The following is a 54,263-nucleotide window of genomic DNA, read 5'->3' as shown; positions in this document are numbered from 1 at the left end:
CGGACGCCCTGCGGGGGCTGGCCGCAGCCCACCCCGAACTGGACGTGGACGCCGACGCCCGGGTCGTCGTACGGCGGGACGCACGGGAGGGCGGGCGGGTCGGTCTCGTCTCCGGTGGCGGCTCCGGACACGAGCCTTTGCACGCCGGCTTCGTCGGATACGGAATGTTGTCCGCCGCATGTCCGGGCGAGGTGTTCACTTCCCCCGTGCCGGACCAGATGGTGCGGGCGGCCAAGGCCGTGGACTCCGGTCAGGGGGTGCTGTTCGTCGTCAAGAACTACACCGGAGACGTACTGAACTTCGACATGGCCGCCGAGCTCGCCGAGGAGGACGGCATCCGGGTCGAGCGGGTGCTGGTCGACGACGACGTCGCCGTGACCGACAGCCTCTACACCGCCGGGCGTCGCGGCACCGGGGCCACGCTCTTCGTCGAGAAGATCGCCGGGGCGGCGGCGGAGGAGGGCATGCCGCTGGCGCAGGTCGCCGCGGTCGCCCGACGGGTCAACGAGGCCTCGGGCAGTTTCGGTGTCGCGCTGAGTGCCTGCACCACTCCTGCCAAGGGCAGTCCCACCTTCGACCTGCCGGACGACGAGCTGGAGCTGGGCATCGGCATCCACGGCGAGCCGGGCCGGGAGCGGCGCCCGATGATGCCGGCGGCGGAGATCGCGGAGGTCGCGGTGGGCTCCGTGCTGGACGACATGGCGAACGCGGGCCCGGCCGCCGACGGGCCGGTCCTGGCCCTGGTGAACGGGATGGGCGCGACGCCGCTGCTGGAGCTGTACGGCTTCCACGCGGAGGTGGCCCGGGTACTGGCGGCTCGGGGCGTCCCGGTGGCCCGGACCCTCGTGGGAAACTACGTCACCTCGTTGGACATGGCGGGGTGCTCGGTGACGCTGTGCCGGGCCGATGAGGAAATGCTGCGCCTGTGGGACGCGCCCGTGCAGACGGCAGCGCTGCGCTGGGGCCGCTGACCCCCTCGTCTGCCGTCGACGTCCGGACGGGTGAGCCGGTTCATACGACTCCGAGGCACAACCACGACCGCGGGTCGGCTGATCAGAGCGTCGGGGCCGACGACCCGCGTCGGTGCGGCCGGCCGCGTGCGGCGGCCGGAACGGGTCATGGCGGCCGATCAGCAGCGTGCCGGCCGGCTGTGTGATCGGCGCGCACCTGACCTCCGGCGCGCGTGAAGGGAGCTCCGTCGCGGTGGCGGGGCGGGCTCGCCCCGCTGGGGCCCCCGTCACATCCGTCCTGCGGGTGCTCCTGCCTCCTGCTCGCTGCTGAACACGAAGTCCGCCTGTTCGCCGTAGGCCGGCTCGAAGGTCAGCCCGAACGCCGACGACGAGCCGGTCGTACGTCCGACCTCGAACTCGGGGGCGAATCCGAACATCGCGTTCTTCACGGTGGTCGGCGTCCCGTCCGCGCCGCGCAGCGGCTCGTACGAGACCGTGGAGCGGTCGGCGACCGCGGCGCCGGGGTGCTCACCATCCGTGACCTTGACTTCGCCGCGTTCGGTGCCGATGAATTCTCCGACGAACTGTGCGAGTTCCCCAAAGGGACCGCCCTCGCTACCGGAGAGGATCTTTCCCACGGCCTCGGCCTGGGTGTCGCTGGCGTCGCTGTCGATGACCACCCCCACCTTCCAGTCGCCGCCCGTGAGATGGGAGGGGAAGAAGTTGTAGAAGGCGAAGTCGACCCCTGCGAGGTCGCTGTCGTCCAAGCGCCCCTCGGCGATGTGGAATGCCGCGAATCCGCGGCATTCGGTGCCGCCCTTGCCGTCGTTCGGCTGGGCGTCGACCGCGCATCCGCAGAGCACGGCGCACGAGCAGCTCGCCACATAGTGCCCCGAGATCGTGTACGTCATGGAATCTCTCCTCTCGCTCACTGTCCGCACCGGCCGATCCGTCAGGACGGTGCCGGATCTCGGTGCGGTGGGGGCGAGCGGGGGTGAGGCACGACGTCCTCCGCTCCGCGGGTGCGCGAAGCTTGTCCTTCAACGTTAGGCACGCGCGCCCGGGGCTGTAAACAGTCCGCAGCACGCACGCGCGGTGGATCCTGCGCGGTGGCCGTGGGCGTTCACCCGACAGGGGAGACGGTCTCCGTGCGCGGCGCCCAGCCCTATAGGTACGTCAGATCTGCTCCCCGGAGAGGAGCGGCTCGAAGGAGCGGTAGGCGGCGTAGTTCCGGAAGTGCCGGGCGTACAGCTCCGAGCCGTCGGTGAGGCGCTCGTCGAGCACCTCACCGACGTCGACGACATGCCGCAGCCGCCAGGTGATCAGCTCGCCGGCTTCGTTCTCGTAGCTCGTCTCCAGGCTCCTGCCGTGCGCTTCGGCCTTTTCGCGGGCCCGCGCCTCGTCGGCCGCGGTCAGCAGGACGAAGCTCTCCTGGTAGAGCGGAGCATGATCGGTGGTGTCGGCGGAGGTCTCACACAGCAGGACGGCGATGTAAGTGGTCATGGTCCCGGCTATTTCTTGAACCGGTTGTCGTTCAGGAGCTTCCAGGCGGTGTTGCACGAGCTCGCCCGGCAGCCCTTGAGATAGCCGAGCGTGTCGCCGTAGTGCTGCCCGGGGAACACCTGCCGGATGGACCCCCGCCGACAGCGGGAGATGAAGTTGGTGGCGATCTCACCCAGGCTCTCGTTCGCCACGCACGCGTCATCGAGATAGCGCTCGGTGGCGAGGCGTGCGGTTCCGGTGGCCGCCTCCGCGGCCAGTGGGGAAGCCGTGAGCGCGCCGCCCGCCATGACAGCGGCCAGCACGCAGCGGATCGCTAGCTTCCGCACGGAACCCCAGCCTCCGTCGTGATGGGTGCTCATCGGATCAGCAGCCCGCCATCTTGCCGTAGGCGATCCAGACCTCACCCTTGTTGTTGAGGCTGACGTTTCCGGACTTGTGGAGCCCGGTGTACTTCCCGCGGTACTTCCGCAGTTCCCCGACGGGCGATTCCAGCGTCATGTAGGGGGAGTCGGGCTTCCAGTCCCCGGAGAACTTCGCGTAGACCTCGTTGGTCCCGTCAGTGCCGCTCGCCCAGCAGGGGCGGGAGCCGGAGTAGAGCACCAGGTTGCCGTCGTACTGCATCTCCAGGCGATAGCCGCCGTTTTGCAGGCAGTGGCCGGGGATGAGCCTGTCGCTGAAGGACGTGCCGTCATTCCGGCACTGGTCGAGTACCCGGACGACGCTGTGAGCGGCCTCGGCGGGGGCGGCCGTGGCCTGTCCTGTCACCGCCGCCAGGGCGGTCATCAGGTTCACCGCGGCAAGTACGCACATCCGGGAGACGTTCCTCATGCAAGCTGCCTTTCGTGAGCGATCTTCACCTCTGGTCACAGAGAGTATCGATAGGCTGTACGTTGAGTCACAAAAGTCGGGGGACTGTCACCCGTTAAGGGCAATAGGGGGAAGGTGGTCACCCGACCTGGTCTCCGAAGCCGGCCCGCTGAGCTTGTGTCAAGAGTATTGACAGAAGTTGAACACAATCGGACGCTGAGAGCGCTCTCACGCTTCAATACATCGATTCCTGCCGTACGTCCATCACACATTTGCCCCGGCAGGTCCCCCCACCCAAGGAGGATGAGAGTGTCCCGCTTGTCGAAAGCGCTGGCGTTCGGCGTCGCGGCGTTGTCCGTCGGCGCCGGTGTGCTGTTCTTCGGTCCGCCGCCGTCCGCCGAAGCTGTACCGGCGACCATCCCGCTCACCATCAAGAACAACTCCGGGCGTAACGAGCCCGTCTACGTCTACAACCTGGGCACCCTGCTCGCGACGGGCAGGCAGGGCTGGGCCGACGCGAACGGAACGTTCCACCCCTGGCCCGCCGGAGGCAATCCCCCCACCCCCGCGCCCGACGCCGCGATCGCCGGCCCGGCCAACGGGCAGACCAAGACGATCCGGATACCCAAGTTCTCCGGGCGCGTCTACTTCTCGATCGGGCAGAAGCTCGTCTTCAAGCTCGCCGCTGGCGGCCTGGTGCAGCCCGCCGTGCAGAACCCCTCGGACCCCAACCACGGCATCCTGTTCAACTGGTCCGAGTACACCCTCAACGACGGCGGCCTGTGGATCAACAGCACCCAGGTCGACATGTTCTCCGCCCCGTACGCCGTCGGTGCGAAGGCGCCGGGCGGCACCGTCAAGAGCACCGGCCACCTCAAGACCGGCGGCTACAACGCCGTCTTCGGCGGGCTGCGGTCGGCCGGCTGGGGCGGCCTGATCCAGAACCGCCCGGACGGCACCCCCCTGCGCGCACTCTCGCCCGGCCACGGCATCGAGGCGGGCGGAATCCCGGACGGGGCGATGAACGACTACATCAACCGCGTCTGGAACAAGTACAGCTCCTCCACCCTCACGGTGACGCCGTTCGCGAACGAACCCAACACCAAGTACTACGGGCGCGTCTCGGGCAACGTCATGAACTTCACCAACGCCTCGGGGGCGGTGGTCACCAGCTTCCAGAAGCCCGACTCGGACAGCGTCTTCGGCTGCTACAAGCTCCTGGACGCCCCCAACGACACCGTCCGCGGCCCGATCTCCCGGACCTTGTGCGCGGGCTACAACCGCTCGACGCTCCTGACCAACCCCAACCAGCCCGACGCCGACGGCGCCGGCTTCTACCGCGACGCCGTCACCAACCACTACTCCCGCCTTATCCACGCCCAGATGGCGGACGGCAAGGCGTACGGCTTCGCCTTCGACGACGTGGGTGCCCATGAGTCACTGGTCCACGAGGCCGACCCGCAGGAGGCCTTCATGACGCTGGAGCCGCTCAACTGAGGCTGTCCCGTGGGCGGCTCCTGCAGGCGGCTCCCGCAATCGGGCCCCGGAAGAAGGCCGGTCGATCGCCGGCCGGTGGTGCCGGCGTGCCCGTGCTCCAGCCGCCGAGGGGCGCTCGCAAAACTCGAACACGTCGCTCGGGACGGCGTCAGGGCGGGCTGTCCACCGAACCGGTGGGACGGCTCGCCGCCGTCTGGCGCGCCGTCGCAGTGGGCAGGCACCCGCCGTCAGGGGGCCTGCCCGCCCGCGGCACCTCCTTGGCGAGGGGGCCCCGCTGAACCACGTGCGGATGCGCCCTGCCAGGCGCCGTTGACAGCGCTTAGCGCATTTGCTTCCGCGGCGCCACTTCGCGACCGGGCGGTGCGGCCGGTCCCGGCCGGGTTCAGGGGGCGCGGGCCCGTGCCGCCCATGCGACGACGGGCCGTCGACCTCGCCTTACGCCGCCCGCCGCCGAGAACCGCCCGGCGCGGCGGCCGGAAATGGGCGTCAGGGATGGCGCGTAACGGTTCCTTCGGTCCGATGAACTCCAACGAAAGCACCCGTGCGCGCAGTTGGGCGTAGTTATGCTCCCGCCCACCGGTCAGAAGGTGACCCTTTTCCGATAATTCGAGGACGCCGATGGAGCATAGAGACATTCCACCCGAAACGGTCCACCCGGAGGTGGGAGCAAGCCGGGCGCTGCCCGCCATCGCGTCCCTGGCCGCCGTCTGCCTCGTCGGGGCGCTTGTTTCCTCCTCCGAGCCGGTCGGCACCATCCTGATCGCCGCAGGCGCGCTGTGCGGCGCCGCGGGGTTCGTGGAAGCCTTACGGCGCGGCCGCGCGCTCGCCGCCCGCAGCGCCCAGATCGCCGAACTCCAGCACACCCTGGCCCGCCAGGAGACCGAGGCGACCCGCCTGTCCGCCGTCGTACTCCCCGAGGCCATCGAGCGACTGCGCCGGGGCGAGGTGGCCGAGGAGGTGCTCACCTCCCTGGGAGGCCGCGCCGGCCACGGCAACCGCTGGGGCAACGACGCCGCCCTCACCCCCCGCTTCAGGGCCGCCCTCCAGGCGGTGCTGGCCCACGTCGTCGACGCCGTCGACAACGAGGAGAGCCTGCGCGACTCGGCGCAGCGGGCCTTCGTGAACGTCGCCCGCCGTGTGCAGGCGATCGTGCACCAGCAGGCCCACGAAATGCGCGAGATGGAGGACCGGCACGGCCGCAACCCGGACGTGTTCGGCGACCTTCTGCGGCTCGACCACGGCACCGCCCTCATCGGCAGGCTCGCCGACTCCATCTCGGTCCTCGGCGGTGCGCGCCCGGGCCGGCAGTGGAGCAGGGCCGTCACCCTCTACAGCGTGATGCGCGGCGCGATGTCGCGGATCATCGACTACCAGCGCGTGGAACTCCACTCGGTCACCGAGGTCGCCGTCGTCGGCCCGGTCGTCGAACCGCTGATCCACACCCTCGCGGAGCTGCTGGACAACGCCACCCGCTACTCCCCGCCGCACACCCGGGTCCACCTCACCGCCGTCGAGGTGCAGTCGGGCATCGCCGTGGAGATCGAGGACGGCGGCCTCAGCATGAGCGAGGAGGCCCGGGCGCGCGCCGAGAAGATGCTCGCGCAGGCACAGTCGGGCATCGACCTCAACGACCTGGGCGAGACGCCGCGGCTGGGTCTGGCCGTGGTCGGCCGCCTGGCCCAGGCGTACGGGTTCCAGGTGTCGCTGCGCTCCTCCGCGTATGGCGGCGTGCGCGCCGTGGTCATCGTGCCGCAGCACCTGATCACCACGGCGTCCGCGGCGACCGGCCTCGCCCACGGCATCGGCTCCTCCTCCGGGCCCAGGGCGGTGTCCGCCACACCGCGCGAACACCCCGTCGACGCCACGTCGGCCGGCGTGTCCGTGCCCCGGCCCGCGCCGGCTCCGGCACCCGGGCCGACCACCGAACGTACCGCGACCGGCCTGCCGCAGCGGCGCCGGAAGGACCGTGTCACCACATCCGACGTCAGGCCGGCCGTGAGGCCGCAGCCGACGGACGACAACGGCCCCGGAATGTGGCTGGAGGCGTTCCACAGCGGCCTGTCGGGTGAGCCCGGCAAGGACGCGCCGGGCGCCCAGGACGCGTCGGGTTCAGCGACCAAAGGGGCTTGAACGATGATGACTCAGCGAAGCAGCATGGACTGGATGCTCAAGGACCTCGCCGCCGGAGTACCGCAGACGCGGCACGTGATCGTACTGTCCGCGGACGGGCTCTGCGTGGCGCAGTACGGGGCCGAGACGGACACGGCCGACCGCCTGGCGGCCGCCTGCGCGGGCCTGCAGAGCCTCGCCGGAGCGGTGGCCGCCGAACTGCCCAACTCCGAGGGCCGAATGCGGCTGGTCGTGATCGAGATGGACGGCGGGTTCTTCTATCTCATGGCAGCCGGAGACGGCTCCTACCTCGCGGTCCTCGCCGACGAGGGGGTCGACGCGGGCTTGATGGGCGCGCAGATGCGCAACCTGGTGACCCGAATGGGGGACCACCTGAGCAGCCCGCCGCGGCATGACGGGCAGCCCGCGTGAAAGAGCCGCCCGCAAGCTGGGAGGAGAGCAGTCCCGAACGGCTGTACGTCATCACCGGCGGACGCAGCGGACCCTCCACCTCCGTCCGGCTGGACCTCGTGACCTTAGTGGTGGCCAAAGGGCCTCCCCGGCCCGAGATGCAACCCGAGCAGGTTTCCATTCTGCGGATGTGCCAGTCACCGTTGTCGGTGGCCGAGATCGCCGCGTACGTGCGCCTGCCCGTGAGCGTCGTCACCGTGCTGGTCGGAGACCTGCTGGCCGCCCAACGCGTGTACGTCCGCCCGCCCGTTCCCGCCGCGCAGCTACCCGACCTTGCTCTGATCGAGGCAGTGATCGATGGACTTCAGAAGCTCTGACCCGCCCGCCGGGCCGCGCGAGGCGGACGTACTGCCGCAGACGGCCGCGGCGGCCGTGAAGATCGTCATCGTGGGCGGCTTCGGCGTGGGCAAGACGACGATGGTCGGTGCGGTCAGCGAGATCAAGCCGCTGACCACCGAGGAGACGATGACCAGGGCCGGCGTCGGCGTCGACGACACCTGGGGCGTCGCCCGCAAGATCACCACCACCGTGGCCATGGACTTCGGCCGCATCAGCATCAACGACGAACTCGTGCTGTACCTGTTCGGGACACCCGGCCAGGAGCGCTTCTGGTTCCTGTGGCGCGGGCTGTTCGAAGGCGCGCTCGGAGCCGTCGTACTCCTCGACACCCGTCGGCTGGAGATCAGCTTCGACGTCATCGGACGGCTGGAGGAGCGCGGCGTCCCCTTCGTCGTGGCCGTCAACTCCTTCCCCGGGGCGCCGGAGCATCCGCTGGAGGAGCTGCGCGAGGCCCTCGATCTGCCGCCCGCCGTCCCGATCGTCGTCTGCGACGCCAGAAGGCGGGAATCGTCCCGCGACGTACTGCTGACCCTCATGCGCTACCTGTACTCCCAGGCAGCCACCCAGGAGGCAATGTGAGCACCACCCCCACCCCACCGCCCGAGTGCCCCGCCCACGCCGCGGCGACCGCCGGCGGCCTGCACCGCCTGCACGGAGCGGAAGCCCAGGCGGACCCCCTCGCCCTGTACGAGAAGCTGCGGGCCGAACACGGCCCGGTGGCCCCGGTCCTGGTGAACGGCGACCTCCCGGCCTGGCTGGTCCTCGGTCACCGGGAGAACCTGGACGTCGCCCGCACGTCGTCGCGCTTCGCGCGCGACCCCCGCGGCTGGCGCGACCTGAGAGAGGGCCGGGTGCCGGCCGACACCCCGCTCGGCCCCATGGTCTCCTGGGTGCCGGTGTGCAACTTCACCGACGGCCCCGTCCACGAACGGCTCCGCGGGGCGGTGGTGGAGTCCCTGGAACGCTTCGACAAGCGCGGCATCCGCCGCTACGTGACGCGGTTCGCCAACCAGCTCGTCGACCAGATCGCGGCCGAGGGGTACGCCGACCTGGTGTCCGCCTTCTCCGACCAGCTCCCCATGCTGGTCATGACGCAGCTCATCGGGGCACCCGACGAACACGGGCCGCTCCTGGTCAACGCGGCGCGGGACATGCTCCAGGGGACGGAGACGGCCCTACAGAGCGATCGCTACGTCACCACCACGCTGGAGAACCTGGTCGTGGAGCGCAAGGCCAGACCGGCCCGCGACCTCGCCTCCTGGCTGATCGAGCACCCGGCGGACCTCACCGACACCGAAGTGCTCATGCACCTGCGCGTCGTGCTGATCGCGGCCTACGAGACCACCGCCAACCTGATCGCCAACACCCTGCGCACCGTACTGACCGACCCGCGGTTCCGGGCGAGCCTCTCCGGCGGCCACATGACCCTGCCGGACGCCCTGGAGCAGGTCCTCTGGGACGACCCGCCGATCAACACGATCATCGGTCGCTGGGCCACCGGGGACACCGTGCTCGGCGGTCAGCAGGTGAAGGCCGGGGACATGGTCCTGCTCGGCCTGGCAGCGGGCAACGCCGACCCGCAGATCCGGCCCGATCCGACCGTGTCCGTCCACGGCAACCGCTCCCACCTGGCCTTCAGCAGTGGCCCGCACGAGTGCCCGGGCCAGGACATCGGGCGCGCCATCGCGGACACCGGTATCGAGGTCCTGCTGGACCGGCTGCCCGACCTCCAGCTCGCGGTCGACGCGAGCGAACTCCAGTGGCGGGGCACCCTCATGTCACGTCACCTGCTGTCCCTGCCGGTCCGGTTCGCCCCCCGCACGGTGGCCACTCCGGCTCCGCAGCTCTCGGTGGAGCGGCCGGCGGGACACCCCGTCCACCCGGCGATCCCGCCGCAGCCGACGGCGCCGCCCGCGCTCGCCGCCGCCGGCGGCGGCCGCCGTGGTGTCAGCTGGTGGCGCCGGCTTTTCGGCCACCGCCGGGTCTGACCCGCGTACCGAGGGGCCCCGGCCGCACCGGCCGGGGCCCCTCTGTTCACCGCTCAGACGCGAAGGTGCCGCCACCAGGCCGCCAGCGCCGGCAGGTCCGGCGGCTCGGTCCCGTCGGAGCTGGGGCCGTCGGCGAACCGGACCGGGAACGCGGCCTCCGCCACCGGCAGTTCGTAGCGGTTGCGCGGGCTGGCGTACCGGGGCGCACGGGTCTGCCACGCGATGGAGCCGGCGATGTAGTGTCCCAACGCCGCGAGATGACGGCGCAGTGCGTGGTCCGCGTCGTGCTCCAGGCGCGCCCGTAGCAGGAGGAAGAAGACCATCACCCGGTCACGCAGCGCCACGGCGAGCGGTACCGCCTCGGCCGGCGAGCAGCCCTCCTGGTGGGCGTAGACGTTGACGAGGTTCACCTCGCGCGGTTCCAGGTGGTCGTCCTTGTCGTAGGAGAACAGGTCGTTGTCCGCACTGACGACGAAACCGGCCGCGTCCGTCAGTGCCGTCAGGGCGGGGGAGCAGAGGACGTCCGCCGGCAGCCGGTCCCGGCGCGCGACGTCCGACCAGGTCAGTGAGAACCGTGTGCCGTTCGCGAGCGGCCCCATCGCGACGAAGTCGTTCAGCCCCGGCATCGACCCCTCCTCCGCCCGGGCGGCGCGCCAGGCCGCCCCGAGCAGCCAGTCCCGTGTCCCCTCGACGAATCTGCGCAGCTCGTAGGGGGCGAGCAGGGCGTGGGTACGGCCGACCAGGTCCAGCAGCGCCCGGGTCATGGGCCCCTCGGGCAGCAGGGACGCCCCGGGGTCCTCGATGGTGCGCAGCAGCCGCGCCCCGTGCTCGACGACGGCCGCCGTCCCCACCCCGTCGGAACCGGAGTCCTGCCAGTCGTCGACGGCGTTGGCCCAGTAGTTCCACTCCGTGAACAGCAGGACCGCTTCCGTGTCCCCGTCGGGAATGATGCGGCAGGAGAAGTCGGCGCTGTGGGTGGCGAGCCCCCACGCGCGCTCGACCGGATCCGGGTACAGCCCGTAGGCGTCGAGCCACTCGACCGCCCGGGCCTCCACCTCCTTGGCGTCGGGGTGGACGAGGTCGTACGGCAGGGGGCAGTAGAAGGGCGGCAGGCCCGCGCCGAGGCGGGAGGGCCGGGGCGGCGCGGTCATCGGTCACCGCCGATCCGGAAGCGCAGCAGCCGCGTCTCCACCGCGTGGTCGCGCCACAGCCGGAAGAACTTGCTGTGCGCGATCGTCGACTGTTCGAGCCGGTCGGCGGTCCAGGCTCCGGGCTCGGCGCCCGGTTCCGCTCTCAGCCGGTCGAGTTCGGCGGTGTTCCAGGCCATGGACTGCACCCAGAACTCCGCCACCGAGTCCGTCACGTCCTCGTCCTGCACCAGTTCGAAGCCGGCCGCCTCGGCCGCGGCCAGGTACTCGGCGCGCCGGCCGAGCCGCGTCCTGTAGTAGCCGTCCATGAACTCCCGCCACTCGGACGCGCCCACGAAGTGCTCCTGGATTCCGAACCAGCCTCCGGGTACGAGGGCCTTGGCGACGACCTCGAACAACCGTGCCCGGTCGGTGTATCCGCTGCTCTCGTTGGCGTAGACGGCGTCGTACGCGCGGGTCTCGTCCAGGTCGTGGACGTCCGCCAGTACCGGCTCCACGCGCTCCGCGACCCCGGCGTGACGGGCGAAGCGTCGCACGATCGGGAGATGTTCCGGTGCGACGGTGAGGCTGGTGACCGACGCCCCGTGCTCCTGCGCCCAGTAGAGCGAGGTGCCTCCCAGGCCGCAGCCGATGTCGAGCACCCGCCGGGGAGGCGCCTCGTACGCGCCCCAGGACCGGGCCGCGTGGTCGACGATCCGCTCCTGCGCGTCGAACAGGCTCCGCTTCAGCGTGCTCTGGGCGACGGTGGTGTCCGGTGGGCCGTCCGGATACAGCCCCACGTGGAAATGGACGCGTGGGCCCGGACCGTACTTCTGCAGGATCTCCTGTGTCTTGCGGCTGTAGTAGAGCCGCACCGCGTCGTCCGCGGCCGCGCCACGGCCGCCGCCTAAGGGCCATACGAAGGGTATAACGCGCATGAGGTGTCCGCCCTTTCGTGGGGTAGGGCCGCCCCCCGGGGAAACGCCGGCGCCGCTCTCGTAGCGTCCCGAAGGGCACACTGTTGAAGCACGGACCATCGTGGCACCTCGGAGGCACCACGTCAGCCCACTGGAGCAGCACGGTACCGTCAAGATCAGTGGCTTGTGGGCCGGTTGAGGGTGATCACGAGCCTGCCCCTGACGTGCCCGGCGAGGCGGCTCGTGTCGACGGGGTCGGCGCGGTGGAAGAAGTCGACCGCGTTGACGCCGCGCGCGGGCCGAGCGCCTCGGGGTCGGGGGCGAAGACGGTGCGCGCGCGACGGTCTGGCCGGGGCGCAGGACGCCGCCGTCCGCGGCCAGTCGGCCCGGCCCGGCAACACGCCTCAAGGACGGCGAAGCCGAACCGTCCCCCCCTTGCCCAGCCCTGCTGCTGAGCCGGCACCCGGCGCGTCCCGTCGGCATCGTTGTCCACGACAGAGCCCGTCCACCGGCGCAGTGCGAGATCCAGGCTCACCTCGACCAATGCGGCGGCGACGTCCTCCACGCGCCGGGGGCGAAGAACGAGAGCGGAGAGAGACCGGCGACGCGGCCACCCGAAGTACGACCGGGGCACTCATCAGCCCATGACATGTGGCGGCGTTTGCACCCCATGCCAGCCGCGTCCGCCCCAGGCCGCCTTATGACCGCCCCGTCATTGCCGTGTCCGGGCGCGCAGAGCCTGGACAGACCAGTCGAACACTGGAGCCAGGCTCTCCGGGGCCGGCCAGTCGTTGACCACTGCGAGCAGCTGGAGGTACCGCTCCCGGCGCGGATCGTTCACGCTCTCCAGCCGAGTCGCCAGCCGGCGGCGGAGCTCGACGTCGTCGGGGCGGCCGAGGAGGTGCGCGTAGTACGCCGTGAGCTGCGCGACGACCGGATCGGCCTGGGGTGAGGCCGGGTCGATGCCTGCGGTCAGGGCCGGGCCGACCTGGTCACGGACGGCTGCGGTGATGTCGCGGCGCGGGACCGTCATGCCGCTTCGGGTCTGCTCGGCCGCCTGGTCCTCGGCCATCCGTCGCACGACGGCGCGGAAACCCGGATCCAGGGACATTTCTGCCAGCTCCACCCACGCCTGGATCTGCTCTGTCCTCGGGTTGTGGGGCAACTCGGGGGTCATCGAGCGCATGACCCCCGTCCATGCGGGGGCGGCGGCAAGACCGCCGAAGACGGCATTGAGGAAATCGCCGATCAGACGGCTGCGTTCGTCATCGGATAGCCGGGCCAACTGGTGCATGAGTTCCGTCTCCTCAGGTGTGGACCCGCGTTCGGCCACCGCTGTCAGCACCGCGCGCCGCAGGCACAGGACGCGGATCTGCACCGTCAGTGCTTCGGCGTGCGCTGCGGCGACCTCCGGAAGTGAGAGCTCACGGTCCACGACCTTGCGGATGGTGGCAAGGTCCAGTCCCAGCTCGCGCAGGGTGCGCACGAGGTCCAGGCGTGCGACGGCGTCGAGGCTGTAGAGGCGGTAGCCGGCCGGGCTGCGGTCGGTCGGCGCCACGATTCCGCGATCGGAGTAGAACCGAATGGTCTTGACCGGAAGACCGGTCCGTCGAGCGAGTTCCCCGATCGAGTAGAGCGTGTCACCGTTCATGTCCCCCACCTTCGAGTCTCCCCCTACGGGAGACTCAAGTCCCTTCGCAGGCAGGCAGGCAACCACTCCTCATCCACGAGTGTTGAATCCTTGGCGGACCAGGGGGGCGGGCCGTCGGTCCACTGCCCGGACCGGCACAGGAGGGCTACTGCCCGGCAATCCTTTCCTGCCGTCTGCAACCGGGACCGCTTCGGCCTGCGTGTCGATGATCTGAGAAGCGCGCGGAGCGTCCGAGGCCGAGTGGAAGCTCCCGACACGCTGCACTCCCTGGACCGTACGCGACCTGCTCGGGCACGTCTGCGTGGTGATCGACTGGCTTCCGGCCATGCTGGACGCGCCGGAACCCGGCGACGCGGAGATCTCCGCGGCGGAGTACTACCGCCCGGACGACCGCTTCTCGCCGCAGACCAACGGCAAACGGATCGCCCTGGCCCAGGACCGTGCGGCAGGGCCGGCCGACCCCGCCGCCTGAGCCGAGGACTTCGCCGCGACGCGGCCGTCCTCACCCGCGTCGTGGAAGTCGCCGTCCACGGCCTCGACCTGGCCGACGCACTCGGACGCGAAGCCTGGCTCACCCCGGCGGCTGGTGACGCCGTGGCGGAGCTGCTCCTGGGCGCGGAGCACGCCCCGGCGGCCGACAAGCTGGGATGGAGCCGTTCCCGCTTCCTGCGCAAGGCCACCGGCCGGGAGCCGCTGTCCGAGGCGGAGGCCGCGGAGGTCGAACGGCTCGGCATCCGCTGGCTCGCCCTGGGCTGAATTCCGTGCACGAACCGGTCTGGGTCGGAGACCCCGCCGAGGTAGTGGGGCCGGTCCTGTGGCACCAGGCGGGCAGGTCGAGAGGGGCGGCCGGGGCGGCGTTCGGGGCGGCGCGGTCGATCTACTTGCGCAGGCTCACCCGCGGGGGTTGGAGGGCGGTTCGTCAGCCTTCGACCGGTTCAGGTGCTTGCGTCAGAGCGCCGAGATGGAAGCCGGCGCGCGTTCGCTGCGGCTCAGTGCGCGCAGGACGTTGGTGGCGCCGTGCCGGCGTAGGGCGATCCGTGACAGCAGGTCCACGACGGTCTCGACCGCAGGGGCCGGGAATTCCGGGGTCGGCAACCCGACGCTGTGCGCAAGGTCGTCGGAGTGGACAACAAGCTCCAGCATCCGGCTCGCGATGAAGTCGTCGAGGCCGATCGACCACGGCCCCCAGGTGGGCCGACGGACCGGGCGATCCGGCGCGGTGGGCAGGATGCCGCGCAGCTCCTCGACACATGCGGCGACTCGCGCGGCCAGTGCGGCCGGACCGTCAGCCGCCTCTTCCTCACCGCCGGATCGAATGGCCTGGTTGAACGGAGTGTCAAGGTCCGAGCCGATCCAGCTCACTCGCGCGTAGTACTCGTGGATCGAGATGGCGGGCTCGGTAGGTACCGGCTCTGCCAGCACCGTAGGGATGAAGAAGACCTGCCCGGCCAGGTGACCCGCCAGCCCCTGGACGCTGAGCTTCGCCAGTGCGGAGGGCTGGTGCCAGCCGTCCGCGACCTCCGATGCGGCCAACAGCTTCGCCGCTGTGCCCGCCACACTCAGGTAAAGCTCCCTCACCTGTGTCACCTTGCTGTTCCCCTATCGCTGTCGGTGGGTGTCGTCCCGGTCAACCTCGCGGCGAGGAGGACGCATTCCCGGCGGTGGCCCGGCTGGCAGGGAGTATGTGCGTGGATGTTCTTATTGCCTTCCCAAGTGGGGTGGGCAGGCCGACCAGGAGACCACCGGGCGGCTACGGCCGCGGCGCTCGGTCAGCCGCTTCATGGGCAGGCGGGTGTTGTCGACTGCTGGTAGGCCGGATGGTCCGGCAGCTTCGCGGGCGGCGGCGCGGGCGGCTGCGGATCGGGCAGCTCCAGCAGCGTCTTGCTGGTGATGCGGACCTCCTCGACGGCTGAAACGCTGAGCCCACCAGACATGGGACCCTCAGGATGGCCCGCCTCGCCCTGTTCGTGGGGTCGCCGCCCCTCCCGCCACACCATCGCCGCCACCGCTGCTGCTGCCGACGGGTACGAGTGGCGGTGCTTCGCCGTACCCGCGGGTACCGGCGCGCATCGGACGCAAATTTGATAGATGTGGACCGATCGGGCCAGCATTCCGGCAATCCGGGGAAGGGGAGGGCGGGTCGGTGTCCGTACTGCGACCACGCATCATCGTCTGCACCAACTGCCAAGCACTCCCCGGGGCCGGGGCCGTGCCGACCCTGGCGGCCCACAAGGGACAGCTGACGGTCACGTGGCACGCGACGGTTTGTCCGCACCACCTCGCCGACCGGATCCTGGCCGGCAAGGAATCCTGAGCAAGGGCCCCGGGCGGCGGCGTCGTGCGGAGCACCAGTACATGCCGATCACCGATGCTCAGCCGTACCGGTTCCCCCTCCGGGGTCCTTCACCAGTCATGACGGTGGCAAGCCCGCAGCCTTCACCAGATGCCGGCCGTACGTTCCAGGGGGCTTGTGCGGCCGGGGCACCGTGGGCTCTTTCAGCCTGCCCGTCTCCGGCCCGCGCGCCACGGTCCCGCCCACAGCCTGTCGCGGGAGTCCGTACGGACGTGTCCTTGTCCGAGTGGCCGATCTCGAGGATGAACGCCGCACTCGGGTGGAGAACGCGTCCCGCCAGAGCCGGGCACCGCGCCGTCAGTGCCGTCGACTAGGTTCTCTCCGTCCGGCCTGACAGGTGGGCCGCCGAACTGGGAGGACTCGTCGCAGTGAGCATCCACATGCACATGCGCGCCGTCGCGGAATCCGAGATCCGGGACGACCACACCTGGCTTGCAGCGTTCATGTGGGAGGCCTGGGAGAAGCACCCCGACGAGTACGCAGCGGGCATCGCCCAGTCGATAGACAAGGTCTGGGGCTCCGTCAATGAACTCTATGCCGCTGCCGGTGTCCTTGATGCGGATGCCGGCGATTCCTGGAAGCTGCCGATTTACGGCGGGCGGCCGGTGGCACACGGCGCCGGCGGCGCCCCCGCCAACCCGCCCTTGGGGATCCTGGAGCCGCCTGGGGTGTCACAGGCCGCAGGATTCCTCGCGCGTGTCTCGTTCGACGAGCTGTGGAACGTCGCCGGTGCCAAGCTCGTCTGGCCCGGCGGGGACGCGGCGCAGGTCAGGCAGGAGTTCCTTGACTGTCACAGGGGCCTCCAGGGGTTCTACGGGCGGGCGGCTGCAGCAGGCCATGCCGTGGTCAGGGCGGTGTGGGCTTGAGACGTGATCGCGTGCCGGACACAGCCATTCGCTGATGGCGGCGACGCGCACTGTCGCTTCGTAGCGGGCAGCGAGTTTGTCGTTTCGCGTGGCGACGGCTCGGTGCCGCTTCAGCCGGTTGATGCCGCACTCGACGGCGTGCCGAACCCCATCAAGGGGCGCAGTCGACCCGGCCCTGCCCCCGTGCACTGCCGCTGCAGGGTGCCGCACGTCACGTCACCGGCTCCCGCAGGTGTCCGCCGCAGGCTGAGCGGTCCCCACCATGGGCGATTGCCCGCGAGGAGGCCGCAGGGCGGCGGTCATCCGTTGTTCTCTGATGTGGCGGGTAGGAGGGGCTGCACATGTTCGCAGAGGAGAAGAGGCAGTTGTGAGTGGAGCGTTGATTGCGGGCGGGTGGGGACTGTTCGCGGGTGCGGCGCTGCTGGTGGGGGCGGCGCTGGGCTCGCTGGTGCGGGTCCCGCCCCGGCTGATCGCGCTGGTCATGGCTTTCGGCAGCGGTGTGCTGATGTCGGCGGTGTCGTTCGAACTGATCGCTGAGGCGTACGAACGCTCCGGCATGGCACCGGTGGTGGTCGGGGCGGTCGGTGGTGCGGCCGTGTACTCGGGGGCCAACGCCCTGCTGGCGCGGCGCGGTGCCCAGCACCGCAAGCGTTCCGGCGAGCAGCAGCCGTCAGAGGCCGAGGCGCCGGGGTCGGGTAACGCCATCGCGTTGGGGGCGCTGCTGGACGGTATCCCGGAGTCCGTCGTCATCGGCACCAGCTTGCTGGGAGGCGGACAGCTGGGGGTGGCGACGGTGGGGGCGGTGTTCATCAGCAACCTGCCCGAGGGACTCGCGAGTGCTGCCGGCATGCGCAGCGCCGGGCGCAGCCGCAGGTACGTGTTCGTTCTGTGGGGAAGCATCGCCGTCATCAGCGGTTTGGCCGCGCTGGCCGGGTATGCGCTGCTCGGCGGGGCGTCCGAGACGGTGATGGCGACGATCACCGCTGTGGCGGGCGGGGCAATACTGGCGATGATCGCTGACACGATGATCCCCGAGGCGTACAGCAGGGTGCACCTCTTGACGGGACTGGTCACCGTGGTCGGGTTCTTGCTGGCGTTCGCTCTGGCTCAGCTGTGAGAAGTGGGGCGCGGCTGGCTGGGCGCCGCTCCGGCCTCGGGCTCCCCAGCACTCCGGTCAGACCGGGACACCGGTAGCCAGCCGGGTTCGACGACTCCGGTGTGGAAGTCGGCAGCTTCCAGGATTGCGGCCGGTGCGCTGTCCAGTGCCTGGTGCAGTCCGGGCGGTGCCGTACGCCGTCTCAGAACGCCATCGTGTCGGGCGCGTGAGACTGCCCGCACAATGCCCTGCGGCCGCCACCCCAGCAGCACCCTCTTGCCTCGTGCGGGGGCAGGCTAAAGTCCCCTGCGGCGACGCCCGGTTCGTCGAAGCCGCCTGTGCCGACACACTTGGCCCGCCCATGGCTGCGGCGTGGTCGTCGGCCTTCTCGCGGACCGGGTCCGTGGCCTTCTCCGCGGCGAGCTGGCCGTGGTGTCGCTGACCTCTGCCGCGGCGTGGGCGGCCTTGTCGAGGACGAGGACGAGGACGAGTTCCTCGCGGGTGTGCTCGATCTGCTCACGCGCTCCCGCGGGACGGGGTACGGCTTCCTTGTCGCCCTGGGCGGGGGTGCTCATCGGTGTGCTGCCGCCTTGATCTCGGCTACGTCGGCCCTGACGCTGTGGATGGCTTGCTCGGGCGCGGATGTGCCGGCCTTGGCGATCTCCTCCCGGCCGCGGCCACCCCCGCGGCTACGGCTGCCAGCAGGACGGCGGTGACCAGGGCGGACGCCCAGACCGGCAGGAAAAGGGCGAGATCGGAGTTCAAGGCACCGATCAGAGTCCGCGCCGCGAGGATGCCGACCAGGCCTGCGCCGCCGAACAGGCCGCCACCCACACCAAAACACTTGCCCTTCTGCGCCATCTCCGCCCGGGCCAGCTGCATCCCTTTCCGGACCAGTTCCTCGCTGTCAGGCTTGGCGGGCGTAGGACGTCAGGCGATCGGCGAGCGCGAAGACGAGGTCGCGGAGTTCATCGGGGCGCTCGATGACGAACGGCCGGTCGAGTGCGGCGAGTATCCGGGGCAACCAGTCGAGCTGCTGCGCCCGTAGCTCGACGCGCATCCAGTGCTCGGCCGCCGGGTCCTGGTCGGCCGCGGGCTCGTACTCCTCCAGGCTCGCGACGCTGGCGGGGAGGTGCGTGCGGATCTGCTCAACCGTCCCGTGGATCCGCAAGGTCACCTCGTGCCGGTACTCGGCCGTGGCGAATCCTGACAACACCCGCTGTGCTGGACCGGGGCCCACGGGCTCTTCGAACGAGCCGGGCAGCGTCCTCGCGTCTGCGATGCGATCGAGCCGGAAGGTACGGTCCTCGCCGACCTGAGCGTCCTTGCCCGTGACGTACCACCGGCCCGCATGGGCGACGATCCCGTACGCGTGCAGCGTGCGTTCGCTGCGCCGTCCGTCGCGGTCGGTGTAGCGGATCGAGACCGGTCGGCGGTGGCGCACCGCATCGGCGATGGTGAGCAGGAGCCCGGCGTCCGGGTGGTCCAACTCTCCGGGCTGATCCGTGAAGGCGAGGGCTTCCAGAAGGGTGTCGAGCCGGCGGGCGATGTGCTTAGGCAGCACCCGACGGATCTTCGCCGATGCCGTCTCGTTTGCCGTGAGCTGCGTCGTCGTCAGCCCTGCCCGGCGGCCGGCAACCAGGCCGAGCAGCACAGCCAGCGCCTCGTCATCGCTGAGCATGAGCGGAGGCAAGCGGTACCCGGGAGCCAGCCGGTACCCGCCGTAGCGGCCGCGCACCGACTCCACGGGCACGTCCAGGTCGATCAGCTGGTCCACATACCGCCGCACAGTGCGCCCTTCGACGCCGAGCCGGTCGGCCAGCTCGGCCATCGTCCGGGTGCCGCCCGACTGCAGCAGCTCCAGCAGTGTCAGCACGCGGCCGGTGGGGCGTGGCATGTTCGCAGCCTAACGCAAATACAGGACCGATTCTGTCCACTATTTCTCCTAGCCTCCGTTGTGCACGCCTCCCGCACAGCCAAGGAGATTCCCATGGACTTCGTCTCGATCCGCATCATCACCAGCGACGTAGCGCGCCTCGTCGAGTTCTACGAGCGAGCCACAGGGGTGCAGGCGATACGTGCCACCGAGCACTTCGCCGAACTCAGGACCGCGGGAGCCACCCTCGCGATCGCCGGCACCCGCACCGTCCCGCTGTTCGCCCCGGGCTCTGCCCGCCCGGCGGACAACCACAGCGTGATCATCGAGTTCCTCGTCGACGACGTGGACCGCGTTCACCAGAACCTGACCGGCTTCGTCACGGACTTCGTCAACGAGCCCACCACGCTGCCCTGGGGTAACCGGTCGCTGTTGTTCCACGACCCCGACGGCAACCTCGTCAACTTCTTCACCCCCGTCACCCCAGAGGCCATCGAAAAGTTCGCACGCTGACACCAAGCCCAGCCGCTCACCCGGGAGCCCCGAGATCCCAGGGCCCGGTGAACGCGGCCGCCGAGTCCAGGAGCGCCACCAGCAGGGAACACCGGAACGCACCGCTGACTCCCGAAGGACTGCCGATCTGGTAGAGGCACTGCGGCGCCGGACCAAGTGCGGGCCCGCCCGCGAACGTCCTGTAGTAGGTCACTAGGCTGCAGCGCCATGACGCAAGCTCGCGAACCGACTGGTGGGTGCGCGAGCCTGCGCGCGCTGACGACGCAGCCCGGCACCCCGCTTGCGGACAGCACCTGCGTTTCCGCGGGCGCGGCCCGCCCTGCTCCAACACTCCCGGCGGGCGCTGCGCCGGGTCAGGCCGCGCCCGCGGAGCCTGCCGTGCCCGCGCACCGGCAGCAGGCGGCCACGGCCGGGACCGCGGGGCGGGTCGATGACGGCCCAGGCACCCGCTTCACGACGCGGACGGCGGGTGTTCGGCGGCTGCCGAAGGCGATCGACGAGGGTGGCGTTGACGGGAGCGGCCTGCCGGGGAGCTTTCGGAGTTCGAGCGCATCGTGCTGTTCGGTGTCGCCGTACTGCCGGGCCGGGAGTACCCCGCTGCCGGGTCACGGCTACCCGCGGCCGCGAGTCGGGAGGCGTCCATCGCCGCGGTATAGGCGCTTTCGTCACTTTCGCCGCCCGTCCTGCCAATCGTCGACCAGCTGGCTGCCGGGTGCCCCCGAGCTCGCACAGATCACTCAGCGCGATTCCCCCCTGGGCTCGGCCGCGAACAAGCGACACCCGAACATGGCGAACTCGCCAGTCTGGGCGGTCGGTCAGGTGGTCCTGGTGAAGGTGTGGAGATGTTCGCGGAGGAAGGTGTGCAGTGTCCTGGCGGGGCGGCCGAGGATGGTTTCGATGGTGTCGTTGGGAGATTCCGGGCGTGCGATGGCCAGTTGCTGGATCTCCACCACGTGGCTGGCGAGCCAGGGCGGCATGTGTGCGGTGGACAGGAGGTGGCTGTGGAACTCGCTCGGCGGCAGGTCGATGTAGCGAACGGGGCGGCGAGTCAGCTCGCCGAGTAGACGGGCGAGGTCGGGGTGGCTGAAGGCCTGCGGGCCGGTCAGGGTGTAGGTGGCGCCGGCCAGGCTGGGGCGCAGGAGGGTCTCGGCGGCGACGTCGGCGATGTCTCGGACGTCGATGTAGTTGCAGGGCGCCTCGCGCATGGTCCCGATGAGTACGCCTTCGGCGATCGCCGGGGCGTTCAGGAGCAGCTTTTGCATGAATGCGTAGGGCCGGAGCAGCGTTGCCGTCATCTCGGTGTTCGCCAGGTGTTCCTCGGCCTGCCAGTGGCTGCGCGAGATGGCCACCGGTGAGGCGGGCTCGGCCGCCGGTGCGGAGAGTTTGACCACGTGCCGTACCCCGCAGTGGGCGGCGGCGTCTATCACGTTGGTCTCCAGCTCGGCCTGACGCGGGCTGTTGGCCATGGCGAGGAACAGTTGCGTGGATCCCTCGAACGCGTCGTGGAGCGTCTGAGGCTCTGCGGCGTCAGCACCCACGATCTCGACTGGCGTGTTCGTGCCGATGGTGGCGCGCAGACTGTCGGGCGTACGACTGACGGCGCGGCAGGGGACTTCGAGTTCGATGAGGCGCCGGAGCAGGGCGCTGCCGGTGGCGCCGGTGGCGCCGATGATGGTGATCACAGTGTGCCTTTCCTGGGTGAGGGGTCTGGAGAATCGGGTGGGAAGGGCTGGGTCAGGCCTGTTGCCGGGATGTCGTGCCGTGCCACCGCCAGGTGACGATGGCGGCGGCCAGGCCGGCCGACACCGGCAGGTCGATCCGCAGCCGCTCCAGCCATCCGGCGTCGGGCACCGGTGTGTGTGACGGCAGCCAGTCGGATCCGAACCATCCGGCCAGGCCGGCGATTCCGGCCGCGGTAAGGGCGAGTCCGAGGGTGAGTACCGGTCGCGGCGCCGAGGCTGTCCATCGCCGGGGTCGGCCACGGCGGTGCAGCCGCGCGCCGACGATGCAGGCCACCAGGGCCGATGTGGCCCCGATGGAGGTGAAAGCGGCCCTGGTCAGTTCGGGCTGGCCGCTGATGAATCCGCCGAGTCCGGCGGTGAGCGCAGGTGCCAGGTAGGCGGTGGCGACTTCCTTCCACAGGGTGAACGGACGCGTGGCGAAACCGCGGCGGGCGGTTCTGGGAGGGGAACTCATGTGACTCCTCAAACTAGTTAGCTAGCTAATCAAGTGATTAGGTGGCTAACTGCTGGGGTATGGGAAAAGTGTCCCGCGTGGTCGAGGCGGCCGCCCCCGCGCGGAAGTGATGTCGCGGCTATTCGGCAGTCAATGCGCCGATTCGCTGAGTGATCCGCTCCAGGAGGTCGAGGAACAGCCGGCGTTCGTCGGCGGCCAGTCCATCGACCAGTGCCTCGAGCCGTGCGAAGTGGTCCGCGGCCATGTCGTGCAACCGCTGGCTGCCGCGCGCCGTGAGTACGACTACTGCGCCCCGGCCGTCCTCCGTTGAGGCGCGGCGAGCCACCAGGCCCTCTCGCTCCAGGCCAACGACCAGGCCGGTCACGGTGGCGCGCGAGACGCCGAGACTCTTGGCGAGCTGCGACGGTGACTTCTCCCCGTCGCTGTCCTCGAGATCCACCAAGAGGCGGTAGCGTCCGGTCGACAGTCCGGAACGCGCAAAATGCACTTCGGACGCCCGGTCCAGGCGCGCCCCGGCGGCCATCAGGCGCACCGCGACAAGCACGGCCTGCGGGTCGGCCTCAAGCCCGTACCGCGCGATCTGCTTCCGCGCCTGCTCGAGCGTGGGTGCAGCGCCGGGGTTCGCGTCCTCGTCACTCATAACAAGTAATATGGCGGCTAACTATCTTCAAGTCAAGCCGCCGAGAGCCTCACAGCCTGGATAAGGCCGGCGGCACCGAGCCCGTCAGGGTCGGTCGGTGCCCGCCAGGACGAGCGCGACAGCGGGGTCGGTACGGAAGGCGGTCAACGCTTCGCGACGGCGCCGCGCAGGCGGCGGGTCGCGCGGACGTGTTCACCGCCGCCTCGCGTCCTGTGAGTATGTGCGGCTTCTGTATCCGGACCCCCAGCCTCGCCGTGCAGATCCTGCTGGACGGCGCCGAGAAGGTCAGCCACTGGCGCCAGGAGGATCCCGTGTTCGCGCGGGCTTGCGATGCTGTCGAGGAAATCGGGGCCGGACGGCCGGCGCCCGCGAGGTCGCCCCGATGCCCCCGAGCGCCGTCGGCGTGTCTTCCTCGAACACTTAGAACTCCTAACGAAATGATCTCCAAGGTGGTTGGATCACTCCGGGACCGTTGATCCGGGGGTGCGGGATGGCTCGGCGGAAGCCGTGGGAAGTCGATGACGAGCTGTGGGCGGTGGTCGAGCCGCTGCTGCCGAAGGTCGAGCGTCGGATCCGGCATCCGGGACGGAAGCGGCACCCGGACCGGCTGGTGTTCCAGGGCATCCTGTTCGTCCTGCATACCGGGATCGCTGGGAACACCTCCCGCAGGAGCTCGGCTTCGGCTCGGGCATGACGTGCTGGCGGCGCCTGGCCGAGTGGACCGACGCTGGCGTGTGGCCCCGGCTTCACGAAATGCTCCTGGCGAAGCTTCGCCGCGCGGACGCCCTGGACTTCTCCCGGGCAGCGGTCGACGGCTCCCACATCCGGGCGCTAGAAGGGGCCCCCAAACGGGACGAAGCCCTGTCGACCGGGGCAGGACGGGCGGCAAGCATCACTTGATCACCGATGCCACCGGTATCCCGCTCGCCGTGACCCTGACCGGCGGCAACCGCAACGACGTCACCCAGCTCATCCCACTGCTCCAGGCAGTGCCGCCCGTGCGGGGCAAGCGTGGCGACCTCGACGCCGTCCCGACGTCGGGCTCGGTGACCGCGGCGACCACGACAAGTACCGCCGCCTCGTCCGGGCGCTCGGCGTGAAGCCACTGATCGCGTGACGCGGCACTGAACACGGCTCCGGACTCGGAACCCAACGCTGGGTCGTCGAGCGCGCCTTCGCCCCCGTGCACTGGTTCCGCCGCCTGCGGATCTGCTGGGAGATCCGCGACGACATCCACGAAGCCTTCCTCACCCTGGGACGCGCACTCATCTGCTGGCGACGCCTGTCACAGCCGGTCCGAGCCCTCGCCCTCCCGGACTAGCCGTTCCCGGACCGAAGGAGCACGGTCAAAGAGCTGGCTGACCTGCATGCCTACTTCGCGTGAGGTCACTCTCGGCAGCGGGGCGAAGTCGTCCGGAAGCACGTCCAACAGACTCCTCACCCGGCCTCCCGCACGCAGAGTGATCAACAGCTCGCACCGCAGCTGACGCGGCATGTCCGGGCGGTGGGACAGGCTGTGCCACAAGGCCGGCCACAAGTAGTGGATTCCGTCGGGCGCCGCATTCGCTCGCACCCAAGCCGCGTCCAACCGCTGGCTCAGGCCGAGGTCATACGCCCGCTCCTCCAGCCTGAACAGCGAGACCGAATCGACGGCTTTCAGCTCGCGAGGCAACGGCTGATCGAAGTCCATCGCCCCATGCTGCCCGACGGCACCCCACGACGAGGAGCCGACCCCAAAGTGTCATTCCGTTAGGAGTTCTTACAGCCCGGCCTGTCGGTCATCGCGGAGGCGGCCTCGGTGGGGGTCACCACCGCCGTCATCTACCAGTGCTGCAAACTCGACCCCCCTCGCCTCCGGGGTCCGGCCCGAGGCCATTCACCGCCGCCGCCGGGCCGACCGGGTGTTCACCCACCGAACCGATCCACAGCGAACTGCCCGATAGGCAGGGTCCTGGCGATCAACCGGAACTCTCCGGTCGAGCGATCACGCAGCCGTCGCCGTGCCAAGGTAAGGGGCGAAATGCTCGGCGACCTCTGCCGCCACAGCCGCCGCGTCGAGCGTCCCGTCGACTTCGATGACGCGGATGCCGAGGCGGTAGGCGTTCTGTGCCGCGTCCTCGGCGACCAGCCGGTCACGAGCGAGACGGTTTGCCTGGACCCGGGCCGGGTCACTTACATGGACGCTGAGGGTTCCCGCACGCGGGAGGGTCCGGAGTTGGTGCTGACGGAAGTCCTCGGTGGGGACGAGGACGACCATTCGCCGGAGTGAGTCGAGCAGCGGCGCAACCAGCTCCGGTCGCAGCCCCCATCCCTCAGCGATCGCCGGCCGACCGGTGAACAGTGCGCGCAGGTCGTCCAACGCCCACTCAAAGCGGACCGGGAAGCCGGCCAGCGTCTCGGTAGCCATTTCCTCCGGGCTCTGGTCCAACCAGACATGGTCGGGGGTGGGGTCTTCCACCGGCTCACCCAGGGCGAGGCGACGCGCGATCCGGCGATCCTGGTGTCCGCGGGCGTCGTGATAGTCGTAGTGGTACACCGTTAATCCGTATTGACTGGCGATGAGTTCGGCGACGGTGGTTTTACCGGACCACTGCGCGCCGCCGATCCACAACGCGCGCTGCAGGCTGCCATGTGGATCCCAGACGTCTGACATGAGTGTCCTCCCGTTTGTGAGCGGTGCAGACCTCCGCTCGGGAACGAGTTTCCTGGTTTGGCAGCAAAAATTGCAGTCTTGTCTTCGCTGGGCGGTTTCGCAGAGAGTGGAAAGGGAGGGGCGGATCGTTCCTGGTGGAAGCGCCTGGAGCCGCTTCTGGCGGTGAGTAACGGACGTCGTGGCAGGTGGAGGGACCCTCGTCAGGTCGTGAACGGGGGCTGTTCCGGATACGCGCGCAGCGTGCAGTGGCGGGATATGCCGGAGCGGAACGGACCGTGGAAGACGGTGTACGAGCGGCACCGCCGGATGGACTGCGGGCCGGTCCGCCGGTAACCCGGCCGGTCCCCGGAGATGGCAGCGCGCACCGTGGGCACCGAGAGGAGTGGGGGAGGGGGCGGGGTCGGGGCAGGGCCCGGCCGGGGCTCACAGCGGAGAATCGCGGACGGGGACAGCGAAGCTTTTGGTGCGGGTTCGGGGCCCTTTTGGGGCGTGGCCCAGGGCCCCCGCGCCGCCCTCCGGACCCTGACGGGCCCCGCGAGCGAAATTGCCGGGCGCCTTTCTGGCTCGTTCACCGGCAATTTCGGTCCGCTGGCGCGGCCGAGTTCCGCCGGGCGCTTGCGTCGCTCTGAAACCCGCTCGGGGCCGGGCCGTTGCCCCACCGTGGCCCCGCACCAACCACTGCGCGGCTCCCTGCGCCCGTGGTTATGAAGCGAAGACTTTGTCGCCGGCCGGCCGGACGGGTTGTGCCGGCAGTCTCGGTGCAACTACTTCGGTCCCGGGGCGAGGGAATGGCAGTGCTCCACCGTCCGGGGGTTTTCGTCGTACGAGTGATCGTTTTTGCTGTGCGGGGGAGGGTGCGTGTCGGGCAGGGTCGCTTTCTCAGGCGCAGGCCGGCTTTTTCCCCTTCCCGCGGTTGCTGTCGGGTTGGCTCGGTAGGCGTGCGCGCTCACCGTGGTGTCGAAAGGATGGCGACGTGAGGGTTTACGCGGCGATGACGATGGCGGCGGTCGGTGTGGTGCTGGCCGGGGTGGTGTCGGCGGGGCCAGCGCAGGCAGCGGACGTGCCGGTTTACCGGGGGCAGGGCGCGAGTGCATGTACGCCTGGCTACCTGTGCCTGTATGACCACTGGGACTTCAACGCCATCGGCTCGGCGCCGATCCTGCGTCTGGACGGCGATGTGTCGCATCTCGAGGACTACAACTTCAACGACAGGGCCAGCACGCTGTACAACCGGACCACCGACATCGTGCGCGTCTACCCGGACTGGGACTTCAAGGGCACACCGATCACGCTGCTGCCGGGCGAGTCGATCAGCCTGAACAACGGCAACGCCGGTAACGACTCCGCCTCGTCCGTGCGCTGGCTCTGACCTCGGCCCCTTCCCGTACAGGACGGCGACGGGCACCGACCTGACCGGGGGCGCTCCGGTTCAGTGGCATTCCGGGCTCCGCGGGACGCCCGTGCCCTCGTACGCCTCGGGAGTCAGGGAGAGCACGGTGACCGGCTCTCCCGACTTCGTTGCCTGCCCGGCGACGGCTGCGGGGTGGGTATCCGGCCAGTCGGCGGCGGGCCAGGACGCCGCGTCCCGCGCGTGCTCTGCGGTGCACCGACGGTCTCTGCGAAACGCAGGCGCGCGGCATCTGTGCCAGCACCCGGTACCGCTCACTCGGCGGCCAGGATGGACAGGGCGGGGATGAGGGCACGGCTCCAGCCCGAGCTCGGCCGCGGCCTCGAGCGAACGCTGCTCCGGCCCGGGTCGCCTGGCTCTCGGCGAGCTCCTCCAAGAGCTCGGTGATGGTCGTACCGCGCTCCTGGGCGATGAGGCGAAGCCGGTCCCGCGTCTTCTCCGTCGCCGTGTTGCTCGTGGCTTGCGCCGCATGGAGCAAATCCACCGCCGACAGAACCCAGCGTCACGGGATGTCGCCGGGCCTCGTGCATCCCAATCCGCGGCGTGGGCGACGTTGCCCATGACGAGGGCGACGAGTCACCTGCCCGCAGCCGACGTACCAGGCGTCGTAACTTTCGGAACCCGACCCCGACACCTCCAGAGTCCGGCGACCCTCACTGGGTGGGACATCGCACAGGTACGAGCAACGGCTGAGGGCCCCGGCGACACTTCACCAGGACCCTCAGCCGTTGACGGGCAAGCACTGAGCGCCGACGGTCGTACCAACGGCCGTACCAGCGGCAGCGGCAGCGGCAGCGACACCCGAGCGTCAACCCTGGACAGCGCCCGGCGTCACGGCTTGCAGACGGCGTCGAGTCGCCTCAGCTGCTGGTGGGCGCGTTCCAGTCGACCAGCTGGACGATGACGCCATTGGGGTCGCGGACCTGGAACGCTCGCTCGCCCCACTCCTCGTCCGTCAGCGGCATGGTGATCGCGACACCTTCGGCACGCAGGCGCGCCAGCTCGCCTTCGAGGTCCTCGACGACGAAGGCGAGGATGAGCCCGGTGGCGCGGTCGTCGCGCTGGTCCGCCGGGAGGCTTTCAAGCCCTCGCCGCAAAAAGATGACGTTCATGCCGGCGTCGTCGCGCGTCAGGGATGCGAAACCGTCAGCGGCCATCTCCTCCCGGAACCCGAAGTGCTTGACGAGGAAGGCGCTGGATGCGGGAACGTCGTCAACGTTGAGCGACACGGCACTAGAGGTGATCTTCATCAAAACCCTCCCGGGATCACACTGACCATCTTCTCTATACGCAGTACAATGTACACCGTACAGACTAGAGATGCGCAAGGATGATCCCCATGTCGGCAGAACGAACCAGCTCGGGCGACCCAGCCCACACCCTGCGGCTCCTGTGGCGCGACTCCTCCCCGCCCTCATCCGGCAGCCGCCGAGGACCGCGACGGGGGCTGAGCATCGACGCGGTGGTGGAAGCCGCCACCGCCATCGCGGACGCCGAGGACCTGGAGGCGGTGACCATGCGCCGAGTGGCCAAGGAACTGGGCGTGGTGCCGATGACGCTGTACACCTACATCCCCGGCAAGGCCGAGCTCCTCGACCTCATGCTTGACGCGGCATACGCCCGCATGCCCCGCACCGACACCACCGGTCAGCCCTGGCGCCGGCGCGTCACCGCCATCGCCGAGGAGAACAGGGCCCTCTTCGAACGACACCCATGGGCCGCGGCCGTCTCCACCGTCAGGCCTCCGCTGGGACCGGGGCTGATGTCGAAGTACGAGCACGAACTGTCCGGGCTCGACGGGCTCGGCCTCAGCGACGTGGAGATGGATGACTGCCTGACCCACCTGCTCACCTTCGTACAGGCATCGGCCCGCGCCGCCGCCGATACCCGCGCCGCCCAGCAGGAAAGCGCCCTGAACGACGAACAATGGTGGGAGCTGAACGCCCCACTCCTCGCCCGGGCCCTCGACGAGAACGCCTATCCCACTGCCGTCCGCGTCGGCGCAGCCGCCGGCGCCGCGCACAACAGTGCCTACGACCCCGCCCACGCCTACTCCTTCGGCCTGGAGCGCGTCCTCGACTCCCTCGCCGCCCTGATCAACCGGGGAGCCGCCGCGAAGACGTGGAACCCAGCGCAGGCATGACGCCGGTTGCCGCGTGAGGCTGCCCCGAGAGCCGGGTGCTTTTCGCTGAGGCTCCGGCCGGTGACGGACTCACGCAACCCCGCCACCCTGCTCGCCGCCCGCACCCCCGCACCCGAAGCCTTGCGCCAGGCCGCCGCCTGGCTGACCACCGACCAGATGCGACACCTCGTCATCGACCGCGCCCACCGGCTCCGCGACGGCGCTGTGGCCGATCACTTTGCCTGGGAGAGCGAGACCGCGTCGGGGCCGGCGGGGAATCGCAGCTGGCCGGTCGTGTCGTGCACGGCTCGCCACACCGTCTCGGCGACGTCGCTCTCCCTGGTGAACAGGTCCTGGCTCGTGAAGTCGCCCATGGCCTTCTTCGCCCATGGCGCGTAGGGCGCCGGGACCAGCTCGTCCAGCGAGGCGCCCTTCGTCGCGTTGGCCGCGAAGTTCGTCGTCAGGCAGGCGCCCGGCTCGACCGTCTTGGCCTGTAGACCGAAGGGCGCGAGCTCGAGCGCGAGGGATGCGGTGAACCCCTCGATCGCCATCTTGCTCGCCTTGTAGACGGCCGAGAGCGGCATGTGGCCCAGCACCACGCTGGAGGTCACGTTGACCACTACGCCGGAGCCGCGCTCGCGGAACTGGGGCAGCACCGCCTGCGTCATCGCCATCACGCCGAACGTGTTGGTTTCGAAGACCTCCCGCACTCGGGCCATGGGGGTTCCCTCGAACACGCCGATCGAGGGCATGCCCGCGTTGTTGACCAGGACATCGATGGGGCCCTCGGCCTCGAACGCGGCGGTGATGCTCTCGGGCCTGGTCACGTCGAGCTCGATGACGCGGAGCCGGTCCGACTCAGGAAGGACGCCCGGACGCGGCGTCCGCATCGTGGCGATGACGTTCCACCCCTGCGAGTGGAAGTAGAGGGCGGTCTCCCGCCCGTACCCGGACGAGGTACCAGTGATCAGAACTGTCTTCATGTTGCGCCCCTTTGCGATGTGGTGGGATCCATACGGGTGGGCAGGCATTTTCCTGCTCCACGGGACAACCGGTGATCCCATTGAATCGCTCTGACCTGCGGAGACAGTAGAACTATCCTCGCTACTCCTTGCACGATCCTCCGGTAGAGCCCACCCGGCTCAGGGCAGGAGGCCTGCCGGTGCGCGTACGGCCTGACGCAGGCGGGCGGCGTCCTGGCTGGGGGGCGCGCCGAACTGGCGGCGGTACTCCCGGCTGAACTGCGACGGGTTGTCATAGCCGACGCGGTGGCCGACTCCGGTGACGTCTCCGGGGTGGGTGGCGAGCAGCAGCCGGGCCTCCTGGAGCCGGATCTGCTTCTGGAACTGGATGGGGCTCATCGCGGTCACCGCTTGGAAGTTGCGGTAGAAGGCGGAGACGCCCATGCCGGACTGCCGGGCCACGTCCTCGACCCGGAAGGACTGCGCGTAGTGCTCGCGGATCCAGCGCACGGCCCGCGAGATGTGGCTGAGGCTGCTGTCGGCCAGGCCGAGCTGGCGAACCGTCGCACCCTGCTCGCCGGTGATCAGACGCCACAGGATCTCGCGCTTGACCAGCGGGGCCAGTACGGCCCGGTCGCGGGGTTCGTCGAGCAGGCGCAGCAGCCGGACCACCGCGTCCAGCAGCGCGGCCGGAGCGTCACTGACGGCGATCCCCGGCGGTGCGCCCCCGCTGCTCCGGGGGGCGTCTCCGGGCCCGGCGCCGAGCAGCAGCTCGGCAACGGCGGACGGTTCCAGGACGAGACCGAACCCCAGCGCAGGCTGCTTGGGGTCGGCCTGGGTGAACTGCCCTGTGACAGGCAGATCGACGGATGCGACCAGGTACTGCCCGGGCCCGTACTCGAACACCCTCTCGCCCAGGGCGAGGCGTTTGGCGCCCTGCGCGATGACCGCCAGGAGCGTCCCGGACATCGAAGGCGCCGGCGGATCAGGGCGGTCGACCTTCGAGATGAGGACGCCGTCGATGGCGGTGGTCCAGTCGGGCCGCGCATGGCGGGCCAGCAGGGTGCGGAGTTCTTGGAGGTCCATGCGCCCATTGCAGCACCACTCCCCACCGCGGTTCCCGAAGTCGCGAGGATCGTGCAAGTACGAACGAGCATCTGTCTAACGTTTATGCAGGTCAACCCGCTTGAATGGAATCACCGCACTCCACCACCGAAGAGGAAGAGGAAGAATCCATGATTGCTGACTACGGCTTCAGCGCCACCCTGACCGCCAGGCCCGGTATGGGCGACCAGCTGGCCGACCTGCTGCTGACCGGACTGAACGAGGGCAGCCCCGGCGCGAGCGAACACTGCCTCGTCTACCTCGTCTCCCGCTCCGCGTCCGACCCCGACGTCGTCCACGTCGCCGAAGGCTGGACCAGCGAGGAGGACCACCACCGCGTATTCGCCGGCAAGACCGCCCAGGCCATCGTGGCGCAGATCGACCCGCTGCTCGCCAAGGACCCCGAGTACACCGACTACGTTCCGGTCCGTGGCAAATCCGCCCTCTGACCCGCCGAACACCCCACACCCCACACCCCACACCCCAGCCTCCGCCGCCTCGATGCCCACCGAGGTGGCCCCCGTCCTCGCCCGACCGTCCCGCCACCACCCACGAGAGGCATCGACCATGACCCCAGCACGCCCCTCCCTCGACCCCGAACTGCAAGAACTCCTGGCCGACATGCCGCTGATGTCCCAGCTCAGCCCGGAAGTGCTGGCGCAGGTACGCCCCTTCTCCTCGATGCCCGTCGAACCCCTCCTGGAAGGTCGCGCTATCGACCGGCGCGAGGTCACCGCTGCGAGTCCGGACGGCACCCCGATCCCCTTGTCCGTCTTCAGCCCCGCGAACAGCGATCGCACCGTTGCCGCACCCTGCGTCTACTGGATGCACGGCGGCGGGATGGTCATGGGCGACCGCTTCTCACAGATCGACATCCCGCTGGAGTGGCTCGACGAGTTCGGCGCCGTCGTGGTCTCCGTCGACTACCGGCTCGCGCCCGAGTCCACCGGCACCATCCCGGTCGACGACTGCTACCAGGGACTGCTCTGGATCGTCGACCACGCCGCCGAACTGGGCATCGACCCCGCCCGGATCATCGTCGCAGGCGCCAGCGCGGGCGGCGGCCTCGCCGCCGGCGTCACCCTGCTGGCCCGCGACCTCGGCACCCCGACGATCGCCGCCCAAATCCTGATCGGCCCCATGCTCGACCACCGCAACACCACCGCCTCCAGCCTCCAGTACTCGAACGGGCCCGGCGTCTGGACCCGCGAGATGAACGGATTCGGATGGCGCTGCCTCCTCGGCGACCTCACCGACGACGAGGTACCCGCCTACGTCTCACCCACCCTGGCCGACGACCTCGCGGGCCTGCCGACCACCTACATCGACACCGGCTCCGCCGAAGTCTTCCGCGACGAGGACACCGACTACGCCACCCGCATCTGGGCGGCCGGCGGCCGGGCCGAACTCCACGTCTGGGCAGGCGGCTTCCACGGATTCGACGCCCTGTACCCGCAGGCACACATCGCGGCCACAGCCCGCCGAACCCGCACCGACTGGCTCGCCCGGCTCCTGCTCACGAACCCCGCCGCATAGGTGAAGTCGACGAGTTTCGGTCGTGCGGACACCGAGCCGTCGACACGGAGATCGACTTCCTCGGCATCGTCCACGACCTCGGCAAACCATCACCAGCACCACACAATTCCCCTTCTGACTCCGGGCTGGAGGAAGTCGTGCGAAGACAGCCTCTCGCCTGTCCGGCCGTGTTCCCCAATCCTCAACGCCCGGCGCGGGAAGCCCACCTGACTCGAAGAACCGGCGACCCGCCACCCGTTACGACGTGGGCAAAACGACCAGACGACCCGAGAGCATCGCCGAACATAAGCAACTCAAACCTCTCCAAACCATAGAAAATGAGCTGAGTATGAACGCGGATGTGGAGCTCACTATGGGGCCCGTAGCGTCACGGGCGTGAAGAGCGACATGGCTGGTGACGGCACGGATCTTGAGCTATCCGATGTGGGTGGGACGTATCGGCTGTCTGCCGGCGACTGGGGGTGGCGGGCGTTCCTCGCTGTGCTGGTCATGGCCTTCGGCTTGTTCGTAGCCGGGCTCGGCCCGTTGTTTGCCATCGCGTGTGACACATGCCAGGACGGAGTCCGCAACCCGCGTTTCATGGGGGCGTTGACGGTTCTCGCCTGGTACGTGGTGCCGCTCACCACCGTGGGCACGGTCGTGGGCCTCTTCCTCCCTCGGGTCGGCACCCGGGTGGGATGGGTCGGCACGGGCACGCTGTTCGTGTTGCTCGTCGCGATCCTGCTCATGGGGCAGACACCGGCCTGAGTGCAGAGCCCGTGAGTAACTTCGGTCGCTGCTGAGCCCACCAGCGTGCCACCGGGGCGCGTGCATCAGGGGCGTGGCTGGCCCGGTAGTGACTTCCCCCTATGATCAACATCAAAATTTGGATGTTGATCATAGGGGGAAGTCACTGTGCCCAACCGCATGGCTAAGATCGCCGCTGTCGCCGCGGCTCCGCTGCTCGCCATCACGCTCGGCGCCGGAACCGCCCACGCCGGATACGGCGCGGGGGAGATCCGGTTCAACGGCGGTTACTGCCTCGACGTCTCCGGCGGCAACTTCGTTGCCGGTCAGAAGGTCCAGATCTGGGGCTGCAACGGCACTTCCGCGCAGCAGTGGTGGCTGCGCACAAAGGATGCCACCCACTTCGAGATCCAGGCATCCCAAACCTACGACCCCCAGGGCCGCCTCCTGTGCGTGAACAACTGGGAGGGCGGCGATGTCACTGGCAACCACATGCGCCTCTACCCCTGCGAGAGCGGCTCCGCAGGCGACACCCAGTTCAACTTCGTCTACGCGGGCAACGGCCGGCAGCTTCAGCCGCGTGTCGCCTCCGCCAACTGCATCAACTCATGGGGCGGCCTCTACCAGGGCGCTGAGGCGCGCCTGTACCCCTGCTCCCACACCGTCGAAGAGGACATCGTCTCCTACCCCTCGATTACCAGCTGACCCCGCCACACCTACCACCTCTCGGACTGCCCGCGCGCCCTCGCGCGTTGGTCGTGTGGCTTTGTTCGCGGGTTGTGGATCTGCGGAACGGCGGACTGCCCACGCCGGACGTTCGCCGAGCCGTTCTCTCGGCTGGCCGCCCCACACGCCCCGTTCACCGCTCGGCTCAACCGCGCCCTGGAGCGAATGGGTTCGCGCGGGCCGGGCGGGCAGGCGATCGGCTGGCTGCCCAGCTGGGGTTCGGGGCGGGATAAATGGCCTTGTACGCAGGGTCATGGCGCTGCCTGATCCGCAGTTCAGCACTGCGCGTGTGCTGGGCGTGGATGACTTCGCGATCCGACGGGGCCAGACCTACTCCACCGTTTTGACCAGCGTCGGAGGCGCATCGTGTGGTCGATGTGCTTCCGACGCGTGGAGCCGGGCCGTTGGCCGTGTGGCTGGTCCGTCACCCCGGCGTGGAGATCATCCGGGAGCGAGCGGGAGCGAATGCAGAGGGTCCCGGCGCGGTGCCCCCGATGCTCCCAGGTCGAATGACCGGTTCCATCTGCCGCCGGGCCTCGGCCGAGCCGTGGAGACCTGCGGCGCCGCCCACCGCGACTGCCAGAGCAATGCTTCGCCCAGCGGCATGCTGCCGGAGGCCACCCGGCCGGCTTCCGGTCGGCCGCAGGACGCCCCGGCACCTGGGCTGGGGCTGCAACAGCGTGCTCCGGTACGCGAACGCCGCATGCTGGAGCAGCCGGACCGTGACAGCCGGAGGCTTCTACTGCTCGTCTCGCTGCTGTCAGACCTGCTCGTGATCGGCGCGACCGCTCAGCAACAGGGTCAGACTCCCCAGCCCGCCGACCAGCCAGCTGGCCAGCATCGCGGTCTGGTGACCCAGCATGAGCATGGACAGGAAGCCCACGATCCCCGCCGTCACCGCTGTGACCGCTCCCCGCTGGAGGCCGGAGCCGGCGGCCCACTCACGGCGCAGCAGTCCGGGGCCCCGCCACAGCATCCACAGGACCAGGGTGCCGACGATGGCCACGGCCACGAGGAGCGTGAGGGGCACGGGAGACAGGTCGTGCCTTGGGGGCAGGCCGGACCCCCGCCGTTCCCCGGCCAGGTCGAGCAGCCCGTTGACCAGGATGATCGGCCCGATCAGGGCGAACGCTCCGGCCACGATCCGGAAGAAGCCGACACCCACGAATGATTCCCGGGCCCGCCCGAACGGCACGGACCTGACAGACATCCGGTAGAAGCGGTGAGCCGCCCCCCTGAAGTCCGTCACGACTATCCAGCCGAAGCCGGTCGCCCATGCCCCCCACACCACCGAGAACAAGCCGCCGCCCCCACCACTGCCCGACATCCTCGCCCCTTCGCTTTGCCGTCAGCCGTACACACGGCACACGCTAGGCGGGCCATAGATTCGGCCAACATGCCGGACACCGGCAGATTCCAGGCCCGCTCAGTGCAAGACCACACCGCTCGGCCGGTACCATCCGCGGACTGGGACCGGTAGTGCCGGTCGGCGGCGCTCTCCCGGATCGGCATACCGGACACGGCGCTGGTCAAGGCTCCTCGCCACCGTTAACGTGTAGGGAACGCGTCAAGATCCGACGCATGGTGTGCCGGGAAGTCTGGTCGGCGTCCAGGGGCCGTGTGCCCACGAACCACCGACATCCTTGAGGCGCCGCGCGATGACCCCCAGCTTCAGACCGCCGTCCGAACGACGGACGGGAATACCCCTGAGCGTCCTCGCAACACCCGTCCTCCTGACCGGAGCCGGCTGCTACGTTCTGCCCGGACCCGGCTTTCACCTGCTGGTCACCGGGTTGGCCCTCCTGATCACCGGCCTCGTCGTGACCTCCTCCGACCTCGCCCCGCGCCTGCACGCCATGCGGAAGGGGCACCGGCCGTGAAGTGGCAGTGGATCGGTCTGATCCTGTTCTCCCTCACCTTGCTGCCCGCAGGCCTGGCCATGGCGGCCGACCGGGTACCGCGCCGCCTGCGCGGCAGGCTGGCGCCGATACGGGCACGCGGCGCAGCCGTCCTGCTGATCTACGCCAGCGCACCCGTCAACGCGATTCCGCGCCTGGCCGGTGCCTCCCCGGACACGACGCTGATGTGCACGGCGGTTGGCGGTGCACTGTGCGTGGGCGGCTCCCTCGTACTCGGCTTCGCCACTCAGCGGCCCCACCACCGCCCCGCGAAGCCCGCGCGCTCTTGACGGTGCGTCCTTCCCCTTCCCCTTCCCCTTCCCCTTCCCGGCGCCGCCGACAGCGCGAGGTTCTGTCGCTCATCACGTGGTGGACGGCGTTCACCCTTGGCCTCTGGCTGCTGGGCAAGGGCCTTGGCCGACCCACGGGCCTCCCCGGGTGCGCGGCCGCGGCGGCCTTGCTGACCGCGGTGGGAGAGGCCGGTGACCGGCTGCGACGTCGCTGGACAGCACGCCGACCGGATGACAGCTGCGGCACGCGACTCCACGGTCCCGGAACGGTGCCTCGGTCTGCATGACCAGCATCGTCCATGGCCGCCCGCATCAACGGCCGACAGGCGTGGCAGGGACCTTCGGCCATCAGGAGGCCCGGACGGGCCCTCTCCCGGCAGGGGCCGCAGTGTCAGCGTAGAGCTGTCCCCAGTGGTATGCGGCGAGGAGGAGCCATGGAAGGCAACAGAAGCGGTCCGGAATCCGGATCGGTCATCGTCGGCGTCGACGGGTCCGAGCGGGCCCGGCGGGCGGCGCTCTGGGCCTCGGACGAGGCCGCACGGCGCCGGCGCCCCCTGCACGTCGTGTACGGATCCGACGTCGACGGCCGGGTCCTGTACCTCTCGGACGGTGACAGGGAACGGGTCCGCGCCGCGGGCCGTGAACTGCTGGAAGGCACGGCCGAAGCCGCGCAGAACCGGCATCCCGCGCTGTCCGTCACGACGGAGTACAGCCGCAGCGGGCCCGTCATGAGCCTGCGCAGGGCGGCGTCCACCGGGGGCACCGTCGTCGTCGGCGACCGAGGCCGGGGCGGCTTCAACTCCCTGTCGGTGGGCTCGGTCGGGCTCGAGGTCGCCGCAGAGGCCCGCACGCCCGTGATCGTCGTCCGGGGGAGCGAGAACGAGGCCAGGCACGGTGTCGTGCTGGCCGCCGTGCGCGACGAGCGCGACCTCGATTGCGTCCGCCACGCCGCGCGAGCGGCGGAGCTGCGCAAGGCCTCGCTGAGGCTGCTGCACGTACGGAACATGTTTCAGTCCGTCGGCTCTTTGGCGAGGACGATGCTCGGCGACGACAACGAGCTGAGCCTCACGGCCGTCGCCGGCCAGATCCGGGACGAGTACCCGTCGTTGAGCGTCCAGGCGGACGCCGACGAGGGTGTGTCCGTGGCCGGTGTTCTCGCGGAGGCGTCCCGCCATGCGGACCTGCTGGTCATGGGCGGGCGCCGGTCGCCCGACCACATCGGTCGCACCCTGGGGCACGTGACCCACAGCCTCGTACACCACGCGCACTGTCCCGTCGAACTCATCCCGCGGCGCAGCGGCGACCACAGGAGTGAGGCGTCATGACCACCACCGGTGAGCCCCGCGAGATCCTCCTCCGTATCGACCCGGCAAGGAACTGGTACGCGTCCCTGACCCGGGCGGCGGAAGAGGCCCGACGGCGCGGGCTGGGGCTCCGGATCGTCATGGCCGCGCCCGCGGTGGAGCAGACGCCTCACGCCGAGGATGCGCGAGGCGGCGCCACCACGCGTGTTGCGGAGACGGACACTCTCCAGGAGACGTCCCACTCGGCTCGCGGGACCGAGCCCACCGCCCGGTAGCAGCCCTGCCCAGCCGTAGGCGCGGGGCCGCGGGTGGTGGACCCGTGACTCATCAGCGGAGACCACCCTGGCCAGGGCTGGGCGGGGTGGTCTGAGCGGGGCTGGTCGACGTGGATAGCCCCGCGGGGCGCGGGGGTGACCTTCGCCGCTGGAGGTTCGGGCGGGTCGGGGCAATCGGGGAGGACCGCTAACGCCCGCTGGCGAGGGACGGCCTCTTCGTACGGCGCGAGGGCGGCAGGTGAGGGGCCGTCCATGCCTATTCGGCGGCCGGTACGGGATGCCGGCTCGGCGGAGTCAGCGTGTGGCTGGCGATGACCGCGGCCTGGACGCGGCGTTCGACGCCGAGCTTGGTGAAGAGCCGGGAGATGATGTTCTTGACGGTCTTCTCGGAGAGGTAGAGCCGTTTGCCGATCTCGCGGTTGGTGAGCCCTTCGCTGACCATGACCAGGATCTCCTTCTGCCGGTCGGTGAATCCGGGCAGACCGGGGACCTGCTCCTCCGCGGGGACGTCGCCGCGCATCCTGGCCATCAGGCGGGTGGTGGCTCCGGGGTCGAGCATCGACTGGCCTGCGGCGACGGTGCGCACGGCGGTGACCAGGTCGGTGCCGGTGATCTGCTTCAGTACGTAGCCGGACGCGCCGGCCATGACCGCGTCCAGTAGCGCTTCCTCGTCGTCGAACGACGTCAGCATCAGGCAGGCGAGTTCCGGCATCCGCGAGCGCAGTTCGCGGCAGACGCTGACCCCGTCGCCGTCCTGGAGCCGGACGTCGAGGACCGCGACCTGGGGGCGCAGCGCGGGGATCCGGACCAACGCCTGCTCGGCCGTGGACGCTTCACCGACCACGGTCAGGTCGGGCTCGGCGTCCAGCAGGTCGTGCACGCCCCGGCGTACGACTTCGTGGTCGTCGAGGAGGAAGACGCTGATGGGCGTCTTCGCGGGCGACGGGGCGTCGCTGGCGGTCATTACGCAACTCCTTGGCTGGGTTCGTCCGGCACGCACGCGAACTCCTGCATGGTGCCCGGCCCGAGGGCCGATCGGACAGGGCCGAACGGCCCTCCTCCTCGACCCGGTACCCGCCCGCAGGCCGTCGGGGCGTGTACGAGGAAGAGGGCCGGCCGCGATCACGCGAAGGCCGTCCGTTGGCTCGTGTGTGACCACGAACCCGGAGGTCCTTCGGCAGCGGAAGCCGTCGATGAGGCCCGATTGGCACCCGTCCGGTGCGGAGCTGCCTCAGGCGTGCGGTACGACCGCGACCGGAGCGGCGGAGTGGTGGAGCACGGCGTGGGCGACGGGCCCGAGGTGGGTGCCGATCGCCGAGCGGCGGACCCTTCGGCCGACGACCAGCAGCGAGGCATCGGCCGAGGCCTCGACGAGGTGGCCGGCCGCCCGGCCCACCGAGCACTCCTCCTCGACCCGGACCTCGGGGTACTTGCCCCGCCAGGGTCGCAGCGCGTCGCGGAGCGCGGTGGCCGTACCTGCCGCGATGCCGTCCCGTACCTCGGGGGCGATCAGCGCGGGGTCGAAGCCGTAGGCGGGCGGCATGCTCCATCCGTGGACCACGCGCAGCGGGGCCCGGCGCGCGCCCGCCGCGTCGAAGGCGTATTCGAGGAGCTCGTCACACGGGCGCGCGAGGTCCAGCCCCAGCACGACCGGCCGGTAGGCACCTTCCTGCGGTCCGCTGCCGTCGGGCGTCGGCAGGTGGGCGCTGTCCGTCCAGGAGCCGGTCCGCACGATGACCACCGGGCGTTCGGCGTGGGCGAGTACGGCCTGGGACACGGATCCGACCAGGAATCCCGTCATCGCCCCCAGCCCGCGGGAGCCGAGGACCAGTACTTCGGCTTCCCGCGCGGCGTCGGACAGGACCGTCAGCGGCTGACCGTCCACCTGCTCCGTGTCTATCTCCAGCCCGGGGTGACGCTCTGTCAGCTGCTGGAAGGCGTCCCGCGGGATGCGCTCGCCCCAGTACTCGGTCGAGGCCGGGGCAGAGGCAGGGGCCGAGGTCCCGGCGAGCGACGCGTAGCCGTAGGGCGCGGCCCAGTGCTCGACCGCGTGCAGCAGCTTGAGCGGGAGCCGGCGGAGCCGGGCCTCGTGGGCGGCCCACTCGGCGGCGGCCAGCGATGCGGGGGATCCGTCCAGGCCCACGACGACCATACGTGACATGGTGTTCCTCCAGGAACGTGTGCGAGAGAGCGACCGCCGTCGGCGGCGCGTGTCCCACCCTCCCGCTCCTCGCGGTGGCGGGACGATGGTCCGGGCGGCCCTGGGCGCGGGGCCGAACGTCCTTCTGGTGCGGGGCCGGAGGCAGGCCGTGCCGTGACACCCCGAGGCCCGGAGGCGAGTGCAGGCATTGTTCGCGGACGAGCAAGTTCGTGTGGCACGCATCAGCGATCGCCCGCCTGCTGTCCACCGTCCTCTACCACGACCTGCCCCGCCCGGACCCGGGGACTTCCGCCCCGGCCCGCCTCCACCGGCTGCCGGCGCCCGTCGAAGGATCTCCGGACCGCGGTTTCCGACCACGCCTCGATGCCCGCCTGAACCGCACGCCGGCCGGGCACCGGGCGGGTCGGGCTCAGCCGAGGGTCGCGCCCAGGACCATGAATCCGCCGATCGCCAGGAGCAGGATGCCCATCAGGGGCGCGATGAAGCGGAGGTACTGGTCGTAGCGGATCTTCGCCAGGGCCAGGCCGCCCATGACCACGGCCGAGGTCGGGGTGATCAGGTTCACCCAGCCGGATGCCGACTGGTACGACGTGACCACCAGGGACCGGCTGACGCCGGCGAAGTCGGCGAGCGGGGCCAGGATCGGCATGGCGAGGGCCGCGTGGCCGGACGAGGACGGTACGAGGAACGCCAGGGGGACGTTGACCAGGAACATCAGCACCGCGAAGGCCCCGTGGGAAGTGCCCGAGACGGCGCTGTGCAGGCCGTTCAGGATGGTGTCGGTGACGGCGGCGTTGTTCATGATCACGGTGACCCCGCGGGCCAGCATGACGATCATGGCTGCGCCGACGAAGTCCCCGGCTCCACGGGTGATCGCCTCGGCCGTGCCCTGCTCGCCCAGGCCGCCGATCAGGCCCACCACGACGGCCGCGACGATGAACAGGGCGGCCAGTTCCGGGAAGTACCAGCCGAGCGTCGGCAGGAAGGTGACACCCAGGTCCGCCCACGGGACGACCGCGAAGATCATGAAGAGGAACGTCGTGGCGAAGACGCCGAGGACGGCGCGGTGCCGGCCCGTGAGGGCGACCACCTCCTCGTCCTGTTCCGCGAGGGCACGGTCCTCGTCGGTGGACGGGATCAGCGAGCGCGCGGGGTCGGCCAGGACTCGCTTGGCGTACCGGACCACGTACCAGGCCGCGACGGCCGTCAGGGACACCCACATGGCCAGCCGCAGCAGGATCCCGTCACCCGTGCCGATGCCCGCGCTGTCGGAGGCGACACCGGTCGCGAAGGGGTTGACGGTGGAGGTCAGCGTCCCCACCCCGGCACCCACCATGATCACGGCAGCCGCCACCATCCGGTCGTAGCCGAGGGCGAGCATCAGCGGGATCATCAGCCCGTAGAAGCCGAGCGTCTCCTCCGCCATCCCGTACGTGGTCCCGCCCAGTGAGAACACCGCCACGAGGGTCACGAGCAGGAGGGGGCGGTGTCCGTGCAGGCGGTGTGCGAGGTTGGCCACGCCGAGGTTGAGCGCACCCGTGCGCATGGTCGCGGTGATGAACGCGCCCACCGCCAGGATGAACAGGAAGACTCCGGCGGCGCCCGCGAACGACCCGGCGGCGCCCGGCGTGGTCAGCCCGGTCCCGGCATCGGTGACCCCGTACAGGCCGTTGACGGGTGACAGGAACAGGTCCTTGAGCCGGTCGAGGAAGTCCGTGGTCCGCTCCACCGCGTGGTAAGTGCCGGGAATCGGAGTGCCGTCCGGCGTGGTGTCGTAGCGGCCCGCCGATATGACGAAGGTCAGTGCCCATACGGCGACGGTCACGACCACCAGCACCGTGAAGGCGGAGGGGAAGCGCAGCCTGCGTCTGCCGTCCCCGGACGGTGCGGGGACGGCGTCGGGGCCCCGGCCGGGCTCGTCGGGGCCGTCGATCTCGCGGCCCACCGTGGGAGTCGTGCTGGTGGTCATCTCTGTTCCTCGGGTGTGAGGGCGCCGTCCTGGAGGGGACGGCCGCTGGGGGTGACGACGGTGCCGGCGGCGCCGTCGAGGATGGCCCGGACGTCTTCGAGGGCGCCGATCGCGGCAGTCCCGCCCGTCAACTCCACGAAACGGCAGGCGGCTTCGACCTTCGGGCCCATGGACCCGGCCGGGAAGCGCTGTGCCCGCAGGCGGGCGGGGGTGGTGTGGCGGATGGGCTCGGCGTGCGGTGTGCCGTGGCCGAGTTCGACGTACGGGACATCGGTCAGCAGCAGCAGGACGTCGGCGTCCAGCGCCTCGGCCAGCAGGGCGGCGGTGAGGTCCTTGTCCACCACGGCCTCGACGCCCGACAACAACCCCTGCTCGTCGCGGACCACCGGGACTCCACCGCCGCCCGCGCAGACGGCGATCGCGCCGGAGTCGAGCAGCAGGCGGACGAGTCGGGTCTCGACGACGCGCTGGGGGCGGGGCGAGGGTATGACCCGCCGCCAGTGTTCGCCGTCCGGCTTGACCGTCCAGCCGAACTCGGCGGCGAGACCGTGGGCCTCCGCCCGCTCGTAGACCGGTCCGACGAACTTCTCGGGGTCGGCGAAGGCCGGGTCGGCGGCGGAGACGAGGGTCTGGTTGAGCAGGGCGCAGACCTGCCGGCCGGGCAGCGCGTTCTGCAGGCTCTGCAGCAGCCAGTAGCCGATCATCCCCTGGGTCTCCGCGCCCAGGACGTCGAAGGGGTACGGGCTGCTCAGCGAGCGGTCCGCGGCGCTCTGCAGGGCGAGTACGCCGACCTGCGGGCCGTTGCCGTGCGTGATGACCAGCTCGTGCCGGGCGGCCAGCGGGGCGAGTGCGGCGACGGCCTTGTGGACATTGGCCAGTTGAGGGGCGGCATCCGGCCGGTCGGAACGGTGCAGCAGGGCGTTGCCGCCCAGGGCGATGACTACACGCATCAGGAGTTCTCCGTCGATCGGGCCCGAGGGGGTCAGTCGGTGAGGGTGGCGACGAGGACGGCCTTGATCGTGTGGAGCCGGTTCTCCGCCTGGTCGAAGACGATCGAGTGGACCGACTCGAAGACCTCGTCCGTGACCTCCATGGCCGTCATACCGGTCCGCGCCGCGATCTGGGCTCCGACGGTGGTATCGCTGTCGTGGAACGCGGGCAGGCAGTGCATGAACTTCACCCGCGGGTTGCCTGTCGCCTTCAGCACGTCCATCGTCACCTGGTAGGGCCGCAGCAGCGCGATCCGCTTGTCCCACAGCTCCGCCGGCTCACCCATGGACAGCCACACGTCGGTGTAAACGAAGTCGACTCCGGCGACCCCCTCGGCCACGTCCTCGGTGAGGGTGATCCGCGCCCTGGTGGACGCCGCCACCTCGCGTGCCTCGGCCACCACTTCGGGGGTGTTGGCCAGCGCGGCGGGAGCGACCATGCGGACGTCCATGCCGAGCATCGCGGCAGTGATCAGCAGGGAGTTGCCGACGTTGTTGCGCGCGTCGCCGAGGTAGGCGAACGACACCTGCTCCAGCGGTTTGTCGGTGTGCTCCCACATGGTGAGGACGTCGGCGAGGGACTGGGTGGGGTGCCACTGGTCGGTAAGCCCGTTCCACACCGGGACTCCGGCGTACCGGGCCAGCTCCTCCACCAGCCGCTGGTCACTGCCCCGGTACTCGATGCCGTCGTAGTAGCGGCCGAGCACCCGGGCGGTGTCCCTGATGGACTCCTTGTGGCCGAGTTGGGAACTCGCGGGCTCGAGGTAGGTGACGTGGGCGCCCTCCTGGTACGCGGCCACCTCGAAGGCGCACCGGGTGCGGGTGGAGGTCTTCTCGAAGATGACGGCGATGTTCTTGCCGTGCAGCCGCTGGCTCCCGTTGCCGGCAGAGCGGGCGGCCTTCAGCTGTTCGGACAGTTCCAGGAGGTGGCGGAACTCGGCGGGGGTGAGGTCGAGTTCCTTGAGGAAGGGGCGGTGGCGCAGGTCGACGGGCATGGTGGCTCCTTGGGGCGTACCGGAAGTCGGGGGCGGTCTGGGGGTGGGTGCGGTCAGACCGCTTCGCGTTCGACGGGACAGGTCATGCAGCGCGGACCGCCGCGGCCCCGGCCGAGTTCGCTCCCGCGGATGGTGATGACCTCGATGCCGTTCCTGCGCAGATGCGTGTTGGTGGTGACGTTGCGCTCGTAGGCGACGACCACGCCGGGTTCCACGGCCAGCACGTTGCAGCCGTCGTCCCACTGCTCGCGTTCGGCGGAGCGGATGTCCTGACTGGGGGTGAGGACGTTGATCTTCTCCAGGCCCAGCGCGTCGGCTATCGCCCCGTCGAGTTCCTCGGGGAGGTGAGCGGTGATCTTCATCTCCTGGCCGTCGTGGCCGGGCTCGATGGTGCAGGACCGCAGCGGCCCGAGCCCCGCGTACCGGGTGAAGGTGTCGCCGCTGACCATGGTCATCACCGTGTCCAGGTGCATGAAGCTGCGGGACTTGGGCAGTTCGAGGGCGACCACGCGGCGTGCGGACCCCGCGGCGAACATCCGCAGCGCGAGCTGCTCGACGGCCTGGGGCGTGGTGCGCTCGCTCATGCCGATCAGTACGGCGCCGTTGCCGATGACCAGCACGTCGCCTCCCTCGATGGTGGCGGGGAAGCCGGCCTGTCCGTCCGACCACCGCTGGTGGTCGCCCTTTTCGAACAGCGGGTGGTGGCCGTAGATCGCCTCGAAGTGGACGGTCTCGCGGCGACGCGCCCGCTTGCGCATCGGGTTGACGCTCACGCCGTCGTACACCCAGCACGAAGTGTCGCGGGTGAACAGGTGGTTGGGCAGCGGAGCCAGTACGAAGTCGTCCGGTGCCATGGCGTGCAGCCGTACGCTCGGCACCGCACCGGTACGGGCCAGCAGTTCGCGCTTGGTGATCCCGCCGACCAGACAGGACGCCAGCTCGCCCGGGTCCATGACGTCCAAGGCGGCGTGCACCCGGTCGCCGGCCAGCGGCCCGAACTCGCGCTCGTCGACGACCCGGTCCAGGACCAGGGTGCGTGCCGCCGGCAGGGCCAGCGTCTCGGTCAGCAGGTCCGCGAAGAGGTGCACCTGAACACCTCGGTCGCGCAGGGTGTCCGCGAACGCGTCGTGTTCCTCCCTGGCTCGCTTGACCCACAGGACGTCGTCGAAGAGCAGTGCGTCCTTGTTCGTCGGCGTGAGTCGTTTGAGCTCCAGATCGGGCCGGTGCAGGATGACCTGCTTCAGCCGGCCGGTCTCGGAGTCCACGTGGAAGGGCATGGCTCATTACCTCCGGGTGCGGGGGACGGGTGTGGTCGCCCGCTTCCTGACGCGGTGGTGCGCGGCTTCGCTTCACGCACCGTCAGTTCGGTTGCGCCGGCGTCGGCCTTTCCGGCAGGACCGGGGCGATGTCCGAAGCCTGTCACCGCATCCCCGCCACGGCCGGGCGTCGACAGTCCCTGCCACGGGACTCAGTGGCCCCCTCCCTCGGGCCACTCGGCCCGGCCGTGTGAGGGCCGTTCGGCCCCTGCCCGTGGGCGGCTGAGGGAATCGGGACCCGAAGCAGAGGACCGCCGGAACTCCGGCGGGGCCGGTCGGCCCTGGATCGAGGCCTCCGCCGGGCGCACGCTGGGGTGACCGAGGAGGACAGCGCCGCTGGAGACGAGGTACATGGTGAAGACACCCCCCGTGGGGCAGGTGATGACCGGCGACGTCATCAAGGCGCACCCGGATACGTCCGCGACGGAGCTGATACGGCTCCTCACCCGCCACCGACTCAGCGGCCTTCCGGTGGTGGACGACGACGACAAGGTGGTCGGCGTGGTCTCCCGTACCGACCTCACCCGGCCACCGGGCGACGGAGCGGGCGGACTCGCGGACCGGCTGACGGCGGGCGCGCTGATGACGACGCCGGCGGTGACCGTGCATCCCGAACAGTGCGTGGCCCAGGCCGCCCGCGTCATGGAGCGCCGGCACGTCGACCGGCTGCCGGTGGTGGACGAGGAGGACCGCCTCATCGGCATCGCCACCCGCCGGGACCTGCTGCGGGTCTTCCGGCGAACCGACGACGAGATCCGCTCCGATGTCGCGGTCGAGGTCTCGGCCCACCTCCCGGCATCCGGCGGCGCTGCCGTCCGGGTGCACGTGAAGGACGGCGTCGTCACCCTCCAAGGGCTCGCGTCCCCCTCCGTCGACCCGTCCGCCCTGCTGCGCGCGGCCTGGCGGGTGGAGGGAGTCGTGGGCGTGATGCACAGCCGTCGCCCGGACGACACGGCCTGAGAGCACGCCGGTACGGATCACGGGACAGCACACCGCGGTGCCGACGGCCGCTTGAGCCGTCGGCACCGCGGCGGGGCCACGGGTGATCAGTCGTGCGGGACGACCGCCACCGGGGTCCGGGATCGGTGCAGCACAGTGCGGGTGACGCCTCCGGTGTGCGGCCCGAGGCGGGGGCGGCGGTTGCGGCGGCCGATGACGACGAGGGTGGCCGCGTGAGAGGCGTCCAGCAGCCGCCGGGCGGGATGGCCGGGGCGGATCTCCGCGGTGACGTGCAGGCCCGGGAAGGAGTGCCGCCACTGGTCGATCACCCTGGCGAGGGCCGTTGCTGTGGCCGCGTCCGCCGGGCCCGGGGCCGTCGCCGCCGCGGCCTGCGCCGTAGGGCCGCAGCCACCCGGGTGACGCGGGCTGTGTACGACGCGCAGCGGCACCCCGAGCCGGTGGGCCTGGGAGAAGGCGAACTCCAGCACCTCGTCGCACGGGTGCGAGAGGTCCAGGCCGAGGACGACGTCACCACCCGGATTCGGCTCGCTGTCGCGGACCAGGACGACCGGACGCCGGGTACGGGCGACCACCGCCAGTGCCACCGAGCCGACGACGAACCCGGCGACCCCGCCCAGCCCGCGCGAGCCGAGCACCAGCAGCTCGGACTCCTCCGCGGCCTCGCACAGCACGGCGGCCGGCTCGCCGCACCGCTGCCGTGCGAGCACCTCCAGGCCCGGATGGGTGCGGCGCACCCGCTCGGCCGTCGTACGCGGGCCCTCCTCGCTCACCCCGGAGCGGGTTCCTGGGCCGATGAGGGGTGAATGGACGTCCGGTTCCAGGCCCCACGCGTGCAGGAGCCGCAGTGCCAGACCGCGTCGGCGCGCCTCGTCAGCGGCCCAGGTGACGGCGGCCAGGCTCTCACGGGAACCGTCGAAACTGACCGTGACCGGCTGGGACGGGGAGCGGGCGCCGGGGCCGGACGGCGGAGTGAGCAGCGGGTGGGTCATGCGGAGGACCTCCTGGTCCGGGCGGCGGTCGGTGTTCGGGCGCGCGAGGCCGTGGCTCAGGCGAAGACGGTCTTGAGGGCCCGCAACGCCGTCATCGGATCGGACAGCGCGTGGTAGACGGCCGGGACTTCCTTGTCGACGCCGAGCAGCCCGTACACCGCGTGCATCGCCCCGCGCACGGAGTACTCGACGGTGAAGACGACGTCCTCGGGGATCTCGGTGAACTGGCCCAGGAACGCGAAATTGACCGATCCGCGGGGGATCACCAGCGGCCGGTCGTGGACGTCCCGCCGTTCGAACTGGCTGGTGATGTAGGGCATCATCACGGTGGTGACCGTCGTGGTGGCGCACACCTCGTCGGCGATGTCGTCGAAACCGAGGTGCCCGAGCAGTTCGGTCAGGACCTCCTGCCCGGTGGCCTCCGACATCTTCTTGCCGGTGCGTTCGCCGGGCTCGTCCACGAACAGTCCGTACCCCCAGAGGGTGTAGACGCCTTCGGGCTGGCCCTCGAAGTGCGGCTGGTGGGGCACGACCACCGACATCAGCCAGGGGGAGTCCTTGAACGTCATCAGTGCCCCGGTGCCGGGGGCGTTGCCGGAGAACTCCTCGATCCGCTTGAGCAGGGCCGGGCTGCGCATCGTCAGCGTGAACGACTCCCACTTGGCCTCGTCCACGTTGCCGTTGAAAGCGCCGGGCCTGCCGAAGTCAGGGGCCTTGCGGGCCAGGGTCTCCCACAGGTTCCAGGCACCGTCCCGCTTGTCGCGGACGAACTCGGGAACGGTGTCGTCGCCGCCGTGGCGGGCGTCCGCCGTCATCGAGCCGATGGTGATGAACGCGTAGTCCCGGGAGCCCAGTTCGTACGCGCCCGTGGTGCCGTCCCGCTCGAAGAGGATCCGCTCGGCCCGACGACGGCCGCCCTCGCCGAGGGCGAACTCCACGTCGGTGACCCGGGTTCCGCGCTCGATACGGACCCCCTGCCGCTCCAGCCACGCCTGCACCGGCCGAACGATCGAGTCGTACTGGTTCAGCCGCGTGCGCCGCACCCCGGCGAGGGTGTGGATACGGGGGAGTTCCTGCAGGAAGCGCAGGAAGTAGCGCTTGAGCTCGATGGCGCTGTGCCAGTTCTGGAAGGCGAAGGTGGTGCGCCACATCGCCCAGAAGTTGGTGGTGAAGAAGTGCGCGGAGAAGAAGTCCTCGATCCGGCGCGCCCCGATGACGGACTCGGGCAGTGCGAGCAGGCGGGCCATCTCCACACGGTCGGCCGTGGTGAAGCCCAGGTGGGAGGCGTCGAGGATGCGGCCGGAGGCATCGATCAGCCGGGCGTTGGCGTGGGTGCGCCAGCGGGCGTTGAACTCCTCGGTCTCCTGCAGGACGGACACCGCGTCGTCACCGAGCGTGGGGATCGTCTCCAGGAGGTTCCACAGGCAGACGTAGGCCTCGTCCTCCAGCATCCTGCCGCCGCGGGTGACATAGCCGGTCCCCGGGGCGCCGCTGCCGTCGAGTGAGCCGCCCGCCTGCGGCAGTTCCTCCAGGATGCGGATGTTCTCGCCGGGCATCCCCGCGTCCCGTACGAGGAAGACCGCCGCGGCCAGCGAGGCGATTCCGCCGCCGACCAGATACGCGTGGGAGTTCTGCGTTTCGTTCGTCATGGTCATGCCCTTCGTGGAGCGGGGTGCCTCCCCGTCGCCACGCCCAGTCAACTCCCGTGCAGCAGGTGCCCGCACGGGCCGACGGGCCCGGCCGCCGGCCTGTTGGTCCCTGCGGGACGGCCCCGCTCGGGGCCCGCGCCGTCCGGCAGCGGCTGCCGCAGGTGCTGCTGCCCGCGGACGACGGAGGGAGCGCGGCACGGCCGGCTCGCGCGGCCCTCCGCGACGGCGATCCACTGAACACGGCGAGGTCGAGTACGAGCTCACGTGGGCAGCGGGGGAACGGAACCGGTAACCACCGGCCGGGCCCGTCCGCCGGCGCCCAGCGGCCCGGGTCCCGGCGGACCGCCCAGCGGCCGGTACCGCTCAGCGGCGCAGGTAGGCGAGGACGGCGAGGACGCGCCGGTTGTCCTCGGACGAGGGGGCTATGCCCAGTTTCGCGAAGATGTTCGCGGTGTGCTTGGCGACGGCGCTCTCGCTGAAGTGGAGGGTCGCCGCGATGGCGGCGTTGGAGCGGCCCTCCGCCATCAGTTCCAGGACGTCGCGTTCGCGCGGGGTGAGGGCGGATATGGTGCCGCGGGCCTCACCGCGTGCCAGCAGGCGTCCGATCACCTGCGGGTCCAGGACGGTGCCGCCCGCGGCGACGCGGCGTACGGCGTCGACGAACTGGCCGGTGTCGGTGACCCGGTCCTTGAGCAGGTAGCCCACCGCGCCGTCGTTGCTGGACAGGAGTTCGTTCGCGTAGAGCTGGTCGACGTACTGCGAGAGCACGAGTACCGGCAGGCCGCGGTGGTGGCGGCGGGCTTCGAGAGCGGCCTGGAGGCCTTCGTCGGTGTGGGTGGGCGGCAGACGGACGTCGACGACCGCCACGTCCGGCCGCTGCTCCAGCAGGGCGCGCAGGAGACCGGGGCCGCTGTCCACGGCGGCGACGACGTCGAAGCCGTGCTCGGTGAGCGTGCGGACCAGGCCGTCCCTCAGCAGGAAGAGGTCTTCGGCGAGGACGACGCGCACGGGATCTCCAGGGTGACGGTGGTGGGACCGCCCTGCGGGCTGCGCAGGGCGAGGGTCCCGTCGAAGGTAGCCAACCGGCTCCGGACGCCGAGCAGCCCGGTCCCCCGTGAGGGGTCCGCGCCGCCGCGGCCGTCGTCGGTGACGGTGACGCGCAGCAGCGGGCCGCCGGCGGCGTGCGGATCGTACGGCCGGCCCGGGTCGCCGTTCGCGTGGTCGTGGGCGTCCTCGTGCACCACCAGTACGTCCACGCGGCCGGCACCGGAGTGCTTCGCCGCGTTGGCCAGCAGCTCGTTGACGGCGAAGTAGGCGGCCGACTCCACAGCGGCCGGCAGCCGGCCGGCCATCCGTACCTCCACGTCCACGTCGAGGTGGCTGTCGAGGGCCAGGGAGCGCAAGGCGTCGCCCAGGCCGCGGTCGACGAGGACCGGCGGCTGGATGCCCCGGACCAGCCCCCGCAGGTCCTCCAGGGCCCGCCCGGACAATTCCCGTACCTCCTGCAGTGCGACGCGGGCGGCCGGCGGATCGTCCTCCAGCAGCCGCGTCGCGCTGTCCAGGCGCATCCCGAGGGCGACGAGCCGTGCCTGGGCCCCGTCGTGCAGATCCCGCTCGATGCGCCGCAGCTCGGCCGCCTGTCCCTCCAGCACCTCGGCGCGGCTGTCCGCCAGCTGCCCGACCCGGCGCCGGAGTTCGGTGACGCGTGGAGCGGCGAGCAGCCGCCGGCCCCACCGCGCGTGCAGGCGCAGCACGGGCGGGGCGAGGAGCAGCCCCGCCGCCGTGAAGCCGCACCCCAGCGCCGCCGCTGCGAGCATCAGGCCGGTGCTGTGCACAGGGACGAAGGCGTACCAGTTGCCGTCGTCCAACAGCCGCCACACGAACGGCTGCACCGCCGCCCCGAACAGCCCGTACACCACCAGCGACGGCGGTACGGCCACCAGCAGGCCGCCCACCACGGGCTCCAGCCACGCCCAGGACAGATCTCGCCAGAACCCGGCGTCAGCGAGGACGGCGCGCGCCCCCACACCCTGGGGGAGCGGCTCGGGGGTGGTGATCCGCTTTCCGGACCACCGCTCCGCCTGCTGCCGGGCGAGGTCGGCGCAGCGGCGCAGGGCGGCCGCGGCGGGCGGCAGCAGCCACAGGCCGACGCCGACGGGCAGCAGGAGCAGTGCTCCCACGACGCCCGCTCCCACGACCACCACCCGTAGGCCCAGCAGCCCGGCGAGGTGGCAGCGGCCGACGGCGGCCGAGTGGCGGGACAACTCCGCACGCAGAGGGCGTGTTTTCGAACTCATGTCCTGTGCAGGGTATCCGCTGCGGGCACCGCCGCTCGCTCCGGTGCACGCCGGCCACCGCGAAGTGCGACCGCGAGCCCGGCCACCGCCAGGCAGGACAGCCCGAAGCAGAGCATGGGCAGAACGGCTCCGGACTCCTCGTCCAGGAACAGCAGCAGCCCGATGTTGACGAGCGCGTGGAAGCCGCCGGCGAGCAGGAGCCGCCGCCACCCGCCCGCACCTTCGAGCGCGATGCCCAGGAGCACCGACATCGCCACCGTGGCCACGAGGAACCCCGCTGTGAACAGGGGCGCCTGGGCGAAGACCTGCACGTGCCAGATCCCCCACAGCGCCCCCACTGTCACGGAGGCGGCGACGGTACCCAGACGGAGCCGCAGCAGCGGCTGGAGGAAGCAGCGCCAGCCGACCTCCTCTCCACAGGCCCCCACCAGCTGCGCCACCACGATCAGCGTGAACGCGTGCTGCAAGGACCCCGGCGACGTGAAGGGCACCTCCTTGCGGACCGCGTGGTAACCGAGCACGCAGAGCGCGACGATCAGCCCGGCCGCACCCAGCAGCACCGCACCGCCCAGGGGGCGGGGGCCCCAGCCCGCCCCGGCGGCGCCCCGCACCAGCTCGCGCGTCCGCCGGCGCCAGTACAGCGCGACCACGCCCACCGCGAGTGCCGGTCCGAACTGGGTCAGTTGCACGACCTCTTGCGGTATGCCGGTCACCGGCTGCACCGCCCCCAGCACCCCGGCCGCCACGGAGGCGAGGACCGTGAACACGACCACCGTGCCCCACACTCCGCCCCGCCGCTCCGCCCGCCCCGCGCACTCTGCATGGATGCCGCCCATGAGCACCTTCCCGTCCCCGGCGATGAATCAGTACGCGGACCACGATGCCGCCCGGCGCCCGGCAGGCCACTGCACCTGGCAACCAGGCCGGGATGGACCTGGATACACCCCTCCCGGCGCGCCCTACGGCGAGCTGCTCCCGACCGCCCCGGACACCCCGGAGCCGACCTCCCACGGAACCCGCCACCACCCCGTCCCCGCCGCCGCGGCGTCGGTACGCCGGCCAGACGCCCACCACCGCAAGGGCGTTCGCCGGCCAGGTCGCGCTGCTCAACGGCCCGGCACGGCACCGCCGACGAGCTGCCGGCGCAGGTCGAGGTCGCCGTGTATTTCGCGGTCACCGGGGTCCTCGGACACTGTGACATGCCGCCTGGGTGTCCTGGGGAGCGGTGAGCAGGCCACGACCCAGATCGTCGTCAGGGTCGTGGCCGCCGCCGGCAGCACAGTGCCGGAGACATGGCACTGGATGTCGGCCGCGCCCATCGGCATGCAGTCCGTTCTGTACACGGCGGGCTTGTCCTCCCACGCCCCCGCCGAGAGCTTGCCGGACAGCCGGGCGGCAGCAGTGGGGATGATCTGCCGGTTCAGCCCGGCTGTATCCGATGCCGCGGTGGCGGGTCCGTGCCCGTACGAGATCCGGTGAACCGGTGCGATGTACGGGACGCGGTCAGCTCAGCGAGTGGTGCCACAGCGGCTACGCACGGCGCCTCGCCGACGTCACACTCGCCGGCCGACAGGCCGGGGCGGCCCGGACGCTTCGGCTCCTGAGCATCAAGCTCTCCCGGGTCGCACTCCTGTCGCAGCTGATGCGTGTGCCACTTCCGCCGCTGTCCACGCCCCAGGCCTTGGGGGTCGACGACTTCGCGCTCTACGGAGGCACCTCCGTAACCCTCTTGGTCGACGCCGCCTCCCGGCTCCCGCTGACTCTCTGGGAGGGGCGCGACGCGGATTGGCTCAGCCGCTGGCTTGGCGAGCACCCGGGCATCGAGGCTACTTGTCGCGACGGCTTCCGCACCTACCGGCAGGGCATCACTGCCGGCGCCCCCAAGCAGTACAGGTCAGCGATCGCTTTCACCTCAGGCAAGGCCTGTCCCGCCGGGTTCAAGACATCGCCTCCGCCCACCGCGGACGCCTGACCGCAGCCCTACCCGCGGTCAGTCGAGACAGTCACCTACCTGCCGAGGAGACCACCGACAACGCCGCAGCGGGCAGCCGGGCCGGGCGCCATGCCCGGAGCCTGTTCGAAGCGGTACAAGCCCTGACCCGAACCGGTAGGAGCCACAGCTCCCTGGCCCGCGAGCTCGGCCTGGACCGCTGCACCGTTCACAAATACGTCCGAGCCCGCACTGGTGTCCAAATCCGGGGGCAAGACCAAGCGCAGGTTCCCCCCAACGATTCGGCAAGACCGCAGCATCGGCCGCCCGGGCACTGTCAAGCCCAGGAGCGGCGTGTGCGCTGGTTCTGGCCTGGTGGCTGCGCAAGCATGGCTGCATGCCGGTGTGGATCCGTGTGCACGACGAAGACCATGATCTGTGGCAGTACTTCGAAGGCGACGAGGAAGGGCAGGTAACGCGGCAGGTGGAGCTGCGGGGCGGTGACGGCACTCCGGTGACCGCTGCCTCTCTGGAGGAGGTACTGCGGTTTCAGGAGCGGTCGGACATCGACACGATGAGCCGGTACCAGCAGCGCTACGGTTCGATCAGCGAGGGAAGGCTCACGGCCCAGGAGGTAGCAGGACGCGCCGGTGAGATTTCGGCGGAGGAGTTCGAGCAGGTCTGGCTGGATGCCAGACGTGCCCTCGGCTCCACTCCTGAACCTGACGTGCGCTGAACAGCGCTTCGGCCACCCCTGCCATCCGATCCGACCCATCGGTGAACATCACCGTCACCGAGGGTCTGCGCTGAAATGGCCGCCGCCTGGCCCGTCAGGCGACCACGCAGGTCAAACAGTTGGACTGCCCCACCTGTTCCGCCCCCGCATGGCAAAGTCGCCCCGAAGTACCGCGCTAGTTGTATTGCCCAGTGAGGTTGGGGACGCGGCTGGCGGGGGCTTTGCCTGCGAGCGCGGTGTGTCTGCGGTGGTGATTGTAGGAGCGCAGCCACTGTGTCGGTGACGGGTGAAAAGTGGACCGTTGGCGGCGGATGAATGTTGACCCCCATCGAGGGTCTGGCTCGTTGAGTCAGGCCGGGAGGATGGGTG

General features: G+C 70.4%; 57 protein-coding genes and 2 pseudogenes (1 of these 59 running past the window's edge). 27 read left to right on the top strand and 32 right to left on the bottom strand.

Annotated features, from left to right (window positions below; genetic code table 11):
* Positions 1-971, top strand: partial view of a dihydroxyacetone kinase subunit DhaK gene (gene dhaK / locus ACZ6Y1_RS28225; RefSeq protein WP_469635788.1) — the 3' portion only. 37 nt of this gene lie to the left of the window's left edge; 971 of the gene's 1,008 nt are visible here — the last part of the coding sequence; the start codon falls outside the window, past its left edge; its stop codon occupies positions 969-971.
* Positions 972-1,237: 266 nt separating this feature from the next.
* On the opposite strand, the gene ACZ6Y1_RS28220 is transcribed toward dhaK, so the two are convergent.
* The 4 genes from ACZ6Y1_RS28220 to ACZ6Y1_RS28205 form a co-directional block, all read right to left on the bottom strand.
* Positions 1,238-1,861 carry a DUF1326 domain-containing protein gene (locus tag ACZ6Y1_RS28220; protein WP_469635785.1) on the bottom strand — a complete coding sequence of 208 codons (624 nt, stop codon included), beginning with the start codon at positions 1,859-1,861 and terminating at the stop codon, positions 1,238-1,240.
* 265 nt (positions 1,862-2,126) lie between these two features.
* Entirely contained in the window at positions 2,127-2,453 is a 327-nt protein-coding gene (locus ACZ6Y1_RS28215; protein WP_469635781.1) for a DUF4288 domain-containing protein, read from the bottom strand.
* A gap of 8 nt (positions 2,454-2,461) precedes the next feature.
* Positions 2,462-2,779: a hypothetical protein gene (locus ACZ6Y1_RS28210; RefSeq protein ID WP_469635778.1), complete on the bottom strand. Its 318-nt coding sequence runs from the start codon at positions 2,777-2,779 to the stop codon at positions 2,462-2,464.
* A 37-nt stretch (positions 2,780-2,816) separates the two neighbouring features.
* Complete coding sequence (locus ACZ6Y1_RS28205) at positions 2,817-3,281, bottom strand: hypothetical protein (RefSeq protein ID WP_469635775.1); 465 nt, start codon at positions 3,279-3,281, stop codon at positions 2,817-2,819.
* A gap of 282 nt (positions 3,282-3,563) precedes the next feature.
* Here ACZ6Y1_RS28205 and ACZ6Y1_RS28200 point away from each other — a divergent pair, with 282 nt between their 5' ends.
* The 6 genes from ACZ6Y1_RS28200 to ACZ6Y1_RS28175 all read left to right on the top strand — a co-directional run bounded on the left by ACZ6Y1_RS28200 (position 3,564) and on the right by ACZ6Y1_RS28175 (position 9,664).
* Entirely contained in the window at positions 3,564-4,757 is a 1,194-nt protein-coding gene (locus ACZ6Y1_RS28200) for a glycoside hydrolase family 64 protein (protein ID WP_469635772.1), read from the top strand.
* A 618-nt stretch (positions 4,758-5,375) separates the two neighbouring features.
* Entirely contained in the window at positions 5,376-6,887 is a 1,512-nt protein-coding gene (locus ACZ6Y1_RS28195) for a sensor histidine kinase (RefSeq protein WP_469635769.1), read from the top strand.
* Between the two features lie 3 nt (positions 6,888-6,890).
* Positions 6,891-7,298 carry a roadblock/LC7 domain-containing protein gene (locus ACZ6Y1_RS28190; RefSeq protein WP_469635766.1) on the top strand — a complete coding sequence of 136 codons (408 nt, stop codon included), beginning with the start codon at positions 6,891-6,893 and terminating at the stop codon, positions 7,296-7,298.
* Complete coding sequence (locus ACZ6Y1_RS28185; protein ID WP_469635763.1) at positions 7,295-7,654, top strand: DUF742 domain-containing protein; 360 nt, start codon at positions 7,295-7,297, stop codon at positions 7,652-7,654. Before ACZ6Y1_RS28190 ends, ACZ6Y1_RS28185 begins: the two co-directional genes overlap by 4 nt.
* Positions 7,635-8,255: a GTP-binding protein gene (locus tag ACZ6Y1_RS28180; RefSeq protein WP_469635760.1), complete on the top strand. Its 621-nt coding sequence runs from the start codon at positions 7,635-7,637 to the stop codon at positions 8,253-8,255. Before ACZ6Y1_RS28185 ends, ACZ6Y1_RS28180 begins: the two co-directional genes overlap by 20 nt.
* The gene (locus ACZ6Y1_RS28175; RefSeq protein ID WP_469635757.1) at positions 8,252-9,664 is read left to right on the top strand and encodes a cytochrome P450; all 1,413 of its coding nucleotides are present in this window, start codon (positions 8,252-8,254) and stop codon (positions 9,662-9,664) included. The genes ACZ6Y1_RS28180 and ACZ6Y1_RS28175 overlap by 4 nt, the downstream gene beginning before the upstream one ends.
* A gap of 53 nt (positions 9,665-9,717) precedes the next feature.
* On the opposite strand, the gene ACZ6Y1_RS28170 is transcribed toward ACZ6Y1_RS28175, so the two are convergent.
* The 3 genes from ACZ6Y1_RS28170 to ACZ6Y1_RS28160 all read right to left on the bottom strand — a co-directional run bounded on the left by ACZ6Y1_RS28170 (position 9,718) and on the right by ACZ6Y1_RS28160 (position 13,359).
* Positions 9,718-10,815: a terpene synthase family protein gene (locus ACZ6Y1_RS28170; RefSeq protein WP_469635755.1), complete on the bottom strand. Its 1,098-nt coding sequence runs from the start codon at positions 10,813-10,815 to the stop codon at positions 9,718-9,720.
* Positions 10,812-11,729, bottom strand: a complete 918-nt coding sequence (locus ACZ6Y1_RS28165; RefSeq protein ID WP_469635752.1) for an SAM-dependent methyltransferase — start codon at positions 11,727-11,729, stop codon at positions 10,812-10,814. The genes ACZ6Y1_RS28170 and ACZ6Y1_RS28165 overlap by 4 nt, the downstream gene beginning before the upstream one ends.
* A 691-nt stretch (positions 11,730-12,420) precedes the next feature.
* Positions 12,421-13,359, bottom strand: coding sequence for a MerR family transcriptional regulator (locus ACZ6Y1_RS28160; protein WP_469635749.1), 939 nt, complete (start codon positions 13,357-13,359; stop codon positions 12,421-12,423).
* 280 nt (positions 13,360-13,639) lie between these two features.
* On the opposite strand from ACZ6Y1_RS28160, the pseudogene ACZ6Y1_RS28155 reads away from it, so the two are divergent.
* Positions 13,640-13,831, top strand: a pseudogene (locus tag ACZ6Y1_RS28155) (hypothetical protein); the annotation flags it as partial.
* A 41-nt stretch (positions 13,832-13,872) separates the two neighbouring features.
* A complete protein-coding gene (locus ACZ6Y1_RS28150; RefSeq protein ID WP_469635746.1) occupies positions 13,873-14,115 on the top strand; it encodes a hypothetical protein in 243 nt (80 codons plus the stop codon).
* 192 nt (positions 14,116-14,307) lie between these two features.
* Here ACZ6Y1_RS28150 and ACZ6Y1_RS28145 read toward each other — a convergent pair whose 3' ends face one another.
* Together ACZ6Y1_RS28145 and ACZ6Y1_RS28140 are read right to left on the bottom strand one after the other, a co-directional pair.
* The gene (locus ACZ6Y1_RS28145) at positions 14,308-14,937 is read right to left on the bottom strand and encodes a maleylpyruvate isomerase N-terminal domain-containing protein (RefSeq protein ID WP_469635744.1); all 630 of its coding nucleotides are present in this window, start codon (positions 14,935-14,937) and stop codon (positions 14,308-14,310) included.
* Positions 14,938-15,137: 200 nt separating this feature from the next.
* Positions 15,138-15,293, bottom strand: a complete 156-nt coding sequence (locus ACZ6Y1_RS28140; protein WP_469635741.1) for a hypothetical protein — start codon at positions 15,291-15,293, stop codon at positions 15,138-15,140.
* A 787-nt stretch (positions 15,294-16,080) separates the two neighbouring features.
* Here ACZ6Y1_RS28140 and ACZ6Y1_RS28135 point away from each other — a divergent pair.
* Both ACZ6Y1_RS28135 and ACZ6Y1_RS28130 read left to right on the top strand, forming a co-directional pair.
* Positions 16,081-16,578, top strand: a complete 498-nt coding sequence (locus ACZ6Y1_RS28135; RefSeq protein WP_469635738.1) for a DUF1877 family protein — start codon at positions 16,081-16,083, stop codon at positions 16,576-16,578.
* Positions 16,579-16,945: 367 nt separating this feature from the next.
* Entirely contained in the window at positions 16,946-17,695 is a 750-nt protein-coding gene (locus tag ACZ6Y1_RS28130; RefSeq protein WP_469635735.1) for a ZIP family metal transporter, read from the top strand.
* 579 nt (positions 17,696-18,274) lie between these two features.
* Here the strand turns inward: ACZ6Y1_RS28130 and ACZ6Y1_RS28125 are convergent.
* Entirely contained in the window at positions 18,275-18,535 is a 261-nt protein-coding gene (locus ACZ6Y1_RS28125; RefSeq protein WP_469635974.1) for a phage holin family protein, read from the bottom strand.
* 46 nt (positions 18,536-18,581) lie between these two features.
* The gene (locus tag ACZ6Y1_RS28120; protein WP_469635732.1) at positions 18,582-19,571 is read right to left on the bottom strand and encodes a helix-turn-helix transcriptional regulator; all 990 of its coding nucleotides are present in this window, start codon (positions 19,569-19,571) and stop codon (positions 18,582-18,584) included.
* A 93-nt stretch (positions 19,572-19,664) separates the two neighbouring features.
* Here ACZ6Y1_RS28120 and ACZ6Y1_RS28115 point away from each other — a divergent pair, with 93 nt between their 5' ends.
* On the top strand, positions 19,665-20,063 hold the full coding sequence (locus ACZ6Y1_RS28115) for a VOC family protein (RefSeq protein WP_469635729.1): 399 nt from the start codon (positions 19,665-19,667) through the stop codon (positions 20,061-20,063).
* An 815-nt stretch (positions 20,064-20,878) separates the two neighbouring features.
* Here the strand turns inward: ACZ6Y1_RS28115 and ACZ6Y1_RS28110 are convergent.
* The 3 genes from ACZ6Y1_RS28110 to ACZ6Y1_RS28100 all read right to left on the bottom strand — a co-directional run bounded on the left by ACZ6Y1_RS28110 (position 20,879) and on the right by ACZ6Y1_RS28100 (position 22,899).
* The gene (locus tag ACZ6Y1_RS28110) at positions 20,879-21,745 is read right to left on the bottom strand and encodes an NmrA family NAD(P)-binding protein (RefSeq protein ID WP_469635726.1); all 867 of its coding nucleotides are present in this window, start codon (positions 21,743-21,745) and stop codon (positions 20,879-20,881) included.
* Between the two features lie 52 nt (positions 21,746-21,797).
* Positions 21,798-22,259 (bottom strand): hypothetical protein, encoded by a 462-nt coding sequence (locus tag ACZ6Y1_RS28105; RefSeq protein WP_469635723.1) that lies wholly within the window; start codon positions 22,257-22,259, stop codon positions 21,798-21,800.
* Positions 22,260-22,377: 118 nt separating this feature from the next.
* Positions 22,378-22,899, bottom strand: coding sequence for a MarR family winged helix-turn-helix transcriptional regulator (locus ACZ6Y1_RS28100; protein WP_469635721.1), 522 nt, complete (start codon positions 22,897-22,899; stop codon positions 22,378-22,380).
* Positions 22,900-23,389: 490 nt separating this feature from the next.
* Between ACZ6Y1_RS28100 and ACZ6Y1_RS28095 the strand changes: the two are divergent.
* Positions 23,390-24,220, top strand: a pseudogene (locus ACZ6Y1_RS28095) (IS5 family transposase).
* Here the strand turns inward: ACZ6Y1_RS28095 and ACZ6Y1_RS28090 are convergent.
* Together ACZ6Y1_RS28090 and ACZ6Y1_RS28085 are read right to left on the bottom strand one after the other, a co-directional pair.
* Positions 24,185-24,589: a hypothetical protein gene (locus ACZ6Y1_RS28090; RefSeq protein WP_469635718.1), complete on the bottom strand. Its 405-nt coding sequence runs from the start codon at positions 24,587-24,589 to the stop codon at positions 24,185-24,187. The pseudogene ACZ6Y1_RS28095 and the gene ACZ6Y1_RS28090 overlap by 36 nt on opposite strands.
* A 294-nt stretch (positions 24,590-24,883) precedes the next feature.
* A complete protein-coding gene (locus ACZ6Y1_RS28085; RefSeq protein WP_469635715.1) occupies positions 24,884-25,552 on the bottom strand; it encodes a hypothetical protein in 669 nt (222 codons plus the stop codon).
* A gap of 57 nt (positions 25,553-25,609) precedes the next feature.
* Between ACZ6Y1_RS28085 and ACZ6Y1_RS28080 the strand changes: the two genes are divergently transcribed.
* Both ACZ6Y1_RS28080 and ACZ6Y1_RS28075 read left to right on the top strand, forming a co-directional pair.
* Positions 25,610-25,885: a transposase gene (locus ACZ6Y1_RS28080; protein ID WP_469635711.1), complete on the top strand. Its 276-nt coding sequence runs from the start codon at positions 25,610-25,612 to the stop codon at positions 25,883-25,885.
* A gap of 640 nt (positions 25,886-26,525) precedes the next feature.
* The gene (locus ACZ6Y1_RS28075; RefSeq protein WP_469635708.1) at positions 26,526-26,921 is read left to right on the top strand and encodes a peptidase inhibitor family I36 protein; all 396 of its coding nucleotides are present in this window, start codon (positions 26,526-26,528) and stop codon (positions 26,919-26,921) included.
* A gap of 899 nt (positions 26,922-27,820) precedes the next feature.
* Here ACZ6Y1_RS28075 and ACZ6Y1_RS28070 read toward each other — a convergent pair.
* Positions 27,821-28,210, bottom strand: a complete 390-nt coding sequence (locus tag ACZ6Y1_RS28070) for a VOC family protein (protein WP_469635705.1) — start codon at positions 28,208-28,210, stop codon at positions 27,821-27,823.
* Positions 28,211-28,299: 89 nt separating this feature from the next.
* Here ACZ6Y1_RS28070 and ACZ6Y1_RS28065 point away from each other — a divergent pair, with 89 nt between their 5' ends.
* The gene (locus ACZ6Y1_RS28065; protein ID WP_469635702.1) at positions 28,300-29,103 is read left to right on the top strand and encodes a TetR/AcrR family transcriptional regulator; all 804 of its coding nucleotides are present in this window, start codon (positions 28,300-28,302) and stop codon (positions 29,101-29,103) included.
* Between the two features lie 212 nt (positions 29,104-29,315).
* Here ACZ6Y1_RS28065 and ACZ6Y1_RS28060 read toward each other — a convergent pair whose 3' ends face one another.
* Together ACZ6Y1_RS28060 and ACZ6Y1_RS28055 are read right to left on the bottom strand one after the other, a co-directional pair.
* On the bottom strand, positions 29,316-30,065 hold the full coding sequence (locus ACZ6Y1_RS28060; protein ID WP_469635699.1) for an SDR family oxidoreductase: 750 nt from the start codon (positions 30,063-30,065) through the stop codon (positions 29,316-29,318).
* Positions 30,066-30,224: 159 nt separating this feature from the next.
* Complete coding sequence (locus ACZ6Y1_RS28055) at positions 30,225-31,130, bottom strand: AraC family transcriptional regulator (protein ID WP_469635694.1); 906 nt, start codon at positions 31,128-31,130, stop codon at positions 30,225-30,227.
* Between the two features lie 149 nt (positions 31,131-31,279).
* Here ACZ6Y1_RS28055 and ACZ6Y1_RS28050 point away from each other — a divergent pair, with 149 nt between their 5' ends.
* The 4 genes from ACZ6Y1_RS28050 (at position 31,280) to ACZ6Y1_RS28035 (ending at position 34,115) form a co-directional block, all read left to right on the top strand.
* Positions 31,280-31,597, top strand: coding sequence for a putative quinol monooxygenase (locus ACZ6Y1_RS28050; RefSeq protein WP_469635691.1), 318 nt, complete (start codon positions 31,280-31,282; stop codon positions 31,595-31,597).
* Positions 31,598-31,715: 118 nt separating this feature from the next.
* Positions 31,716-32,684 carry an alpha/beta hydrolase gene (locus ACZ6Y1_RS28045; RefSeq protein ID WP_469635686.1) on the top strand — a complete coding sequence of 323 codons (969 nt, stop codon included), beginning with the start codon at positions 31,716-31,718 and terminating at the stop codon, positions 32,682-32,684.
* 375 nt (positions 32,685-33,059) lie between these two features.
* The gene (locus ACZ6Y1_RS28040; RefSeq protein WP_469635683.1) at positions 33,060-33,431 is read left to right on the top strand and encodes a hypothetical protein; all 372 of its coding nucleotides are present in this window, start codon (positions 33,060-33,062) and stop codon (positions 33,429-33,431) included.
* Positions 33,432-33,590: 159 nt separating this feature from the next.
* Complete coding sequence (locus tag ACZ6Y1_RS28035; RefSeq protein WP_469635680.1) at positions 33,591-34,115, top strand: RICIN domain-containing protein; 525 nt, start codon at positions 33,591-33,593, stop codon at positions 34,113-34,115.
* 781 nt (positions 34,116-34,896) lie between these two features.
* Here the strand turns inward: ACZ6Y1_RS28035 and ACZ6Y1_RS28030 are convergent.
* Positions 34,897-35,301: a hypothetical protein gene (locus ACZ6Y1_RS28030; protein ID WP_469635677.1), complete on the bottom strand. Its 405-nt coding sequence runs from the start codon at positions 35,299-35,301 to the stop codon at positions 34,897-34,899.
* 493 nt (positions 35,302-35,794) lie between these two features.
* Here ACZ6Y1_RS28030 and ACZ6Y1_RS28025 point away from each other — a divergent pair, with 493 nt between their 5' ends.
* The 4 genes from ACZ6Y1_RS28025 (at position 35,795) to ACZ6Y1_RS28010 (ending at position 37,903) form a co-directional block, all read left to right on the top strand.
* Positions 35,795-36,016, top strand: a complete 222-nt coding sequence (locus ACZ6Y1_RS28025) for a hypothetical protein (protein WP_469635674.1) — start codon at positions 35,795-35,797, stop codon at positions 36,014-36,016.
* Positions 36,013-36,324, top strand: coding sequence for a hypothetical protein (locus tag ACZ6Y1_RS28020; RefSeq protein ID WP_469635671.1), 312 nt, complete (start codon positions 36,013-36,015; stop codon positions 36,322-36,324). Before ACZ6Y1_RS28025 ends, ACZ6Y1_RS28020 begins: the two co-directional genes overlap by 4 nt.
* Before the next feature lie 434 nt (positions 36,325-36,758).
* A complete protein-coding gene (locus ACZ6Y1_RS28015; protein ID WP_469635668.1) occupies positions 36,759-37,649 on the top strand; it encodes a universal stress protein in 891 nt (296 codons plus the stop codon).
* Positions 37,646-37,903 (top strand): hypothetical protein, encoded by a 258-nt coding sequence (locus ACZ6Y1_RS28010; RefSeq protein WP_469635666.1) that lies wholly within the window; start codon positions 37,646-37,648, stop codon positions 37,901-37,903. Before ACZ6Y1_RS28015 ends, ACZ6Y1_RS28010 begins: the two co-directional genes overlap by 4 nt.
* Positions 37,904-38,159: 256 nt before the next feature.
* On the opposite strand, the gene ACZ6Y1_RS28005 is transcribed toward ACZ6Y1_RS28010, so the two are convergent.
* The 6 genes from ACZ6Y1_RS28005 to ACZ6Y1_RS27980 form a co-directional block, all read right to left on the bottom strand.
* Positions 38,160-38,867 carry a response regulator gene (locus ACZ6Y1_RS28005; RefSeq protein WP_469635663.1) on the bottom strand — a complete coding sequence of 236 codons (708 nt, stop codon included), beginning with the start codon at positions 38,865-38,867 and terminating at the stop codon, positions 38,160-38,162.
* A 267-nt stretch (positions 38,868-39,134) separates the two neighbouring features.
* Positions 39,135-40,064, bottom strand: coding sequence for a universal stress protein (locus tag ACZ6Y1_RS28000; RefSeq protein WP_469635660.1), 930 nt, complete (start codon positions 40,062-40,064; stop codon positions 39,135-39,137).
* Positions 40,065-40,473: 409 nt separating this feature from the next.
* Positions 40,474-42,033 (bottom strand): YfcC family protein, encoded by a 1,560-nt coding sequence (locus ACZ6Y1_RS27995; RefSeq protein WP_469635657.1) that lies wholly within the window; start codon positions 42,031-42,033, stop codon positions 40,474-40,476.
* Complete coding sequence (locus ACZ6Y1_RS27990; protein WP_469635654.1) at positions 42,030-42,983, bottom strand: carbamate kinase; 954 nt, start codon at positions 42,981-42,983, stop codon at positions 42,030-42,032. The genes ACZ6Y1_RS27995 and ACZ6Y1_RS27990 overlap by 4 nt, the downstream gene beginning before the upstream one ends.
* A gap of 32 nt (positions 42,984-43,015) precedes the next feature.
* A complete protein-coding gene (gene argF, locus ACZ6Y1_RS27985) occupies positions 43,016-44,017 on the bottom strand; it encodes an ornithine carbamoyltransferase (RefSeq protein ID WP_469635651.1) in 1,002 nt (333 codons plus the stop codon).
* A 53-nt stretch (positions 44,018-44,070) separates the two neighbouring features.
* Positions 44,071-45,294: an arginine deiminase gene (locus ACZ6Y1_RS27980; protein ID WP_469635648.1), complete on the bottom strand. Its 1,224-nt coding sequence runs from the start codon at positions 45,292-45,294 to the stop codon at positions 44,071-44,073.
* A 390-nt stretch (positions 45,295-45,684) separates the two neighbouring features.
* Here ACZ6Y1_RS27980 and ACZ6Y1_RS27975 point away from each other — a divergent pair, with 390 nt between their 5' ends.
* Positions 45,685-46,293 (top strand): CBS domain-containing protein, encoded by a 609-nt coding sequence (locus tag ACZ6Y1_RS27975; protein ID WP_469635645.1) that lies wholly within the window; start codon positions 45,685-45,687, stop codon positions 46,291-46,293.
* 86 nt (positions 46,294-46,379) lie between these two features.
* Here the strand turns inward: ACZ6Y1_RS27975 and ACZ6Y1_RS27970 are convergent, their stop codons facing one another.
* The 6 genes from ACZ6Y1_RS27970 to ACZ6Y1_RS27945 all read right to left on the bottom strand — a co-directional run bounded on the left by ACZ6Y1_RS27970 (position 46,380) and on the right by ACZ6Y1_RS27945 (position 52,571).
* Positions 46,380-47,282, bottom strand: coding sequence for a universal stress protein (locus ACZ6Y1_RS27970; RefSeq protein WP_469635642.1), 903 nt, complete (start codon positions 47,280-47,282; stop codon positions 46,380-46,382).
* Positions 47,283-47,338: 56 nt separating this feature from the next.
* Positions 47,339-48,931, bottom strand: coding sequence for an oleate hydratase (locus ACZ6Y1_RS27965; RefSeq protein ID WP_469635639.1), 1,593 nt, complete (start codon positions 48,929-48,931; stop codon positions 47,339-47,341).
* Positions 48,932-49,294: 363 nt separating this feature from the next.
* Entirely contained in the window at positions 49,295-49,939 is a 645-nt protein-coding gene (locus tag ACZ6Y1_RS27960) for a response regulator transcription factor (protein ID WP_469635636.1), read from the bottom strand.
* Positions 49,903-51,228: a sensor histidine kinase gene (locus tag ACZ6Y1_RS27955; protein ID WP_469635633.1), complete on the bottom strand. Its 1,326-nt coding sequence runs from the start codon at positions 51,226-51,228 to the stop codon at positions 49,903-49,905. Before ACZ6Y1_RS27955 ends, ACZ6Y1_RS27960 begins: the two co-directional genes overlap by 37 nt.
* Positions 51,225-52,064 (bottom strand): CPBP family intramembrane glutamic endopeptidase, encoded by an 840-nt coding sequence (locus tag ACZ6Y1_RS27950; protein WP_469635630.1) that lies wholly within the window; start codon positions 52,062-52,064, stop codon positions 51,225-51,227. The genes ACZ6Y1_RS27955 and ACZ6Y1_RS27950 overlap by 4 nt, the downstream gene beginning before the upstream one ends.
* 270 nt (positions 52,065-52,334) lie before the next feature.
* The gene (locus ACZ6Y1_RS27945; RefSeq protein WP_469635626.1) at positions 52,335-52,571 is read right to left on the bottom strand and encodes a hypothetical protein; all 237 of its coding nucleotides are present in this window, start codon (positions 52,569-52,571) and stop codon (positions 52,335-52,337) included.
* Between the two features lie 140 nt (positions 52,572-52,711).
* Here ACZ6Y1_RS27945 and ACZ6Y1_RS27940 point away from each other — a divergent pair, with 140 nt between their 5' ends.
* Both ACZ6Y1_RS27940 and ACZ6Y1_RS27935 read left to right on the top strand, forming a co-directional pair.
* On the top strand, positions 52,712-53,200 hold the full coding sequence (locus ACZ6Y1_RS27940; protein WP_469635623.1) for a hypothetical protein: 489 nt from the start codon (positions 52,712-52,714) through the stop codon (positions 53,198-53,200).
* A gap of 355 nt (positions 53,201-53,555) precedes the next feature.
* A complete protein-coding gene (locus tag ACZ6Y1_RS27935; protein ID WP_469635620.1) occupies positions 53,556-53,894 on the top strand; it encodes a hypothetical protein in 339 nt (112 codons plus the stop codon).
* The last annotated feature ends 369 nt before the right edge of the window (positions 53,895-54,263 follow it).

Source organism: Streptomyces sp. NPDC053432, assembly GCF_055585365.1.
This window is presented reverse-complemented; position numbering and strand designations above follow the sequence as displayed.

Coding starts and splice junctions, on each gene's coding strand:
- ACZ6Y1_RS28220 (WP_469635785.1), bottom strand. CDS start 1,861: ATGACGTACACGATCTCGGGGCACTATGTGGCGAGCTGCTCGTGCGCC.
- ACZ6Y1_RS28215 (WP_469635781.1), bottom strand. CDS start 2,453: ATGACCACTTACATCGCCGTCCTGCTGTGTGAGACCTCCGCCGACACC.
- ACZ6Y1_RS28205 (WP_469635775.1), bottom strand. CDS start 3,281: ATGAGGAACGTCTCCCGGATGTGCGTACTTGCCGCGGTGAACCTGATG.
- ACZ6Y1_RS28200 (WP_469635772.1), top strand. CDS start 3,564: ATGAGAGTGTCCCGCTTGTCGAAAGCGCTGGCGTTCGGCGTCGCGGCG.
- ACZ6Y1_RS28195 (WP_469635769.1), top strand. CDS start 5,376: ATGGAGCATAGAGACATTCCACCCGAAACGGTCCACCCGGAGGTGGGA.
- ACZ6Y1_RS28190 (WP_469635766.1), top strand. CDS start 6,891: ATGATGACTCAGCGAAGCAGCATGGACTGGATGCTCAAGGACCTCGCC.
- ACZ6Y1_RS28180 (WP_469635760.1), top strand. CDS start 7,635: ATGGACTTCAGAAGCTCTGACCCGCCCGCCGGGCCGCGCGAGGCGGAC.
- ACZ6Y1_RS28170 (WP_469635755.1), bottom strand. CDS start 10,815: ATGACCGCGCCGCCCCGGCCCTCCCGCCTCGGCGCGGGCCTGCCGCCC.
- ACZ6Y1_RS28165 (WP_469635752.1), bottom strand. CDS start 11,729: ATGCGCGTTATACCCTTCGTATGGCCCTTAGGCGGCGGCCGTGGCGCG.
- ACZ6Y1_RS28160 (WP_469635749.1), bottom strand. CDS start 13,359: ATGAACGGTGACACGCTCTACTCGATCGGGGAACTCGCTCGACGGACC.
- ACZ6Y1_RS28140 (WP_469635741.1), bottom strand. CDS start 15,293: ATGTCTGGTGGGCTCAGCGTTTCAGCCGTCGAGGAGGTCCGCATCACC.
- ACZ6Y1_RS28125 (WP_469635974.1), bottom strand. CDS start 18,535: ATGGCGCAGAAGGGCAAGTGTTTTGGTGTGGGTGGCGGCCTGTTCGGC.
- ACZ6Y1_RS28120 (WP_469635732.1), bottom strand. CDS start 19,571: ATGCCACGCCCCACCGGCCGCGTGCTGACACTGCTGGAGCTGCTGCAG.
- ACZ6Y1_RS28115 (WP_469635729.1), top strand. CDS start 19,665: ATGGACTTCGTCTCGATCCGCATCATCACCAGCGACGTAGCGCGCCTC.
- ACZ6Y1_RS28105 (WP_469635723.1), bottom strand. CDS start 22,259: ATGAGTTCCCCTCCCAGAACCGCCCGCCGCGGTTTCGCCACGCGTCCG.
- ACZ6Y1_RS28100 (WP_469635721.1), bottom strand. CDS start 22,899: ATGAGTGACGAGGACGCGAACCCCGGCGCTGCACCCACGCTCGAGCAG.
- ACZ6Y1_RS28090 (WP_469635718.1), bottom strand. CDS start 24,589: ATGGACTTCGATCAGCCGTTGCCTCGCGAGCTGAAAGCCGTCGATTCG.
- ACZ6Y1_RS28085 (WP_469635715.1), bottom strand. CDS start 25,552: ATGTCAGACGTCTGGGATCCACATGGCAGCCTGCAGCGCGCGTTGTGG.
- ACZ6Y1_RS28070 (WP_469635705.1), bottom strand. CDS start 28,210: ATGAAGATCACCTCTAGTGCCGTGTCGCTCAACGTTGACGACGTTCCC.
- ACZ6Y1_RS28065 (WP_469635702.1), top strand. CDS start 28,300: ATGTCGGCAGAACGAACCAGCTCGGGCGACCCAGCCCACACCCTGCGG.
- ACZ6Y1_RS28060 (WP_469635699.1), bottom strand. CDS start 30,065: ATGAAGACAGTTCTGATCACTGGTACCTCGTCCGGGTACGGGCGGGAG.
- ACZ6Y1_RS28055 (WP_469635694.1), bottom strand. CDS start 31,130: ATGGACCTCCAAGAACTCCGCACCCTGCTGGCCCGCCATGCGCGGCCC.
- ACZ6Y1_RS28050 (WP_469635691.1), top strand. CDS start 31,280: ATGATTGCTGACTACGGCTTCAGCGCCACCCTGACCGCCAGGCCCGGT.
- ACZ6Y1_RS28045 (WP_469635686.1), top strand. CDS start 31,716: ATGACCCCAGCACGCCCCTCCCTCGACCCCGAACTGCAAGAACTCCTG.
- ACZ6Y1_RS28035 (WP_469635680.1), top strand. CDS start 33,591: ATGGCTAAGATCGCCGCTGTCGCCGCGGCTCCGCTGCTCGCCATCACG.
- ACZ6Y1_RS28025 (WP_469635674.1), top strand. CDS start 35,795: ATGACCCCCAGCTTCAGACCGCCGTCCGAACGACGGACGGGAATACCC.
- ACZ6Y1_RS28015 (WP_469635668.1), top strand. CDS start 36,759: ATGGAAGGCAACAGAAGCGGTCCGGAATCCGGATCGGTCATCGTCGGC.
- ACZ6Y1_RS28010 (WP_469635666.1), top strand. CDS start 37,646: ATGACCACCACCGGTGAGCCCCGCGAGATCCTCCTCCGTATCGACCCG.
- ACZ6Y1_RS28005 (WP_469635663.1), bottom strand. CDS start 38,867: ATGACCGCCAGCGACGCCCCGTCGCCCGCGAAGACGCCCATCAGCGTC.
- ACZ6Y1_RS28000 (WP_469635660.1), bottom strand. CDS start 40,064: ATGTCACGTATGGTCGTCGTGGGCCTGGACGGATCCCCCGCATCGCTG.
- ACZ6Y1_RS27995 (WP_469635657.1), bottom strand. CDS start 42,033: ATGACCACCAGCACGACTCCCACGGTGGGCCGCGAGATCGACGGCCCC.
- ACZ6Y1_RS27990 (WP_469635654.1), bottom strand. CDS start 42,983: ATGCGTGTAGTCATCGCCCTGGGCGGCAACGCCCTGCTGCACCGTTCC.
- argF (WP_469635651.1), bottom strand. CDS start 44,017: ATGCCCGTCGACCTGCGCCACCGCCCCTTCCTCAAGGAACTCGACCTC.
- ACZ6Y1_RS27980 (WP_469635648.1), bottom strand. CDS start 45,294: ATGCCCTTCCACGTGGACTCCGAGACCGGCCGGCTGAAGCAGGTCATC.
- ACZ6Y1_RS27975 (WP_469635645.1), top strand. CDS start 45,685: ATGGTGAAGACACCCCCCGTGGGGCAGGTGATGACCGGCGACGTCATC.
- ACZ6Y1_RS27970 (WP_469635642.1), bottom strand. CDS start 47,282: ATGACCCACCCGCTGCTCACTCCGCCGTCCGGCCCCGGCGCCCGCTCC.
- ACZ6Y1_RS27965 (WP_469635639.1), bottom strand. CDS start 48,931: ATGACGAACGAAACGCAGAACTCCCACGCGTATCTGGTCGGCGGCGGA.
- ACZ6Y1_RS27955 (WP_469635633.1), bottom strand. CDS start 51,228: ATGAGTTCGAAAACACGCCCTCTGCGTGCGGAGTTGTCCCGCCACTCG.
- ACZ6Y1_RS27950 (WP_469635630.1), bottom strand. CDS start 52,064: ATGGGCGGCATCCATGCAGAGTGCGCGGGGCGGGCGGAGCGGCGGGGC.
- ACZ6Y1_RS27935 (WP_469635620.1), top strand. CDS start 53,556: ATGCCGGTGTGGATCCGTGTGCACGACGAAGACCATGATCTGTGGCAG.